This window comes from Geodermatophilus sp. SYSU D01105, from assembly GCF_054050095.1.
The window spans coordinates 167,301-222,127 of the sequence record NZ_JBJGYR010000004.1 but is presented as its reverse complement, the minus strand read 5'-3'; the positions used below and the strand labels follow the sequence as shown (position 1 = coordinate 222,127).

Below are 54,827 nucleotides of genomic sequence, written 5' to 3'. Positions count from 1 at the left end.
AGCGCCCGGTGTTCTGGGTCGAGCCCTGCCCGAAGTTGGTCGTGATGCCGGCGACCTTCACGCCGAGACCCACCTGGGCGGGGTTGGTGCCACCGCGCTCGGCGGTCGGGGCGCCGCCGTTGCTCAGCACCTGGGACAGGGTGTCCTCGAAGACGGTCTGGCTGCCCTTGAAGCCCACGGTGTTGACGTTGGCGATGTTGTTGCCGGTCACGTCGAGCTTGGTCTGGTGGGCGCGCAGGCCCGAGATCGCGGAGAACATGGATCGCAGCACGGGAGGGGCTCCTCGGGGTGGGGTCGGTCCTCGCGGGGGACCAGCGGCAGGGGGGAGTCGGTCGGGGTCGGTCGGGGTCAGTCGGAGGAGGGCAGGGCGACCTCGGTCAGCCGGCCGAGCGGGACGGTGACCCCGCCCACGACGGCCGCGGGTTCCTCGTCGCCGGCGAAGCGCACCGAGCTCACCGTGCCGGTCACCGTGGTGCCGTCCTCGGCGGTGTAGCTGACCGCGTGGCCGACCAGTGCTCCGGCGCTCAGTGAGCGCTGCAGGCTGAGCAACTCGGCGTTCTGGGTGGCCAGCTGCTCCAGCTTCTCGACCTGGGTGAACGTCGCGGTCTGCGCCATGAACTCGGTCGTGCTGCTGGGGTTGCTCGGGTCCTGGTAGCGCATCTGCGCGACCAGGAGCTTGAGGAACACGTCCTTGTCCATCTGGTCGGTGCGGGTCACCGACGTGGTCGCGGGCGTGGTGGGGATGCCCCCCGTCCCGCCGACGGGATCGGTCATGGTCGGTCGACTCCTCTCAGACCCGGACGTCCAGGCCGGACGCGGTGGTGGTGGCAGGGGGGCCGGCGACCGGCCGGCCGTCGCCCTCGGGGGTGCGCAGCCACGGGCGGCCGCGGCCGTCGGGCGAGCCCTGCTGGCCGGCCCGGTCGCCGCCGGGCTGCTGCTGGCCGGGAGTCCAGGCGGTGCCGGGGTCCCGGTCGACCGAGGCGTTGGTGCAGCTGAGACCGGCGTTCTGCAGGTCGCGGCGCAGGTCGGGCAGGGCGTCGAGCAGGGCGGCCCGGCCGGCCTCGGTCGCGCCGCGGAGGGCCAGGTCGACAGAGCCGTGGGTGAGGGTCACCTGCACCTCGACGGTGCCGAGGGTCTCCGGGGTGAGGACGACGGTCATCGTGTGCACGCCGTCGGGTCCGTTGCGGAGGACGGCGACGTGCGAGGCGACCTGCGTGCCCACCGGCGGGGACCCGGCGTCGGCCGCCGGGCCCACGCTCGGTGCGGCCGCGGCGACCGGGGCGGGTGCGGGCGCCGCGCCGGTGACCGGTGCGGCCGCCGGGGCGTCGTCCTCGACGGGTGAGGCGGGCGCCGCGGGGACCGGGGCCGGCGCAGCCGGCGCCTCGGCGGGCGCCGGCGCCGCGGGAGCGGCCGGCACGGGGAGCGGCTCCGCGCCGGCGTCGGGCGCGGCCGCGGCGACGACCACGAGACCGGGAACCGGGAGGGCGGCGGCACCCGCGGCGCCGGGACCCGCGGCGCCGGGACCCGCGGCGCCGGACGGCAGGACGTCCGTCGCTGCGGGGAGTCCCGCAGCGGGCACGGCGGTCGACGTCCCCGCTCCGCCGGGGAGCGCGGCGGCGCCCGTCGGGACACCGGACAGCACGGCGGCGTCGGAGGCGGTGCCCGGGACGGTGGCGCTTCCCGGCACCGAGCCCGCCGGGACGCCGCCGGGACCGGTCCCCGCACCGGCGGTCACGACCGCGCCCGCCACCGCGGGGACCCCGGAGGCCGGAGCCGCCTGCGCGGCGGGCACAGCGGGGCCCAGACCGGTCAGCAGCGCCCACAGCCCGGGCGGCATCCCGGCGGGGACCACGGGGGGCTCGGCCGGTGCCGGGTCGTCGGGATCGGGGGTCTGCGCCGCCGTCTCCGCCGGTGCGGCGTCCGGCTCACCGGCCGCGTCCTGCCCGCCGGCGCGCCCCTGGCCACCGGCGACCGCGTCGTCCAGGGCGGAGGCGAACCGCTCGCCCCCGCCGGGGGACCCCGCCGGTGCGGCGGCCGGGGCCGCGGGCGGGGGAGCCGCCATCACGGGTGAGGTCATCGGTAGGCCTCCGCCTTGCTGGTCACGGAACGGACGTAGTCCTGGGTCTCGGCGTAGGGCGGGATGCCGCCGTAGCGGCGCACCGTGCCCGGTCCGGCGTTGTAGGCGGCCAGGGCCAGGTCGGTGGAGCCGAACTGGTCGGTGAGCTGGCGGAGGTAGCGGGCGGCGCCGTCGACGGCCGACGCCGGGTCGAACGCATCGACGCCGAGCCCCTGCGCGGTCGCCGGCATGAACTGCATGAGCCCCTGGGCGCCGGCGGGGGAGACCGCCGAGGCGTCGAAGCCGGACTCCTGCGACGCGACCGCCGCCAGCAGCGCGGGGTCGACGCCGTGCCGGGCGCCGGCCGCGGAGAAGAGGTTCGCGTAGGGGACGCCGGCCAGGGAGCCGCTCGACGCGGTCGCGGCCGCCGTGGTCTGCGCGGGGAGCACGCGGCGGATGACGGCCGGGTCGCCGACCGACTGCACCTTCACCGTCTCGCCCTCCTGGGGCGCGGCGATCATCTCCCCGTCGCCGATGTAGATCCCGACGTGGTCGATGCCGGGCCGGGAGGAGTGGTCGAAGAAGACCAGGTCGCCGGGGCGGGCGTCGGCCAGCGAGGCGACCGCGGTGCCGGTGGTGGCCTGCTGCGCGCTGGTCCGGGGCAGGTCGACGCCGAGGTCGCCGTAGACCCGCTGGACGAGCCCGGAGCAGTCCAGCCCCTTCGCCGGGTCGGTCCCGCCCCAGAGGTAGGGGACGCCGAGGTGCTTCCGTGCCTCGGCGACGACGGCCTGCTCGGAGGCCGCCGACGCGGTGCCGGCAGCGGTCGGCGCCGTCGCCGCGGTGGCGGTGAGGCCGGCGGCGGTGGCGGCCGTCGTCCAGGCGGCGCTCGTCGACGTGCGGACGGGTGCCGCGAAGCGGGCCTGGATCTCGCTGATCCGGGCCTGCACCTGGGTCAGTCCGTCCACGGCCCCTCCTCGGCGGGGGCGCGGCGGCCGGAGCGGCCGGTCACGAGGTCGTCCACGGTCCTCTCCTCGGCAGCCTGCTCGGCCAGTCGCACCGTCTGCACGTGCCGTTCCCGCAACCGCTCCAGGCCCTTGGTCCGCTGGGCGGCCGCCGTCCAGGCGGCGCGCACCAGTTCGGCCTGCTCGGCGGAGGCGGTGGCCAGGGCGCGGGCGGACGCCGCGTCCTCCGCCGCCACCCGCGCCAGCACCATGGCGGCGCGGAACGCGCCGGGGGAGGTGGGACCCGCGGGCACGGCGGAGGACAGCGCCGCCTCGGCCTCGGTGGCCCGCCGGTCGGCCTCGGCCGCCGCGCGCGCTGCCTCGGCGGCCGCCAGGGCGGCGGTGCGCTCCTCGGTGCGGCGGAGCTCCAGGACCGGCTGCAGCCGGAACGCCGCCCGCTTCACGCCGGGCTCCCGGTCGTGGCTCTCACGCCGACCGGATGATGCGGTTCAGCCAGGCCCAGGCCTCGGCCGCCGGGGTCAGCTCGCCGGTGGACTGCTGGAGGAAGGACTCGATCGCCGGGGCCAGCTGCCGGGCCCGGTCGATGAGCGGGTCCGAGCCGGCCTGGTAGGCGCCGATCTCGATGAGCTCCTTGACGTCGCGCAGGGCGCCCATCAGCCGCCGGATCTCGCGGGCGTCGGCCATCTGCGCCGGCGGGACCACCGCCCCGGCGACCCGCGAGATCGACTCGAGGACGTCGATGGCCGGGAAGTGCCCCGCGGTGGCCAGCTTGCGGGTGAGCACGACGTGCCCGTCGAGGATGGAGCGGGCGGTGTCGGCGATCGGCTCGTTGTGGTCGTCGCCGTCGACGAGGACGGTGTAGAGCCCGGTGATCGACCCGGTGGCGGCCGTGCCGGCCTTCTCCAGCAGCCGCGGCATCATCGCGAACACGCTCGGCGGGTAGCCCCGGGTCGCCGGCGGCTCCCCGGCGGAGAGCCCGACCTCGCGCTGGGCCATCGCCGTCCGGGTGATGGAGTCCATGAGCAGCAGGACGTCGCGGCCCTGGTCGCGGAACCCCTCGGCGATGCGGGTGGCGACGAACGCGGCCTTGAGCCGCACCAGCGGGGGCTCGTCGGAGGTGGCGACCACGACGACGGTGCGCGCCATCCCCTCGGGCCCGAGGTTCTCCTCGAGGAACTCCTTGACCTCGCGGCCACGCTCGCCGATCAGGCCGATGACCCGCACGTCGGCGTCGGTGCCCCGGGTGATCTGGGCCAGCAGCGTGGACTTTCCCACGCCGGAGCCGGCGAAGATGCCCAGCCGCTGTCCCTTGCCGATCGGGACCATCGTGTCGAGGACCCGGACGCCGGAGGTGAGCGGCTCGGCCACCCGGCTGCGCGCGAGCGGGTGCGGGGTCTCGCTGGACAGGTCGACGAACTCCAGCCCGGCGTCCAGCGGCGGGCCCCCGTCCACCGGCCGGCCGAGGCCGTCGAGGACGCGGCCCAGCAGCGCCTCGCCGACCGGCACCTGCAGCGGCATGCCGGTGGCGCGCACCGGGGCGCCGGAGTGCACGCCCGACAGCTCGCCGAGCGGCATGCAGGTCAACCGGTCGCGGGTGACCGCGACGACCTCGCCGAGCAGCCCCCGGGGCCCCGGGTTGACCTCCACCAGGTCGCCGACGGCGGCGACGATGCCCTCCACCGCCAGGGTCAGGCCCATGGCACCGACGACCTGTCCGGTCAGCTCCGGGCGGGCTGCGGCCCGCGCGCGGTCGAGCAGTCCGACACTCACGGGGCGAGCACCGCCCGGACCCGCTGCAGCGCGGTGCCGAGCTGGGCGTCGACGCGGGAGGGGCCGGTCTCGGCGATCGCACCGGCCCGCTCCACCGCGACGTCGGCGACGACCCGGACGGTGTCGGGCAGCTCGGCCAGCGCCTCGGCGGGGATCTCCCGGAGGTCGTCGGGGTGCAGGCGGACGACGGTCGGCGCGTCGGCCGGGCACAGGGTCAGCGCCCGCCGGACGGCGTCGAGCGCGGGGGAGTCGGCGATCGCGAGCTCCCGGCAGAGGAGGTCCTCGACGAGGGTGAGCACGATGGAGATGACCGAGTCGCGGACGTCCTCGGCCACCGGCAGCGCGGCCTCCTCGAGCTGGGTGACCGCCGCGCCCAGTGCCGCGGTGGCCGAGACCAGCCGCCGCTCCCACCGGGCCTGCACCTCGGCGAGCCGCTCCTCGGCGGCGCGCTCGGCCTCGGCGACGACGCTCTCGGCGGCCAGCACACCCTCCGCGTGCCCGGCGGCGAAGCCCTCCCGGCGGGCGTGCTCGCGCAGCCGGGCCAGCTCCTCGGCGTAGACGTCACCGAGCCGGAACGAGCTCCGGTTGGCCGGCACCGGCATGTCCGCGGCCCGGCGGACCGTGGTCCGCCGCTCGCCGGTCGGCTGCACCGGGACCGCGCGCGTGTAGGGCGCCGGCTTGGCCGCCGTGTCCCCGCGCAGGAGCGCCGACTCCCGGGGCTGCCGGCGCCCCGACGCCGCAGGGACGCCCGGGGCCGCGGCCTCAGGCCGTGTCATCTGTCGTGACTCCGCGCGGCGGTCCGCTCCTCGCTCGTTCCTCGCTGCGATGCTCCCGCGGCTGTCGTCACGAGACGAAGTCATCGTCGCCACCGCGCGAGATCGTCAGGGCGCCCTGCTCCTCGAGGGTCCGGATGACGCCGACGACCTTGGCCTGGGCCTCCTCGACCGTCCGCGTGCGCACCGGGCCGAGCAGCTCGATCTCCTCCGCGAGGTTCTCCGCGGCGCGCTCGGAGAGGTTGCGGACCACCTTGTCGCGCACGTCGGGGCGCACGCCCTTGAGCGCGGTGGCCAGGTCGTTGGCCTCGACCTCGCGGAGCACCAGCTGCAGCGAGCGGTCGTCGATGGTGACGATGTCCTCGAACACGAACATCTGGGCCCGGACCTGCTCGGCGAGCTCGGGGTCGGTGCTGTCCAGCCACTCGAGGATCGACCGCTCGGTCGGGCGCGGCGAGCGGTTGATGATCTCCACGAGGGTCTCGACACCGCCGACCGTGCTCATGTCCTGGTGCGCGAGCAGCGAGCCCATGCGCCGGCCGAGCTCCTCCTCGACCAGCCGGACCATCTCCGGCGAGGTGCGGTCCATCGTCGCGATCCGGTGGGCGACCGCGGCCTGCTGCTCGGGGGCGAACCCGGAGAGCACCTCGGCGGACTGCGCCGCCGTCAGGTGGGCCAGCACCAGGGCGATGGTCTGCGGGTGCTCGTCCTTGAGGAAGGTGACCAGCTGGCGCACGTCGACGTTGCGCAGCGAGGCGAAGGGCACCTCGGTGTAGACGACGTTGAGCCGGGAGAGGATGCCGTCGGCCTTCTCCTCGCCCAGGCCCGCGGCGAGGATCTCGCGGGCGAAGTCCACGCCGCCGCGCCCCACGAACCGCTGCGCGCTCATGAGGTGGTGGAACTCCTCGAGGACGCCGTCGACGTCGTCGGCCTCCACCGTGCCGAGCTTCATCAGCTCGCGGGTGATCTGCTCGACCTCCCGCGGGCGCATCTTGGCCAGCAGCGCGCCGGCCTCGTCCTTGCTCAGCTGCGCGATGAAGACCGCCGCCTTGCGGACGCCGGGCATCTCCGGGCGCTGCCGCACCGCCGGCAGGACGGCGGTCTGGGCGGCGGCCGGCACCACGCCGGCCATCTGCTCCACACTGGCCAGCGTCATGCCTTGCTCCCACTCTCACTGAGCCACCCGCGGAGCATGGCCGCGACCTCGTCGGGCTTCTCGCTCACCATCGTGGCGATCTCGCCGCGCACCCGGGCCCGCTCGGCCGCCTCGAGCTCGGCCTGGGCGCTGTCGACCGGGATCTCGCGGGTGCTCTCGATGCGGATCCGGTCGAGCTCGGCCATCACGTCGTCGGGCAGCTCCAGCGGCTCATAGTCCTCCTCGGCGTCCTGCCGGCGGCGCGAGCGCAGCCAGACGACGAGCACGAGCAGGGCGATGCCCAGGGCGATGCCACCGGTCTTGATCATCGACCACATCTGCGCCTGCCGCTCGGCCTCCTGAGCGGCCTCGAGCTCGGCGGCGGCCTGGTCGGCGGCGGTCGTGTCGAAGGCCATGGAGGCGACGGTGATGTCGTCACCGCGCGCCGGGTCGAGACCGACGGCGTTGCCGATCAGGTCCTGGACCTGGTTCTGGTTGAGGTTGCCGGCGACCGCCTGGTCCATGACGACCGAGACGGTGAGCCGGTTGATGGCCCCCGGTGCGCCGGTGACCGTCTCGACGGTCTCCCCGACGGCGTTGTTCGAGGTGGTCGACTCCTTGTTGTAGGCCGAGTCGCCGTTCCCACCGGCGTCCGCGGTGTTCTCCGGGCCCAGCACGCCGCCGACGGTGGCGCCGCTGCCCGTGTACTCCTCGGTCGTCGTGCTCTCCGAGATCGGCGGGGTGCCGTCCTCGTAGGTGTAGGTCTTGGAGGTGGTGTCGCGCTGGTTCAGGTCGAGGTCGGCGCGCACCGACACCTGGGCGTTGCCGGGGCCGAGGACGCGGTCGAGGATGGTCTGCGCGTTGCCCGCCAGCCGCGCCTCGTACTCCTGCTCGAGCTGCGACCGCGCGTCGCCGGCGGCGGCCGTCACGCCCTGGCCGGGTGCCGAGAGCACCGCACCGGTCGAGTCCGCGACGGTGACCTGGTCGGCCTCCATGCCCTCGATGCTGGAGGAGACCAGGTTCGTCACCGCCTGGATCTGCTCGCCGCTGAGGGTGGTGCCGGGCGCGAGGTCGAGCAGCACCGAGGCGGTGGGCTCCTTCTCGTCGGAGACGAAGACCTCGTCCTCGGGCAGCGCCACGTGCACCACCGCGGACCGGACGCCCTCCAGCGCCTCCAGGGTCTTGGCCAGCTCCCCCTCCAGGGCGCGCTGGTAGGAGACCTGCTGCTGGAACTCGCTGGTGGTGATGCCCTGCTCCTCGAGCAGCGCGTACCCGGTGTCGGAACCGGCGGGCAGGCCCTTGCCGCTCATCGACAGCCGCAGGTCGTAGACCTGGTCGTTGGGGACCATGATCGTCCCGCCGCCGTCGGCGAGCTCGTAGGCGACGCCCGAGGCGTTGAGCTCGTCGACGATCGCCGAGGCGTCGGTCGAGGCCAGGTTGGAGAACAGTGGCGCCATCGTCGGTGCGGTGCTCCACCGGACGAAGAAGAACCCGCCGAGGAGCAGCCCGACGACCAGGAGGCCGATGACGACCTTCTGGCCGAGGCTGATCGTGGACAGCGTGGAGCGGATCCGCTCCAGCGGCCCGGCGAGGGCGGCAGGCATCAGACCGGCATCCTCATGATCTCGGTGAAGGCCTCAACCGCCTTGTTCTTGATGGTCACGACCATCTCGGTGGCGAGCTTCGCCTCGTTGGCGGCGATCATGTAGTCGTGCACGTCGCGCAGGTCGCCGGTGGCGGCCTGGACGGCGAGGTCGTTCGACGCGGACTGCGCTGACGCGACCTGGTCCAGCGCCGAGGTCAGGACGTCGGCGAAGCCGGAGCCGGAGACCGCGGACGTGCCGGCGGTCGGCTCGGAGATCGCGGCGACGTCGCCGATGACCGGGGTCGGCACGGTGGGGAACGAGATGCCCCCGATGGGCGAGGTCATGAGCCCTTCCCGAGCTGCAGGGCGGCCTGGTAGGCGTTCGTCGCCCGCTCCATGGTCGCGAGGTTCGCCTGGTAGCCGCGCTGGGCCATGATCAGGTTGGTCATCTGCTCACCGAGGTCGATGTCGGGGTACCTGACGTAGCCCTCGGCGTCGGCCAGCGGGTTGTCCGGCTCGTGCACCAGCCGGCCCTCGGCGCTGCCGAACTCGGCCCGGGCCACGCGCACGCCGCCCTCCCCGGAGCCGTAGTCGACGGCCTGCGCGACGATGAACCGCTCCTGGAAGGCGTCCTCGTCGGCGCTGGTCACCGTGTTGATGTTCGAGATGTTGTCCGAGACGGCGTCCAGCCACTTGCGGTGGGCGAGCAGGCCGGACCCGGCGACGTTGAGGCTGTCGAACACCGCGTCACGCCGTCCGCAGGGCCGTGCGCAGGACGCTGTACTTGCCGTCGAGCGCGTTGAGGGCCAGCTGGTAGCGCAGGCCGGTCTCGGTGGCGATGACCGTCTCGCTGTCGAGGTTCACGTTGTTCCCGTTCGTGTTCGTCGGCTCCAGCGAGCGGGCCACGGTGCCGCTCCCGACCGTCGGGGTCCGCCCGCTGCCGAGCTGGCTCTTCAGGCTGGACTCGAAGTCGACGCGGCCGGCCAGGAAGCCCGGGGTGTTGACGTTCGCGATGTTGTCCGCGGTGACGCGCTGCCGCCCGGCCAGCCCGCTCAGGGCGGCGTGCAGCGTCGTCATGGTGACGTCGCCGATCATCGGGCGACCACCACGTGGGCAGGGCAGCAGGGCACGATCGGCCTCCGGGTACGTCAGGAGACACTCGCGAGCGAGTGAGAGGGCCGCCGATCCGTGGCGAAGGTGGTGCTGTCCGTGCCCTCCCGTCATCGGCGTCCCCGGTGGCCGCCGTGACCGGGCGGCCACGACGCGAGTGACCGGAGTCGACGGACGGGGTGGACGGGGTGGATGTGACGACCGCGAGTGTGCGGCCCGGTACCCCGCGGAACGACCGAGCCCCCCCGTCGCGCCGGGTGGCGCCACGGGGGGCTCGGGGGAGTGCGGTCTCGGGGCTACAGGGCCCGGTCGATGAAGGAGGCCACGGGCCGGGGCGGCCCGTAGGACATGCGCGCGGCGACGTCGCGCTGCCGGCGGGACTGGATGATCCGCTCGACGAGCTCCTCGGCCACGGCCAGTTGGTGCTGGAGCAGGCGCGCGGCGCGTTCCCGCAGGTCCTGCGGGAGGGGCCCCAGCCCGGACGGCGGTACCCAGTCCTGGACCCGGCGGGCCCGCGCCGCGGCCGCCGCGGCGCCGTCCTCGGACGGCTCGGCGGAGGCCGGGTCGCCGGCGGTCAGCGTGGCCTCGGCGGCGAGGACCTCGCCCTCGAGCTCGTCCAGGACGGTGGCCCAGTCGGAGGGCTGCCCGTCCCGGCCGGCGGCCGAGGGGCGCGGGGTGGTCATGCCGGGGTCGCGGCCAGGGTGGCGGCGGCCTGCCGCCACGCGTCCCGGAGCGGCTCGACGACCTGCCGGCAGGACGCGACCCGGTTGCGGTCGCCCTTGACGGAGGCCTGCAGCATCTCGGTGATCAGCCACGTGTAGAGCGCAGCCAGGCGCGGTCCGCCCTCCCAGGCCTCGACGCGCAGGCTGCTGCGCAGCTCGAAGACGACGTCCTGCGCGTGCTTGAGCTGCTCCCCGGCCTCCTGGCGGTCGCCTGCGGCCAGGGCGCCCTCCGCGCGCTCGAGGTCGAGGGCCAGCCGGTCGTAGAGCATGACCAGCAGCTGCTGGGGGGAGGCAGTGGCGACGGAGTCACCCATGTACCGGGCGCGCAGCGCAGCGGCGGTGCTCATCAGTTCTCTCCTCGGGCTCGCGCGAGCGTCAGGTGGTCAGGGTCAGGACGACGAGGTGCTCGGCAGCGAGCCGAGCTGGGCGGACAGCCAGCTCCCCTGGCTCTTGAGCGTGGCCAGCGCCGTCTCCATGGCGGTGAACTGGGCGGTGAGGCTCGCACGGCGGATCTCCAGCCGGCGGTCCCAGGCCTCGACCTGGTCCTCGAGGTCGCCGGCCAGGGTGTCCTTGCTCTTGGCGAGCATGACCAGGGTGCCGGTGGTCGTGTCCGAGGCGGACTTGGCCAGCGCGGCGAGCTTGGCCGCCACACCGACCGGGGACGTGACGTTGTCCGCGGTGGTGGCCAGGTCGAGGTCCGGGCCGGCCGTCGTCGTGGTGGAGGTGAACATCCGCTGCACCACGGTGGGGTCGGCCGAGAGCTTGGCGACGAACGCCGTCTTGTCGAAGCTGTAGCGCCCGTCCCGGGTCAGCTGGAGGCCGACCTGCGCGGCCGACCCGTCCCCGCCGACGGCGTAGGACAGGACGTCGAGGACCTGCGTGGCCAGCTGCCGGAGCGCGCTGTCGCCCTTGAGGATCGCGGAGCTGCTGTCGGCGTCGGAGTAGGACGAGATGGCGCTGAGCAGGTCGTTGGCGGCGTTCACCAGCGTCTGGACCTTGGCGGCGACGGCGTCCGGGTCCTTGGTGACGTTGAGGGTGACGCCGGTCTCCGGCTTGCTGACCGTGATCGTCGTGCCGTCCACCAGGCCGGTGAAGCTGTTGGTCGCCGACGTCATGGTGTAGCCGGCGCCGGTGTCCCCGACGGAGATCTGGGCGTCGGAGGCCTGCGTGACCGTCGAGAAGCCGGTGCCGGAGAACTGCGAGGCCGCGCCGGTCTTGGTCGCGGAGATCTGGAGGCGGTACTCGGTGGGCGACGTGCGCACGGCCGTCGCGGCGAGCCCGAGGGTGGTGTCCGCGTTGATGGCGGCGGCGGCCTCGGCGAGGGTCGCGGTCCCGTTCCCGTCGCGGTCGAGGGAGATGGTCTTCGTCGCTCCGCCGACGGTGAGGGTGAGGCTGTTCGTGCCGTAGGCGACGTCCGACGCGCTCTTGTCGGCGGCGACCGACCACTTCTGGTCGCTGATCACCGCGTGGGCCTTGGCCACCTTGTCGACGGTGAAGGTGACCGAGCCGGTGGCCGCGGTGCTCGAGGTGACCGCGGAGGCGGTGGTGGAGGAGGTGGTGGCCTTGGCGGCGGTCCAGGCGGTGTCCTTGGTGAGCGCCTCGGCGGCCGTGCGGAGGGCGTCGAACCGGGTGTTGACCGCGCGGTAGGCGGTCGCCTGGGACTGCGTGCTCGACAGGCGCTGCTGGAGCAGGGTCTGCGGGTTGGCCTCGACCTGCATCAGCTGGTCGATGATCGAGGCGGTGTCCAGGCTGGACACCAGACCGCTGATGCTGATGCCTGCCAAGCCGGCTCCTGGGGGGTCTCGTCGGGACGGTGTGGGGAGACGCGGTGAGGGGGGAGGCCGGGGCCTCCCCCCTCACCGGGTGGTGTTAGCCGGGGATCAGCCCAGCAGTCGCAGGATGTTCTGCGACGCCGCGTTGGCCTGGGCCAGCATGGCGGTGCCGGCCTGGCTCAGGATCTGGGTCCGGGAGAAGTTGGTCATCTCCTGGGCCATGTCCGTGTCGCGGATCCGGGACTCCGACGCGGTCAGGTTCTCGGCCGTGACGCTGAGGTTCTTCACGGTGTGCTCGAACCGGTTCTGCAGCGCACCGAGGTCGGCGCGAGCGGTCGACACCTCCTTGATGGCGGCGTCGATGGTGCCGATGGCGCCGGAGGCCCCCGAGGCGGAGGTCAGGTCGACGCCGCTGACGCCGAGGTGGTTCTGACCGAAGCCCTCGTTGGCCACACCCGACTTGATGCTCACCGTGATGGTGTCGCCGGAGGCGTAGCCGACCTGGAAGGCCTTGCTGGAGAACGAGCCGTCGAGCAGGTTGACGTTGTTGAACGTCGTCTTGTTCGCGATCCGGTCCAGCTCCTCGCGCAGCGCGTCGGACTCCGCGTCGAGCGCCTTGCGGGAGTCGGCGTCGTTGCTGCCGTTGGACGCCTGGACGGCCAGGTCGCGCATGCGCTGCAGGATGGCGTGCGTCTCGGTGAGAGCACCCTCAGCGGTCTGCACGACGGAGATGCCGTCCTGCGTGTTGCGGATGGCGACCTTGAGGCCACCGATCTGCGAACGCAGGCCCTCGGAGATCGCCAGCCCGGCCGCGTCGTCGGCGGCACGGTTGATGCGGTAACCGGAGGACAGCTTCTCCAGGGACTTGCCCATCTGGTTGTCCGTGACGGACAGGTTGCGGTAGGCGTTGAGCGCCGCGATGTTGGTGTTGACGCTGAGACCCATGGTGTTCCTCCTTGGACGGTGGGTCGTACTGGTCCCGCTGGCATCCGTGCTGGCGGGTGGTGCGTCTGGGGTAACGGCGGCCTCCGGGGACTCCTTGAGCCGAAACCGGGGACTTTTCCGCGCGGGCTCCCCCGGAGGGGTCCCGTGCACCGGGGACGGCGGCCGCACCTGCGGGGACGGTGCGCGCGTGGCGACACCTGCCGAACCCCGGCGCCGACCTTGGGGGACATGTGGACGGCGCGGGTGCGCGCGGGTGACCGATGGGTCACCTAGCGTGGCCGGTTGCTCCGCCCGGCCCCTCCGTCGCCGCGGCGTACCGCCACCCCGGAAGGGACTCCCGACCATGAAGGTCCTGATCTCCTCGACCCACTTCGCCGGGTCGCTGTACTACCGCGCCACCGCGCCGGCCGAGGCCGTCAACGCCGCAGGCCTCGGCGTGGACGTCGAGGTGAGCTACGGGCTCGCCACCACGATGGACGGGCCGCCGGACGACCCGGACTCCTCGGTGGTGGCGGTCGACGCGCAGGGGGCCGACGTCGTCGTCCTGCAGCTGCCCAAGACCAAGGCGGCGCTGGAGATGCTGCGCCTGCTGCAGGCCCAGGGCGTCGCCGTCGTCGTCGAGATGGACGACCTGTTCACCGCCATCTCCTACGGCCACATGGGCTACGACGTCCTGATCCGCCACAACGTCGCCAAGTGGGCCGCCCTCTGCGCCCGCGAGGCCGACCTGGTCACCGTGACCAGCCCGGCGCTGCTGGAGGAGTACGCGGCGCACGGCCGCGGCGCGGTGGTCCCCAACGCCGTCCCGCGCCGGCTCGCCGAGCTGCCGCCGGCGTACGAGCGCGAGCCCGAGGTGGTCACCGTCGGCTGGACCGGCTCGGTGGCCAGCCACCCCTACGACCTGCAGGTCATGGAGTCCGGGCTGCAGCAGGGCCTGGACCGCACCCGGGGGCGCAGCCGGTTCATGGTCCTCGGCCAGGCGCTGGACGCGCAGAAGCGGCTGCACCTGCCCGAGCCGCCGCTGGAGGTCGAGTGGAAGCGCGAGGTCGAGGACTACGTCCAGGCCGTGGGTGAGCTGTTCGACGTGGGCCTCGCGCCGCTGCGGCTGGACCGCTTCAACGAGTGCAAGAGCTGGCTGAAGGTCATGGAGTACTCGGCTCGCGGGGTCTTCTCCATCCGGTCGCTCACGGCGGAGTACGAGCGGCTCGGCCTGGGCATGCGCGCCAAGCGACCCCGCGACTGGGCCGGCCACATCGCCCGAGCCGTCGAGGACGCCGACTTCCGGCGCGAGACCGCCGCGGCGGCCCGTGAGCGCGTCCTCGCCGGCCACCTGACCGAGCACACCGCCGAGCGGTGGGTGGCGGCGTGGCAGCGAGCGGCGGACAACCGGGCCCGGGCCGGGCGGCTGAGCGCCTGACCCCCGGGCCGCCGGAGCCGGCACCCCGGCGCCGGCGGCCGCCACGGAGACGACGACCGCCCGCGTCCTCCTGCAGGACGCGGGCGGTCGTCGTCTGCGCTGCCCTCAGGCGGGGCGGGCGGCGTCGCGTGCCACCGCTGTCCAGGGGTTGCGGTGGGCGGGTGCGTGCGCGGCCGAGCGTGCGGGGACCGCGGCGGCGTGCGACGCGGGCACGGGGGCCGCCGGCCGCGGGGAGGGGAGCGGCGGGGCGTTGCGGCCGGCCACCCGGTCGACGTACGAGCGCTGCTGGTTGCGGGCGCGCACGCCTCCGCCGGCGGCCACCGGGGTGCCCTCCCACAGCTCGCTCATCGCGGCGTGCAGCAGGGTCAGCGCGCGGGCGCGCATCTGCGAGACGCGGGAGAGGGTCACCCCCAGGTCGCTGGCGATGTCGGTGAGCGACTCCCCACCGAAGAAGTTCCGCTCGACCACCTCGTCGAGGCGATCGGGCAGGGCGCGGATCGCCTCGTGCAGGTAGCGGGTCCGCTCACCCCTCAGCACGGCGCGCTCCGGTGACTCGCCGGCGTCGGGCAGGTCCAGCGAGGACCCGTCCGGACCGGTGTCGGCGTCGATGCTGACCATGACCGCCCGGTGGACGTCGACCTGCAGGGACTCCAGCTCGCTGGTCGCCATGCCCAGGCTCGCGGCGAGCTCCTCGCGCGTCGGGGGGCGCCCGAGCTGCATGGCGAGGGCGTCGGCCGCGGCGTCCGTGCGGCGGGCCGCGGCCCGCACCGAGCGGCTGGCCCAGTCGCCCGAGCGCAGCTCGTCGAGGACCGCGCCCTGCAGCCGGGCCAGGGCGTAGGTGGCGAAGGACGCACCCGCCGACGGGTCGAACCGGCGCGCCACCTCGACCAGCGCCACCTTCGCGCAGGAGAGCAGGTCCTCCCGGCTGACGTGGCCCGGCAGCGAGATCCGGGACGCGACCGCGTTGACGGCGAACGCGGCGAGCGGCAGGTGCTCGGTCACGAGGGCGTCGACGTCCCGGGCGGGAACGTCGCGAGCCGGGAGGTCCCGGTCGGGGGCGGCGAGGGGCCGCGGGGCGGGGGGCCGCTCGACCGCCGGGGCGCGCGATGCTCTCACGTCCTCCTTCTCGGCAGCCCCGGGCCCGAGTGGGACCCCTTGTCGACAGGAATCCCTCCCGACTTGAGGACCTCGGCTTGAGGGGTCCCCCGGACGTGCCGATGGCAGTTCCTGAGAACCCGCTGGCGGCACCAGGGATCAGCCGGGCGGGGACCGATCGGGAAGGCGGTGAGGGCGTGGACCACCAGCACCTGTCGACGCTGCTCTGGCGGGAGCAGGAACTGCTCGACCTGCTGCTGTTCAAGGCGGAGGAGAAGCAGTACCTCATCGTCACGGGCAAGACCCGCTGGCTGGCGCGCATCGCCCACGAGATCGAGGTCGTCCTCGACCAGCTGCGCACCCTCGAGGTGGAGCGCGCGGCGACCACCGAGGTGCTCGCCGAGCGTCTCGGGGTGGGGGGCAATCCGTCACTGCGGAAGCTGGCCGAGTCGGCGCCGGCGCCGTGGAACGACCTGTACGCCAAGCACCACGAGGCGCTGCTGGTGCTCGTCACCGAGCTGCGGGGCCTCTCCGACGCCAACCGCGAGCTGATCGAGGGTGGCCTGGCCGCCATCGGCGACGCACTCCTGTCGGTCAAGGCCCCCTCGGCGGGGACCTACGGGGCCACGGGGCGCAGCGACGAGCGGGCGCACCGCGCGGTGACGCTGGACGGGGCCCTGTGAGCACCTTCAGCGGGCTCAACACCGCGACGACCGCGCTCTGGGCGGCCCAGCGCGGCCTGGACGTCACCGGCCAGAACATCGCCAACGTCAACACCGAGGGCTACTCGCGCCAGCGGGTCACCCTGCAGGCGATGGGTGGCACCGCCGTCCCGGCGATCCACTCGGTGGCCAGTCAGGTCGGCTCGGGGGTGAGCTCCGACGAGATCATCCGCATCCGGGACGCGTTCCTCGAGGGCCGGGCGCAGGTCGAGTCCGCGCGCACCGCTGGGCTCACGGTCTCCAGCGAGGCCCTCGCGCAGATCGAGGCGGCGTTCCGCGAGCCGGGGACCAGCGGCATCCAGAGCATGCTCGCCGACGTCTGGTCCGGCTTCAGCGACCTGGCCAACAAGCCGACCGAGCCGGCGGCGCGCAGCCAGGTCCTGGAGCGGCTCGACATCCTGGCCCGGGGCATCCGCACCACCAGCGCGACGCTCGACCAGCAGTGGACGCAGACCCGCGACAACCTGCAGGCGCTGGTGACCGAGGTGAACGCCACGTCCCGGTCGATCGCGGACCTGAACTCGGCCATCCGGTCGGCGAGCCAGGCGGGCCTGCCGGTGAACGAGCTCTCCGACCGGCGCGACCTGCTCGTGCAGTCCCTCGCCAAGCAGGTCGGCGGCACCTCGATCCCCGGCAAGGACGGGATGGTGGACGTCGTCGTCGGTGGCACCACCCTGGTCTCGGGGACCGACGTGCTCGGGATGGAGCTGGTCGGGGCGGACGAGCCCGGCGCCCTCGGGACGGACGGCGAGCCGCGGGTGCGGACCGTGCCCGGCGGGACCACCCTGACCCTCGGCGGCACCGGCGGGGGACAGGTCCAGGCCCTGACCACCACGATCCCCAAGTACCGCGAGAAGCTGGACGAGGTCGCGCAGGACCTGGCGCGCAGCCTCAACGGCGTGCAGACCACCGGCTACGACGCGAAGGGCGAGCTCGGTGAGCCGCTGTTCGGGAACGGTCCCGGGACGGGCGCCGTCGACCCCGCGACGGTGACGGCGGCCAACATCACGCTGCGCATCACCAAGCCCGAGCAGCTGGCTGCGGCGAGCATGTCCCCGGACGACCTGAAGTCGCCGACGGACACCTCCACCACCCCGGGCCCGATCTCGGCCGACGGCATCAACGCCGACCGGTTCTTCCAGCTCAGCCGGCAGCCCGACGGCGTGGACGCCGGCTACCGCGCGCTGGTCGTGGCACTCGGCGTCGAGTCCGCAGTCGCCGAGCGGGACCTCACGGTCCAGTCGGTGATCTCCACCCAGGTGGACGCGTCCCGCGAGTCGGTGTCGGGGGTCAACCTCGACGAGGAGATGACGAACATGCTCTCGTTCCAGCACGCCTACAGTGCCGCCGCCCGGATGGTGACGGCCATCGACGAGGCGCTGGACAAGCTCATCAACGGCACCGGCGTCGTGGGGCGGTGACCTGATGCGCATCACGCACCGCGCCGTCACGCAGACCGCTCTGCTGGGCCTGAACAGCAACCTGTCCGCGGTCGGCAAGCTGCAGCAGCAGCTCACCTCCGGCAAGCAGCTCAGTGCGCCGTCGGACTCGCCGACCGGGACCAACAAGGCGATGCAGGTCCGCCAGGACCAGAGCGCCGCGCTGCAGCACGCCCGCAACATCTCCGACGGGCGGACCCGGCTCGACGCGACCGACACCGCGCTGACCTCGGTCATCAGCCAGGTGCAGCGGGTCCGCAACCTCACCGTGCAGGGCATGAACACCGGCAACCTGTCCGAGACCTCCCGCGAGGCGATCAGCGTCGAGGTGGAGGCCCTGCGCGAGAGCCTGCTGGGCCTGGCCAACCAGACGATCGCCGGTCAGCCCATCTTCGGTGGGGTGACGACCGGGACCACCGCGTACGACCCGGACACCGGTGCCTACGTCGGCGTCGGCGGCGCCAACGGCGTCCCGGTGGTCGAGACGCGCCGACGGGTCTCCAACACCGAGGACGTCCGGATCGACGTGACCGGTCCCGAGGCCTTCGGCGACCCCGCTGCTGGTGACCTCTTCGCGGTCGTCAAGGACATCGCCGACCACGTCGTGGGCGACCCCGACGCGCTGACGGCGGACCTCGGCAGGCTCGACGTCGCGCTCACCCGGCTTTACAGCGCCACCTCCGCGGTCGGTGCCCGGTCGGCACGCCTCGAGGCCGCCACCCAGGTCAACGCCGATCTGCAGCTCACCCTGAAGTCGCAGCTCACCGAGGTCGAGGACATCGACATGGCGAAGACGATCATGGAGCTGAGCCAACAGCAGGTCGGGTACCAGGCGGCGCTGCAGGCCACCGCCAAGGTCATCCAGCCCACGCTCGTGGACTTCCTGCGATGACGCTGTCGGCCGTCGCGACGCTGCCCCTGCTGTCGCTCACCGAGGCGCTGCCCGGGTTCCCCGGCCACCGGGACTACGTGCTCGTCACCGCCGACGGCGACGGCCGGCTCTTCTGGCTCCAGTCGATGGCGCCCGAGGGGCCGCGGTTCCTGGCCGTGGACCCGGGCCGGTACTTCCCGGACTACGCGCCGGTGCTGCCGCGCCCGGTCTGCGCCGACCTGGAGCTCGAGGACCCCGTGGAGGCGCGGGTGTACTGCCTGCTCACCGTGCCGCCGGAGGGGCCGGCCGCGGCGACGGCGAACCTGCGCGCGCCGATCGTGGTGAACCCGGCGAACTGGCGGGCCGCGCAGGTCGTCCTCCCGGACCCCGCACATCCCATCCGGCGTCCCCTGCGCCGATAACTGATCCGGGCGGCTCCTCGGGGAACCGCCCAGCCACGGACGGCCACCACACCCACGGAGGGGTACAGATGCTCACTCTCACCCGCAGCGTCGGCGAGACCATCCGCATCGGCGACGACATCGAGGTCCACGTCGTCGAGGTCCGGGGCGGCACTGTCCGCCTGGGCTTCAAGGCGCCTCGCGAGGTGACCATCCACCGCGAGGAGGTCTACCGGCAGATCGCCGAGGCCAACCTCCTCGCGGCGCAGGTCACCGCCGACACCCTGGGCGCGCTGGCCGCCTTCGCCCCCGCGGCGGCCCCCGCGCCGGAGCCGGCCCCGGCCGGCGAGGGACCCGCAGGTCACGAGCCGGTCACGGAGGACGCCGCCGGCTGAGCAGAACTGACCGGGATCCGCCCCCTCGGGCTTGGCGGATCCTGCCGACGACCTCACCCGCGCTCCTGAGTGCGGCCACGACACGGGCAAGACCTGCCGAAGAGATGCCCTGACAACTGCGCACGGCACAGCGAGTGTTGTGCCGTTCCCGCGTCCTGGATGCGCGAGAGTTGCCCCAAGCACGTCACAGGGGGCAATCACCATGCAACACAGCGCAGTCAACGGGTCCGGCGCCGACGTCGCGACGCCGGAGGGCCTCGGCCTCGAGGCCGACACCGTGGTCGTGCACGTCCAGTTGCGGCCGCGGCGCGGTTCGACGCGGCGCTGCCTGGCCGTGCTGGCCGAGCTGGCCGGCGAGCACCCCTCGGTGTCGTTCTCGCTGACCGGGCTGAGCAAGGACGACCGGGTCGTGCGGGTGACCGTCGGCGTGGAGCTCGGCCCGCGGGCGGCGGTCGCCCGGTTCTCCCCGCAGGCGCAGGCCGCCTACGCCTTCGTCAGCGCGCTGTTCACGACGCTCTACGACCACATGCCGGTCTACACGGTCGAGCCCGGCGAGGCCGAGCGCGTCGCCGCGGCCGACCTCATGGCCCGGCTGGACGCGGGCGCTGTCGACGACTCCGTCGTCCCCGTGCCCCGGCAGTCGTCCCCGGCCGAGCAGATCCCCGCCTGACCACGGCCCCCTGCCCCCGCCACTCGCACGCTCGCGGCGGGGCCTCGCAGGGGGCCGCCCGTCCCCCGCGCCGGCGGACGGGGCCGGGCCCCGCACGGGGCCGCCGTCTGTCTTCCCCGCAGCCGCCCAGGAGTCCCGGTGAACCACCGCAGCACCCCCATCGACGTCCCCGCCGACCCGAGCGGCACGCGGAACCGCGCCCCGCTGGTGTTCGGCGGCATCCCCGAGGCCGAGGGCTGGGCGCTCGCGCCGATCACCCCCCGCGACCGGGTGCACTTCCGGGTCGACCGGGAGCTGCCCCTCGACGACTTCCGCCGCGAGCTCCCCGACGGCGTGACGGTCAGCTTCGACGAGGGTGAGGGCCTGTACCGGGTGGACGGCGCCTGCGGAACGGCGCAGGTGCTGGCCGACTGGGTGCGCGCCTGGTGCGCCGGGCGCGGGTACACCACGGTGGGGCTGCGCGCGGAGACCGACGTCCGCCGGCGGGCGCCGCGGGACCTGCCGCCGGCCTACCTCGACGCGCTGTGCCGGCACTACCTGCCGGTCAGCCTCAAGCGGCTGCAGCGCAACATGAGCACGATCCGGCTGCACCTGCCCGACCCCGACGACCTCACCCAGCAGGTGAGCGAGTGGATCCTCAAGGCGGTCGGGCAGTACGACGAGACCAAGGGCGTGCCCTTCGGCGCGTTCCTGGCCACCCAGCTGTCCAAGTGGGTGCACGACCTGGGCCGCAACGCCCACGGCCGGACCGCCGCGGACACGGAGAACAAGCAGCAGAAGGCGATCGCGGCCTTCGTCAACGAGCACCAGCGCAAGCCCACCGAGAAGGAACTGGCCGCCTACATGGGCCAGAGCGTCGCCACGCTGCGGCGCAACTCCCAGACGGTGGCGACGCTCAACGGGCTGCGCAACCTGCAGTCCCTCGACGGCGGCCCGGACGCCACGGAGATCATGCTGCCGGACACCGCCGAGGCGCCCGACGAGATCATGGGGGAGGCGGAGCAGACGCTGCTGTCGCACGCGCTGACCGCCGCCTGCGCGCCCGACCCCACTGCGCGGCCCGACCAGCGGGCGGGCCAGCCCAACGTGCTGGGGTGGGCGACGTGGTACCTCACCACGTGGGGTGGCCGCACGAAGACGCAGCTGTCGGCCGACCTCGGGACCTCGGTGCGCAACATGAACGTGCACGCCGACCGGGTGGAGCGGGCGCTCAAGCAGCGGTTGGCCGAGCTCGCGGACTGACTCGTTCCGTCAGCCGGAAATGGCCGGGACACGGGTCGATTGCGGGCCGGGCCTGCCGATATCTCCTCCGTGAGCAACCGCACGGGGAACCGCCGGAGCAGCGGGACCGTGCCGGGTCGGGACGGCGCCCGGTGAGCGCCCTCGCCGCTGGGGAGCCGATGCCCGACGTCCTCGTGCCGCGCTGGCTGACCGGCGCCGACCGGGAGCAGCTCGCCGAGGTCGTGCGCCGGGCGCTGGCGGACGCCGGCGTGCACCCGGTGGCCGCGATCCACCTGTCCGACGTGCTGACCGAGCTGCACGTCGCCGCCGCGCGGGACGCGGTGTGGCCGGCTCCGGCCGCCCGCGTGCGCCGGGTCACTGGCTGGGCCGCCGACGTGCTGCCCGTGCGGCTGTCGGCCCAGGAGCTGGCCAGCGTGCTCGAGCTGCCGGGGCTCCCCGCGCGGCTGCGGACCGCGCTCGACCGGGGGCGCGCGTGACCCCCGGCTCCACGAGCCGGTCCGGGCTGCTGTCTCGACTGCGGCCGGCGCCGGTGACCGTCCCGGACCTGCGCCGGGCCGCCGACGAGGTGATCCCGGCGCTGGCCACCGCATCCCTGCGCCTGGCCCTCGTCGAGGACCGCGTCGACGGGCCGCTGCTCGTCGTCGAGGAGGCCGAACGGCGGCTGCGCGTGCCGCTGCGGGACCTCGCCGAGGACATGACCGACGCCCGTGTCGGGAGCGGACCCGAGGCGGTCGCGGCCGCGCTCGTCGCCTGGGTCGACGCCCGCCCGGTGCCCGACGCCCTCGCCGCGGAGGCGGGGGTCGCCGTCCTGGACTGGACCGACTCCAGGCAGACCGCGGTCGGCTGGCGCGTCGTCGTCCGGCGCGGCCGGTCGGCGCTGCCCTGGGCGCCCTCGCCCGGTGCCGATCGGCGGACCGTCGAGGCCGTGCGCCACGCGGCGGCCGGTCGCGCCGCAGTCGTCGGGGGTGTGCTGCGCGTCGAGGGCCCGGTCGCGCTGTGGTCGCACCCCGAGGTGCCGCTGCTCGCCTCCGCCGTCCTGGGGACGCCGGAGCGCCTGCTGGACCGCATCGCGGCGGCGGGCCTCGCGGTGGACGACGTCCACGTCGTCGTGACGCCCGGCTCGCCGGTCGCCTGTGCCGGGGCCGGCGTCGCCGCCCGGCTGGCCGGGGAGACCGGCGAGGCGTGCGTGCGGCTGCCCTGGCGGCAGCTCGCCCACCTGCGCTGGACCTGAGCGGGACCCCCGCGGCTCCCGCCCCGGGTGCCGGCCCCCTGATCCCCGACCGGCGAGCGATGGGCTGCGCTCAGGCGAGGTTGCCGAACTCCCAGTGCCAGGGCTCGGGCTTCTCGCCGCCCGGCCGCGCCCAGTCCGGCTGCACGAAGCCGAAGCGGCCGGCGTGCGCGGCCATCCACGCCGACTGGGGCGTCCCGGCGACGTTGATGCCGCCGCACAGGTCGACCGCCAGGGCCCAGCCGTGGTTGGACGTCCCGGGCACCGCCGCCAGCTGCGGCTTGGTGCGGAACGCGGTCACCTGGCCGGCGAGGGAACGGTAGCTGTCGGTGATGCACAGCGGGCGGTCGAAGGCGGCCGCGAAGGCCTCGGCCATCGCCGCGTAGCCGGCAGCGGCGTCGCAGCGGAGCGCGTGGCCCCGGGCGATGGAGCACAGGGCGCCCGTCGGGATGCCCCCGTTGGTCCAGCCGCCCCACGCCGGGCTCACCCCGCCCACCGCCGTGGGCGCGCCGCAGGCGGCGCGTCCCGCGGTGCCGGCAGGCAGGAGGCCGTTGGGCTCCGCGGGCGCCGGGAGGGTCACCCGCACGGCGCCCGCCGCGTCGGACACCGTCCGGACGGCGACCTGGTAGCCGGCCCCCGAGGCCGTGACGACCTGGCCCTCGCCGAGGGAGATCCCGACGTCGGTGCCGCCGTCGGCGAAGACGAGGTCGCCCACCTGCAGCTGTGACAGCGGGACGGCCGCGCCGCCGGCCCACTGGTCGGCCGGCCACGTCGGCAGCGCGTACCCGGCGAGCAGCCACGCGCCGGAGGCCAGCCCGCCGCAGTCGTAGGCGTCGGGACCGCTGCGTCCGGGCACGTAGGGCTTGCCGAGCTGGGCCAACGCGCTGCTGACCGCCGCGATCGTCTCCGCGGGCAGCACGGTCACCGGCCGGTTGCCGACGACCGCCCAGGCCACCCCGGGCACCACCTGGCCGGAGCCGTCCCGGGTGGGGGAGAGCCCTGCCGGGAGCGACGCCGGGTCGGCGAGTGCGGCCGCGGACGGCGGCTCGATCCCGGCGCCGGACAGCTGCACGAGGTAGTCCTGCCACCGCTGCAGCGCCTGCCGGTTGGTCTCCTGCTGCGCCGCGACCGCGGGTCCGGCGCCCAGGCCCGCCAGACGGGCGGCCACGTCGGGGCGCAGTCCGGCCGCGGAGGTCCGGACCTCGTCGAGGACGGCAGCGGCCTGCCGCGAGACGGCGGCGACGGCGGCCTCCGCGGTGGCCACCCGGTCCGCGGCGACGGCGACGTCGGCCGCGGCGCGGTCGGCCCGCGCCACGGAGGTCTCCAGGTCCCGCTGCCCGAGCTCGGCCAGGCCCTGCGCGTACAGGACGTCCGAGGTGGTCGAGGCCTCCTGCACGCTCAGCTCGAGCAGCGGGGCCCGCTCCTCGGCCGTCGTCCGGTAGAGCGCGGCGGCGCGTCCGCCGACCGCCTGCCGGGCCGCGGCGAGGCGCTCCCCGGCGGCGCGCTCGGCCTCCCGCGCGTGCTGCAGCGCGGCCTGCCGGTCGGCCAGGAGCCGCTCCAGGCTCCGGTAGCGGGCGGCGCTGTCGAGCATCGAGCTTCGCGCGGCCAGGGCGAGGCCCGCGGTGTCGGTGGGTTCGGCCGCGGTGCCGGCCTGCTGGGCGCCCGGTGCGAGGACGCCGGCCAGCACGGGCAGGACGAGCCCGAGGGCGGTGAGGGACAGGCGCACCGACCAGCGACGCCGGTCGACCGGGGGCCGGGGGCGGCGGGTCTTCCTGCCGGCTGCCGTCCGGCGGCGCGGCTGTGTGCCCGGACGCCGACGCGCCGGGCGGGGCTCGGGGGTGATCGTCCCGGGACCGGTGCCGGCGGCGCGCGCGGCGAGGACCGCCCGGAGCGCGGCGGCCTCCTGGGCGGTCAGCGGGGGCCGGGTCGTCGTGCCGACCGGGGGTGCGGACCGGCGGGAGGCCGTGGTCCGGGGCCGGGCGGTGCCCTGGCCGCGGGCGGCGGTGGTGCGGGCGCGGCCGGCGGACGGGGGAGGAGCCGCGGCCGCGGACGCCTGCCGGAGGGCGGCCTGGCGCAGCGCGGCCTGGCGGAGGGCGGCCTCCCGGGTCGTGCCCGCCCGGGGCGCCGTCGTGCGTGGTGCAGGCACTGCGGGTCCCCCGGCGGTCTCGTCGTACGTGGCCACGAGCGCCGCGGAGTGCGGAGCTCGTGGCCGTCGTATCGACGGGCCGGGCGGGCGACCGGAGGGGGCCGGGGGACGGCGTCACCCCTCCGGGGGAGGGTGGACCGCGGGTGGCACCCGATCGGTGTACGGGTCAGCGGTCGCCGTCGGTGCGGTCTCCCGGGGGCCACCACGCCCCGTGGCGGTGTTCGAGGGGGATCCGGAGCTGTCCGCCGTCCTCGGTGGAGACCACGAGCTCGACCGAGGCCACCCGGCGGTCGGTGCCGTCGACGTGGACCACCGCACCGGTCGCCAACGGCACGGGCGGGAGGACCAGGTCGTCGTCGGACGAGGACTCGGCCATCGATCTCCTTCCCGGGAGGGCGACGGGCCGCCGGGGCGGCCCGTGGTGGGGACGGCGCCGCCCATGCTGGCAGAGCGGCGCCGACAGACGCCGAGGTCCCGTCGTCCGGGCGGACGACGGGACCTCGGTGGGTCCTCGCTCAGCGGTCGGCGATCTCCACGAACGCCCGCTCCTTCTCCCCGGTGTAGACCTGCCGGGGCCGGCCGATCTTGGTCGCCGGGTCGGCGATCATCTCGCGCCACTGGGCGATCCAGCCGGGCAGCCGGCCCAGCGCGAACAGCACGGTGAACATCCGGGTCGGGAAGCCCATCGCCCGGTAGATCAGCCCGGTGTAGAAGTCGACGTTCGGGTAGAGCTTGCGCTGGATGAAGTAGTCGTCGCTGAGCGCGATCTCCTCCAGCCGCCCCGCGAGGTCGAGCAGCTCGTTGTTGCCGCCGAGCTTGGCCAGCACGGTGTCGGCGGTCTTCTTGATGATCGCCGCGCGCGGGTCGTAGTTCTTGTAGACCCGGTGCCCGAAGCCCATGAGCTTGACGCCGGGCTCCTTGTCCTTGACCCGCGCGACGAAGCGGTCCACGTCCCCGCCGTCGCGCTGGATGGCCTCGAGCATCTCCAGCACCGACTGGTTGGCGCCGCCGTGCAGGGGGCCGAACAGCGCGTTGATGCCGGCCGACACCGACGCGAACAGGTTGGCCTGCGAGGAGCCGACCAGCCGGACGGTCGAGGTCGAGCAGTTCTGCTCGTGGTCGGCGTGCAGCACGAAGAGCATGTCCAGCGCCGCGGCGATCTCCGGGTCGACCTCGTAGGGCTCCGCGGGGAACCCGAAGGTCATCCGGAGGAAGTTCTCCACCAGGCCCAGGGAGTTGTCCGGGTAGAGGAACGGCTGGCCGACCGACTTCTTGTACGCGTAGGCGGCGATCGTCGGCAGCTTGGCCAGCAGGCGCAGCGTGGAGATCTCGACCTGCTCGGCGTCGAACGGGTCCAGGGAGTCCTGGTAGAAGGTCGACAGGGCGCTGACCGCCGAGGAGAGCACCGGCATCGGGTGGGCGTCCCGCGGGAACCCCTTGAAGAACTGCTTGAGGTCCTCGTGCAGCAGCGTGTGCCGCCGCAGCCGCGAGTCGAAGTCGGCCAGCTGGTCGGCCGTGGGCAGCTCGCCGTAGATCAGCAGGTAGCTGACCTCGACGAAGCTGGCCTTCTCGGCGAGCTGGTCGATCGGGTAGCCGCGGTAGCGCAGGATGCCGGCGTCGCCGTCGATGTAGGTGATGGCCGACGTGCAGGACGCGGTGTTGACGAAGCCGATGTCGAGGGCGACCGTGCCGGTCGTCGACAGCAGCTTGCCTGTGTCGATTCCGTCGGCCCCCTCCGTGGCCGGGACCACGCGCAGGGGCAGTTCTCCACCGGGATAGCGCAGGGATACGTCGGCGGTGCCGGCGGGTGCGCTCGCTGTCTCGCTCATCAACCCCGGACGCTACTGCCTGTGGCGCACGTTCGGGCGGCGGGGGGCGGGGCAATGCCTGCGGTGTCTCCCCGCGTGGGCGGGCGGTGCGGGTCGTAGGTCAGACGTCCGGCGACGCGGCGAGGCCTCGAGCGAGCTGGAACTCGTCGTAGTCCCGGTAGTAGTCCGCCTCGTCGTACGTGAGCGAGGCCAGCACCAGGCTCACGCTGCCGCTGGAGAAGTTCTCCAGGTGCGTCCAGATCATGCTGGGCACGTAGAGCCCGTAGTAGGAGCGGTTGAGCGAGAACCGCTCGTGCTCACTGCCGTTGTCGACGATGACATCGAAGCTGCCGTTCGCCGCGATGATGAGCTGCTCGAGCTCTCGGTGCGCGTGGCCGCCGCGCGACTCGCCACCAGGGACGTCGTAGAGGTAGAACACCCGCTGGACGGCGAACGGCACGTGCGTCCCGCCCTCGATGAAGGTCAAGTTGCCCCGGGGGTCGACGATCCGGGGCAGCTCGACGATCCGGCAGCCGAGGGCCTCGCCCCCCTCCGGCCAGCCCTTGTCCGCGGCGCGGCGTCCCCACGGGTTCCGCCGTCGGTCAGGGAGGCTCTCCGGCGTCTCGACTGGCATGCCCTCAGCAAACAGGATCCGCGTGGGGCCGCAGGTGAGGTGCACGGTGAGTCGTGGTGTCAGGCGGCCCGACGGACGGCGGAGCAGACCTGGTCGACCTCCGCGTCGGTCAGGTACGCGAAGCAGGGCAGGCTGATCACCTCGGCGCACGCCCGCTCGGCCTCCTCCGCGCCCGTGGACCCCGGCCGGGCAGCGAGACCCGGCTGGAGGTGGTCTGGCACCGGGTAGTGGACTGCGGTGGCGACGCCGAGCTCGGCCAGCCGGCGCGCGAGTCCGTCCCGGTCTGAGCACCGTCCGACGGCGAGGTGCCCGACGTCGCCGTCAGCCGGTCCGGGGAACTCCAACCCCGTCCCCTCTGCCGCCGTGGCGTAGGCGGCCAGGATGTCCCGACGGCGGGCGTTCCAGGCGTCGACGTGCGGGAGCTTGACCCGTAGGACAGCCGCCTGGAGCTCGTCGAGGCGGGAGTTGCGCCCGCCCGGATCACGAGCCAGGTAGCGCTCCGACCAGCCGTACTGGCGCAGCGACCTCACCCGCGCGGCCAGCTCGGGCGACCGGCAACTGAGCGCCCCGCCGTCACCGGCCGCCCCGAGGTTCTTGGTCGGGTAGAAGCTGAACGTCCCGACGTCACCGAGGCTGCCGCACCGCCCGGCGGTCGTGCCCGCCCCGATGGCCTGGGCGCAGTCCTCGACGATGGCGACATGCGCGGGCAGGGCGGCGCGCAGCGCCGGGACATCGGCCACCCGCCCGTAGAGATGGGTGACGACGACCGCTGCCGTGCGTTCCGAGCAGGCGGCCGCCGCGCTGGCGGGCTCGAGCAGCAGCGTGCGGGGGTCGACGTCGGCGACGACGACCCGCGCGCCGATCGCCCGTGCCGCCGCGGCCGCGTATCCGCCGGCGTTGCCGGTGCTCACCACCTCGTGGGCCGCGGTCGTGCCCACGGCGCGCAGCGCGATCTCCAGCGCGTCGGTGCCGTTGCCGACGCCGATCACGTGGGGAACGCCGAGGAAGTCGGCCAGCTCCCGCTCGAAGCAGGCGTGCTCGTCGCCGTGTACCAGGTGGCCGGAGCGGAGTGTGGCGAGTACCGCCGCTTCCAGCTCGCGTTGTAGTGCGCGGTACTCGCGGGCGGTCTCGTTGAAGGGGACGGGCATCTCTCGAGGACCTCACAAGGCGGGGAGCGGAGCCGCGGGCACGGTCCCATGAAGCTACTGCCGGTCCGGACGGGGCTGCTGCGGCTGCTGTGGCTGCGCGCGTCGTCACAGGACCGGACCTCCGTGGCTCCGGAGGGGTCCTCTACTACCGTCCGCACGCGCACCGCTTGTGTCCCGGCGGCCTCCCGTCCGAGTGCGACCGGTGGGCACTGCGCACTGCACTCCCCTCGTCCTGCTGACCGCAGCGGCCTGTGCGATGCGCCCCAGCGACGATGATGGAGCCGAACGTATGCAGGGCGTGACGACCGCCGACCCCCGTCTGCAGGACAACCGGAGGGCCTACGAACAGGTCGTGGACGCGGTCCGCAGCCACGCACGGCGTGGAGACGTCGAACAGGTCCTCCGCACCGCCGCGGTTGCCGCGGCGTTCGCCTACAACGCGCCGACCGGCGCTCTCAGCGATCCCGACCTGGAACGGCTGGTCCGGGACGCCGTCCGCGGCGACGGAGCCGTTCGGGTCGACCGGGGCCGAGGGAACGGCAGGGTCCTCCACGTGCTGTCCGAGGGGTACGCAGTCGGGGGGCACACCCGACTGGTCTGGCGCTGGATGGAGCGTGACCCGCGCCCGGCCGACGTCGTGCTCACGATGCAGCACGCTCCGGTGCCGGGGAGCCTGCGCGCGGCCGCTGAACGCGCCGGTGGGCGCATCTACGACCTGCGGGAGGGATTCCCGGCCCTGGCCGCGCGCGCGGAGGTGCTGCGGGGCCTCATGGCCGGAGCCGGCACAGTCGTGTTCCACGTCCACCCCTACGACACGGTGGCCCTGGCAGCGGCGTCCCTCCCCGGGCCCCGTCCGCCGATCGTCCACGAGAACCACGCCGACCACACGTTCTGGCTCGGCCTGGGCTCGGCCGACCTCGTGGTGGAGAACCGGGCCGCCGGTCGCCGGGTCAGCCGTGAGCTGCGGGGTGTGCCGGAGCACCGGCTTGCGGTGCTGCCGCTGCCCGTCCAGCCCGTGGGAGCCACTGCCTCACGCAAGAGCATCCGGGCGCAGTTCCGCCTGCGCCCGGGTCAGGTCGCCGCGATCTCCGTCGCGACCGCGATGAAGATGGCGCCGATCTGGGGACGGGGCTTCGACGAGCTGCTCGCTGGCGTGCTGAGCGAGATCCCGCAGTTGGCGATCGTCCTGGCCGGCCCGACAGCGGACGGCCCCTGGCAGCGACTGCAGTCCGGCTTTCCCGGGCGGGTGTTCCCGCTGGGGCTCGTGGAGGGCGTGGAGGGCGGTCTCTACCCCGGCATGGACCTGTACCTGGACTCCTTCCCCTGCGCCAGCGGCACCTCGATCCTCGAGGCCGCGGTCGCCGGCCTGCCCCCGGTCAGCCTGCAGCTGCACCAGGGCTACGCCGAGGTCTTCCACGCCAACGCGCCGGGGCTCGCGGAGACCGGCTACGCCCAGACCAGCGAGGACGCGTACGTGGCGGCGCTGCGCGCCCTCGTGGAGGACCCCCAGCTGCGCCGGGACCGGGGGGAGCGCGCCCGGTCGGAGGTCTTGGCAGCCCATTCCGGGCCAGCCTGGAACGCCGCCCTGGAGCAGGTCTACCGGCAGGCCCACGAGGTCCCCGCGGCCGATCTCGACGAGTTCACGGAGCCGGGACACGACAACGGCTACGGCAGCACGTTGCTCCCCTTCACCCTGGGCCGAGGTGTGGCGCCCGAGCCGGCCGCCTTCGGCCGTGCCCTGGGCCAGCAGATGGACGACCGCCTGCGCTGTGACCTCTTCGTGGCGGCCCAGGACCGTAGCGAGCGCCGGTTGTCGGTCCGAGTCGCCCGTGGCTGGGAAGACCATGCGGCCTGGACCATGCGGCTCGTGCAACTGGCCCACGTCCACCCGGGACTCACGGTGAGCCTCCCGCTGGTGGCCGACGACGACGGGTCGGGAGCCCGGAGCGTGCAGGTCCTGGGGCCGCTCCTCGCCGCGATCGGCCTGACCACCGACGACTGCGGGGACCTCAACCTGGACCCGGGGTGGCCTCGGTTCACCGGGCCCGCCCTCGCGGCGGAGCTGTCCCCGGAGCTCTCGGTGCTGGAGCAACTCGAGCTGATCCTGGGCTCGCCGCTGTGGGACGACGCCCCGCGCGGCCGGGGCTAGACGCCTCCCGGGCGCGGACCATCCGGTACGCGCCGGTGATGGGTCAGCGGGCCGCGGAGGACCTGCGCAGCAGCTCCGCGGCCCGCTCGGCCATGCCGTACAGCAGGGGACCCGACGTCGTCCACAGCTCTGAGGTCATGTGGCCCTCCACGGCGTCGTGGACCTCGTCGCTGATGCGGGCGTACGCCGGGAGGACCCGGCTCATCGCGACGCCGTACCGCTCGTGGAAGGCGACGACCGGGCGGTTGCCGGTGAGGACCCGCAGGACCAGCGACTCCAGGCCCAAGACGGTGAAGGCCGTCTCGTACACCATCCAGACGCTTGCCGCAGCGGCCAGGGAGCCCGGCCGGAGGACCCAGCGGCCCCACTCGCCGTGGTCGCCTCGGACGTCATAGATGCCGACGAAGCCCTCGGTGGAGCCGTCGGAGACACGCTCGACGGTCCAGTAGTAGTCGCCGTCCCGTTCGAAGTAGGCCTCGAGCCATCGAGTCTGGGCCTCCACCGATGACGCCGTCGCGTGGATGAAGCGGGAGAGCACCGGGTCGCTGCGCAGCCGCAGGATCTCCGCGGCGTCGTCCAGTCCCACCGGCCTCAGGCGGAACGCCGGCCCGTCGAGGTGGACGTCATGCCGCAAGGTGTCGCTCCGCCGCCGCCACGATCGCGGCCGACCCGTCGAGCGCGGCCATCTCCTCCTCCGAGAAGGTGACGCCGAGGTCCTCTTCGACCGCGTAGATAATCTCGATGTGGCTCAGCGAGTCCCACTCGGGGACCTGCGCCCGCCCCAGCGGCGCCTCCGGGGGGCTCGGCAGCTTGAGCACCAGCGTGAGCACGTGGTTCACGCGGGCCTCGACGTCGTCGCGGGTCATTCCTGTCCTTCCCAGGTCACAGCGACGGGGGAGCCGCTGACGAGAGCGCGGCACGCGGCGGGGTCCCACGTCAGGGGCACCTCGCCGGGCGTGTCCACGGGTGTGGTGCTGTGGGCCGCGAGCCAGGCGCGCGCCGGCTCGTTGCGGGGGCCCGGGGTGTAGGCGACGGCGGCGGAGCCGGCGCCGGTCTCCTCCATCAGGCGGCCGACGGCGGCGGCCAGCAGGACGTCCTCGACGCCCCGGCCCAGTGCGCGGCAGCTGACGCACAGCTCCTCGACCACGAGGCGGTCGTCCGCGCCGCGCCGCCCGGCCACCAGCGCGACCACCCCGCTGTCGGAGAGCCGGTCGCGCAGCGCCGCGGTGACGACGTGGACATCGCCGTCGGCCAGCCAGTGGCCGAGCTCGGCCGGGCCGGTCCGGCGCAGCGCGGTGTTGAACTGGTTGGTCTTGGCCGTGAGGGCGGCCATCCGGGCGAGCTGGCCGGGATCGTCCAGGGTGAGGCGCAACCCCACCCGCAGCGACCGCAGGTAGGCGTCCGGGTCGCTGGAGGCCGACCGCGCGCGCTCGGTGGCGGCGGCCAGGTCGGCGGCCCGCAGGGCGTCCTCGTCGGTCCGGGCGTGTCCGTGCAGGCCGGGGAAGAGGGCCAGCGCGGTGCTGGTCGCCGCGGGGTCGGCGGCGTGCAGCAGCCCGCCGATGCGCACCCCGGCGGCCACCTCGGCCAGCTCTCCGGCGTTGTCGTCGACGAAGACCACTGCCTCCGTCGAGATCCGCAGGGTGGCCGCGGCCGCGGCCACCCCCGCGCTCTTGGCGCCCCAGCCGACGGCCCGGGCCGAGAAGTCCTCCAGCCGGAGCGGGAAGTCGGTGCGCGTGGCGAACAGCGCCTCGACGTCGGCGGGCTCGTTGCGGGAGACCAGGGCGAGCAGGACGCCGTCCCGGCCGAGGTCGCGCAGGCGCTCCTGCAGCGCCCGGTGCTCCGGGGTGAGGACCACCCCGGCCGGCCCGTCCTCGCCCAGCACCCCCCGGTACAGGGTCATGTCCAGGTCCACGGCGAGGGCCTTGACCGGGGGCGCGACGAGCGCGGGCAGCCAGCGCAGACCCATCCGCTGGGCCGTCAGCACGGCGGCACCCGCGCTCATCCGGGTACCCGCGACGTCCCTGGCCCGGGGGTCGACGAACCCCTCGCCGACCCGTGCCGCGATCGCGGACAGGTCGGCGACGGCCACGCCTGGTACGTCCCGGCAGCACCGCACCAGCTCCCGGTTGACTGCCGCGGCGGCGGGGTCCGGCCCGGGCCGGTCGGCGACCAGGACCGGGGCGAGCGTCCGCGCCCGCAGGGTGACCAGCCGCTCGCGCAGCCAGTCGCCGAGCGTGACCGGGTCGGTGCCCGCGTACCGCTCGAAGTCCAGCCAGACCACCTCGACGTCCGCGGTCGCGTCCCCCTGTCCGACCGTGCTCAGCGAGTCGTCGTAGTCGCCGTACTCGACGGTGGCCGACAGGTTCGCGTAGGCCAGGAACGGGGGGAGGAGCGAGGCCACGTACTCGAAGGCCGTGTTGCGGTGCACTCGGATGCGCAGCTCGCGCGTCGGCCAGGAGGCCGACAACGGCAGCAGGTCGAGCCGCCGGGGGCTCTCCCCGAGGACGACGGGCTGCCACTCGACGCGGCGGAGGGAGTCCTCCAGGACGGCCTCAGGGCTTGGCGACGACATAGATCTCCGCGGCCGAGTCGGGGTAGCGCTCCCCGAGCTGCATGTAGGCGTCGAGCACCTCCTGCGTCCACTGCTCGGCCGTCTGCGCGTTCGACAGCGGCTTGAGCCAGTAGCCGCCGGTCGTCGTGACCGTCCAACCGGCGGCCGCGAAGTCGGCCTGCAGGCCCGGCAGGTCGTACACCCGGCGGTGCCCGTGGTGCAGGTCGGTCTCGTTGAGGGCGTCCTCCGTGGGCAGCAGGCCCATGAGGACGGCGGCCTGGCGGTGCAGGCTGTGGGAGTTCGGCACCGCGGCCAGGGCCACGCCGCCGGGGGCGACCCACTGCCGCACCCGCTCGAGCAGCCCGACGGGGTCGATGACGTGCTCGAGCACGTGGCCCAGGACGACGGTGTCGAACTGCTCTCCAGGGGCGTACTCCTCGAACAGCGAGTGGACGACGGTGGCCGCGGGGAACCGGCTCGTCAGCTGCCGGCAGAAGGTGGCCGACCCGTCGACGAGGGTGAGCTCGGCGAAGTGCTCGGCGAGGCGGTCGGTGACCAGACCCTCCGCCGGCCCGAGCTCCAGGCACCGGTCGCCCTGCCAGTGCCGGGCAAAGATGCCGGCCAGGTACCGCAGGCCGGTGGGCATCGGCCCGTCGGTGTACCAGCTGTCCTCAGCGATGGCCTCGAGCCGGTCGAGCTCCGTCTGGTTCGTCACCGTCACGCCGCCAGTTTCCCAGAACGGCCGTCTGGTGCCCTTGTCCATGAGGTGACGCGCGGGGCTCGCGGCAATTGCGTCACACCAGTCTCGACAGCCCATGCCGCCAGCGGACCGGAGCCCCGGTCCGCCGGCGGCGTGAGGTCACGGGTGGGTCATCGAGAGGACGTCGAGGGCCTCGTCGAGCTGGGCCTCGGTCAGCTTGCCCTGCTCGACGTAGCCGCGCTCGACGACCACTTGGCGGATCGTCTTCTGCTCGGCCAGCGACTGCTTGGCGACCTTCGCCGCCTCCTCGTAGCCGATGTACTTGTTCAGCGGCGTGACGATCGAGGGGGAGGACTCGGCGTAGGTCCGGCACTGCTCGACGTTGGCGACGATCCCGTCCACGCAGCGGTCGGCCAGCAGCCGGCTGACGTTGGCCAGCAGCCGGATCGACTCCAGCACGTTGCGGGCCATGAGCGGCAGCGTCACGTTGAGCTCGAAGACGCCGGTGGTGCCGGCGAAGGTCACCGCGGCGTCGTTGCCGATCACCTGGGCGCCGACCTGGATGACCGCCTCGGGGATCACCGGGTTCACCTTGCCCGGCATGATCGAGCTGCCCGGCTGCAGGTCGGGGAGCTGGATCTCGCCCAGCCCGGTGCGCGGGCCCGAGCCCATCCAGCGCAGGTCGTTGGCGATCTTCACCAGGCCCACGGCGATGGTCTTCAGCTGACCCGACCCCTCCACCAGGGCATCGCGCGAGCTCTGCGCCTCGAAGTGGTTGCGCGCCTCGCTCAGCGGCAGGTCCAGCTCGGCGGCGAGCCGGTCGATGATCGCGGCGGCGAAGCCGGGCGGGGTGTTGATCCCGGTGCCGACGGCGGTGCCGCCCAGGGGCAGCTCGCCGATCCGCGGCAGGGAGGCCTCCAGCCGCTCGACGCCGTAGCGGACGGCCGCGGCGTAGCCGCCGAACTCCTGGCCGAGGGTGACCGGGGTGGCGTCCATGAGGTGGGTGCGGCCGCTCTTCACGACCTCGGCGAACTCCGCCTCCTTGCGGGAGAGGGACGCCTCGAGGTGGCGCAGCGCCGGGATGAGGTCGCGGACGATGGCCCTCGTCGCGGCGACGTGGATCGCCGAGGGGAACACGTCGTTGGACGACTGCGAGGCGTTGACGTGGTCGTTCGGGTGCACGGCCGAGCCGAGCGCCTCGGTGGCCAGCGTCGCGATGACCTCGTTGGTGTTCATGTTGCTCGACGTCCCGGAGCCGGTCTGGAAGACGTCGATGGGGAAGTGCTCGTCCCACTCACCGCGGGCCACGGCGGCCGCGGCGGTGCCGATCGCCTCGGCGGTCTCCTGCGGCAGGACGCCCAGCGAGGCGTTGACCGCGGCGGCCGCGCCCTTGATCGCCGCCAGGGCCCCGATGAGCTCGCGCTCGATCGGCGTGCCGGAGATGGGGAAGTTCTCGACGGCGCGCTGCGTCTGCGCCCGCCACTTCGCCCAGGCGGGGACCCGTACCTCCCCCATCGAGTCGTGCTCGACGCGGTAGTCCGTGCCGTCCTGCTGTGCGACCACGCTGCGCTCCCGGGGTGGTGTGTGGTGACAGTGCTCCGCGCCGACCCTAGAAGGGCCCCGTCCTCCTCACCGCTCGCGGGCTCGCGGCGAGCCTCCGGACGGGGGCCGGGCGGGGCGACGGTCCTGGCCGCGGCAGGACGTGGCCCCTACCATGCCGAGGCCGGTCACCCGCACCCGAGGAGCCCGAGCATGTCGCAGCCGCCGTACCCGCCGCGCGGCGGGAAGGGGTCCTCGGGCGAGCAGTCCGGCGGGCCGGACCAGGGCGCCGACCGGCCTCCCCAGCAGCCCGGCGCCGGCGGGCCGGACGACACGACCCAGCGCCTGGGGTCCTCCGGCGGGACGCAGGAGATCCGGCCGGGGGAGGCGCTCCCTCCACCGCCGCCCGCTCCCGGCGAGCGGCAGGAGACCCGCGAGTTCGACCAGCCGACCTTCGGCCACCAGCCGGGGTACGGCGGCCCGCAGGCCGGGTACGGCCAGCCGCCGCCCCACGGCCAGCCGCCCTACGGACAGCAGCCCGGCTGGGGGCAGCCGCCGCCCCACGGCCAGCAGTCCGGTTGGGGTCCGCCCGGCTACGGCCAACCGCCGTACGGGCAGCAGCCCTACGGCCCGCCGCCACACGGCTCGCCCGGCTACGGCCCACCGCCCTACGGCTCGCCCGGCTACGGCCAACCGCCGTACGGGCAGCAGCCCTACGGCCCGCCGCCCTACGGGCAGCCCGGCTACGGCCCGCCGGGCCACGGCGGCCCGGGCGGGCCGGGCACCGGCGCTCCCGGGGGACCCGGCCGCGGTCGCAGACGCAGCACGGTGGTCGCCCTCGTGGTGGCGGCGCTGGCCGTCCTCGCCGCCGTCGGGGTGGGGCTGTTCCTCCTGCTCCGTGGCGGCGACGGGGGCCCGGCGCCGGACGCCACGGACCCCCCGGCGTCGCAGACCTCGACGTCCCCTCCGGAGCCCTCCGAGGAGACGTCGCCGGCTCCGGAGCAGCCGTCCACCTCTCCGCCGTCCCCCACGGGCGCGCCGGGCACCGGCGGGGTGCCGGCCGACCTGCCGCCGGGCCGGCCGGCTCCGACCGGCGGGGACCCCGGTGTCCAGTCGGCCGCCGACGCGTGCGCGGAGGGCCTCATGGCCCTCTGCGACGTCCTCCGGTTCTTCGACGGCGACCCGGACCTCCAGCCGTACGCCGACTACGGCGCGACCTGCGGCGGCCGCAACGAGGCGAGCGGGACGCTGTGCACCGACCGGTACCGCTGATCCCCGGCGCCACCGGCCCCGCCCTCCGGGCCCACGAGGAGGCGGGGCCGTCGTCGTCCGGGACCGTCACCTGCTCGGCTACGGTCGGGGCCGTGACCTCGGAAGCCGCTCCCGACCCCGACCGGCCGCCGGTCGTCCGCGTCTCGGACACCGACCGCGAGGCGACGGTCACCCGGCTCCAGACCGCGCTCGCCGAGGGCCGGATCGACCTGTACGAGTTCGGCGACCGCGTCGAGGGCGTCTACGCCTCCGTCACCACGGCCGACCTCGACCGGCTCGTGGCGGACCTGCCCGTCGACGCCCCGCCGCCGGTCGAGATCGTCGGCACCCGGGTGCCGGAGACGATGACGTCGGTCTTCGGCGACATCAAGGTCGAGGGGACCGCCGACGTCCCGCGGGACGCCTCGACGGTGTTCGGCGACATCCGGCTGGACCTGCGCAACCTGCGCACCGACGCCGAGCGGATCGACCTGGTGCTCGGCACCGTCTTCGGCGACGTCGACGTGATCGTCGCCGAGGGCGTGGACGCCGAGATCTCCGGGTGGACGGTGTTCGGCGACCGGAAGACCCAGCTGGCGCCGGTGCCACGGGTGGCCGGGACGCCGCGGGTCGTCGTCCGCGCCCGGACGGTGTTCGGCGACCTCAAGCTGCGCAGCCTGGCACCGGGGGAGTCGCCGAGCCGGTGGCGGGCGGTCATGGACCGGCTCGCGCAGCGGCACCTGCCGCCGCCCCCGCCACCTGCGCCGCTGTCCCGCCCGGGCGCCTGACCCGGGTGGGAGCCGACGGCCTCAGTCGCCGTCGTGGCGCCACCAGCCGCCGGACCAGGAGTCCCGGGCGACGGCGTCGGCGATCCGGTCGGGCAGGTCCGCGAGGATCCGGTCGGCCTTCTCCCGGGACAGCCGGCCCTCGGCCACGGCCTGGTCGATCCGCTCGCGGGCCGCCGTGGTGAGCGCGTCGACGAGGTCCTGCGTGGCCACGCCCCGCTGGGCGGCGACGTCGGCGAGGCTCGTCCCCTCCTGGGAGAGCGCGTCCCGGAGCTCGTCGGTGGTCATGCCGAGCGCCTCGGCGACGGTCTGCAACCCGGCCTGCCAGGCGCCGCCCCACCCGTGGTGGCCGCCGTGCCACCAGCCGGGACCGACGTCGGCGTCCTCCAGCGTCGCGGCGACCGCGTCGGCCTGCTCCTGGGTGATCGTCCCGTTCGCCACCAGGCCACCGAGCGCGTTCGTGATCGCCTCGCGCCGGCTGCCGCCCTCGTCGGGGTCCGCCGTGGACGGCGCGGGCGTCGGTGCCGGCGAGGGGTCCGCGACCGCCACGCCGATCCCGGTCAGCGCCAGCGCACCCGCTGCCCCCAGGGTCGCGACCAGCGTCCTCTTGCGCATGGCATCCCCTTCCTGTGCCGGCGCTCGGGCCGGGAGCCCGGCGTCCGGCTCCAGGGTGGCCCGGGGACCTGTGACGGACCTGTGAGTCCGGAGGGCCGGCTCAGTCCTCCTGGTGGCCGCGGTCGAAGGGCACCGCGGAGTAGGCGCGCAGCTTCTGCAGCGAGTGCAGGCTCTCGATGGAGCGGATCGTGCCCGACCGGGAGCGCATGACGAGCGACTGCGTGGTGCAGCCCCCGGCCCGGTACTGCACGCCGCGCAGCAGCTCGCCGTCGGTGATGCCGGTGGCGACGAAGAAGACGTCGCCGCGCACGAGGTCGTCGATGTGCAGCACCCGGTCGAGGTCGTGCCCGGCGTCGACCGCCTTCTGCCGCTCGTCGTCGTCCTTGGGCCACAGCCGGCCCTGCAGCGCACCGCCCATGCACTTGAGCGCGCAGGCGGCGATGATCCCCTCCGGGGTGCCGCCGATGCCGAGCAGCAGGTCCACGCCGGTGCCCTCGCGGGCCGCGGCGATGGCGCCGGCGACGTCGCCGTCGGTGATGAACTTGATGCGGGCGCCGGCCTGGCGGACCTCGTGCACCAGCTGGTCGTGCCGTGGGCGGTCGAGGATGCACACGGTGACGTCCTCGACCGTGCAGTGCTTGGCCCGTGCCACGCGGCGGATGTTCTCCGCGACCGGGACGGTGATGTCGACGACGTCGGCCGCGGCGGGGCCGGTGGCCAGCTTCTCCATGTAGAAGACCGCCGACGGGTCGTACATCGCGCCGCGGTCGGCGACCGCCATGACCGCGATCGCGTTGGGCATGCCCTTCGCCATGAGGGTGGTGCCGTCGATCGGGTCGACCGCGACGTCGCACTCCGGGCCGTGGCCGTCGCCCACCTGCTCGCCGTTGTAGAGCATCGGCGCCTCGTCCTTCTCGCCCTCGCCGATGACGACGACGCCGTTCATGCTCACCGTGCCGATGAGCGCCCGCATCGCGTCGACCGCGGCGCCGTCCCCGCCGTTCTTGTCCCCGCGGCCGACCCAGCGGCCCGCGGCCATCGCCGCCGCCTCGGTGACCCGGACGAGCTCCAGGGCCAGGTTGCGGTCGGGTGCGGGCCGGTCGGCGAGGAACGTGCTGCCGCTGGAGGTGGTGGGGCCGTCGGGCAGGGGCAGGGACACGCAGACCTCCTGGTGGAAGGACCCCGTCCCGCCCACCCCTGGCGAGCTCGGGGTGTGCCCTGGACGGGGCCAGGTGCGGGGACGGCGGGGCCGCACGGACGCTGGGCGGCGGAGTGGGGGAGCAGTCCTGACATCCTAGGGGGATGACCGGACCCGGCCCGACGAGCGAGCGCCCCACGGAGACCCCCGCCCCGTCCCCCGCGATCGAGCGGGCCAACCGGCTCAGTGCGGCCAACATGGTCCGGTCGCTGGCGCCGCTGGTCCTCATCTGCCTGCTGATCGTGGGGTGGGTGGCCTTCCGGCAGTCCGGGGAGGAGCGGGTGCTCCAGGTCGACCCGAGCACGACCGTGCAGCTGGCCGCCGAGCGCGCCGCCTACCCCCTGGTCGCTCCCACGGACCTCCCCGACGGCTACCGGCCCACCAGTGCGCGCACCGATGCCGGTCAGGCCGACGAGGGCGACCCGGTCACCGTCGAGATCGGCTACCTGACCCCGGCGGAGGAGTACGTCGGCTTCGTCGTCAGCGACGACGCCCGGGCCGAGCCGGTCACCCGCGTCCTGGACGGCGCCGAGGAGCAGGGCACCGTCGACGTGGCCGGCCGGTCCTGGACCCGGTCCACCACCGAACGCGGGGAGACCGCGCTGTGGCGGGAGGACACCGGGGTGACCGTGCTCGTCACCGGCTCCGCCGACGACGCCGAGCTGGAGGAGGTCGCCGCCGCGGTGCAGCCGGTCGCGGTCGGCTGAACCGCCGGAGGCTCACCGGGCCGCCGCTCCGGCGTCAGCTCCGGTCGGCGCCCTCGGCCGGGGTGGCGGCCGACAGCCGCTCCCGGGCCCGGTCGAGCCAGTGCTGGCACAGCTCGGCGAGCTGCTCGCCGCGCTCCCACAGGGACAGCGACTCCTCGAGCGTGAGGCCCCCGGCCTCCAGCCGGCGCACCACGTCGGCGAGCTCCTCCCGGGCCTGCTCGTAGGTCGTCGTCGGCTCGGTCGGCGCCTCGCCCACCATGCCCTCGGCACGCTCCTGGTCGGTCACGGCTGCCCATCCTCCCTGTCGACCCGGACCGGCAGCCGGCCACCCGCCACCCGCACCGACAGCCGCTCGGCGTCGGCCACCTCGGCCGGGTCGCGCACCAGCGAGCCGTCGGCCCGCTGGACGACGGCGTAGCCCCGCTCCAGGGTCGCCGCCGGGGACAGCGCCGCCACGCGGGCGCGAGCGTGCTCGAGATCGCGCTCGGCCCCCTCCAGCCGGTGGGTGAGGGTGCGCCGCGCCCGGCTGCGCAACTGCTGGACGTCCTCCTCGCGGCCGTGCAGCAGCCGGTCGGGGGAGGCCAGGACCGGACGGCTGCGCACGCTCTCCAGCCACCGCTCCTGCTGCTCGAGCCGGGTGGCCAGCAGGTGCCGGGCCCGGGCGCGCAGCCCGTCGACCAGCCGCCGCTGCTCGCCGATCTCGGGCACCACCCGGTGCGCGGCGTCGGTGGGGGTCGCGGCCCGCACGTCGGCGGCGTGGTCGACCAGGGTGGTGTCGGTCTCGTGCCCGACGGCGGTCACCACCGGCGTGCGGCAGGCCGCGATCGCCCGCACCAGGCCCTCGTCGGAGAACGGCAGCAGGTCCTCCACCGAGCCTCCGCCGCGGGCGACCACGATGACCTCGACGGCGGGGTCGGCGTCCAGCCGGCGCAGCCCGTCGATGACCGAGGCGGCCGCGCTGGGCCCCTGCACCAGGCTGTGGTGGACGGCGAAGCGGACGGCCGGCCACCGGCGCCGGGCGGTGACCAGCACGTCCCGCTCGGCGGCGCTGTCCCGGCCGGTGACCACCCCGACGACGGCGGGGGCGAAGGGCAGCGGCTTCTTGCGGGCGGTGTCGAACAGCCCCTCGGCGGCGAGCAGCCGGCGGATGCGCTCGATGCGGGCCAGCAGCTCACCGAGGCCGACGGCGCGGATCTCGGTGGCGCGCAGGGAGAACGAGCCGCGGGCGATGTAGTAGTCGGGCCGGGCACGCACGATCACCCGGGCGCCCTCGGTCAGCTCCAGGCCGGGGCGGTCGGCGACGTCCCGCGCGCAGGTGACCGGCACCGACAGGTCGGCGGCGGGGTCGCGCAGGGTGAGGAAGACCGTCGCCGCCCCGCGCCGGGACAGCTGCGCGATCTGTCCCTCGACCCACACCTCCCCGAGCCGGCCGATCCACTCGGCGACCTTGCGGGCCACCGTGCGGACCGGCCAGGGGGCTTCCGGGGTCGACGGCGCGGTCATGCCCCCGAGCGTGCCAGGCAGGGACGACGTCCCCGGGAGGGTGTCCTGGTCCCCGGCCCCCTGCAGGGTCCCGCCGCGCGTGCGTGAGCCGTGCGGACGGGACCTGCGTCACATGCCGCGCGGCGCCAGGGGGCTGGCCTCCACCGCCTGCCGCTCGAGCTTCTCCAGGCGGTTGCGCAGCATCCGCAGGTAGGGCTCGCGGCTCCGGGTCGCCTCCTCGTAGGCCACCAGGTCCTGCACGGTGGCCAGCTGGTAGCCGCGGAGCCGGCCGCGGAGCTGGGCGATCGTGAAGTTGTCGTACCCCTCGACCGGTGCGGCGCCGGCGGCCGCGGCCCCGGCGGTGTCCGCCGCCTCGTCCGCTTCCGCGGGCGTGGTCTCCTCGACGTCGGTGCGGTGCCCGGTGGCCGCGGCGACCGTGGTGCCGCCCTCGTCGGTGGCCGGCAGCTCCTCGGCGGCGTCGGCCGGCGCCGCGGGCTCCTCGGCGGTCTCGGGCGCGGCGACGCCCTCGTCGGTGATGGTCCCCTCGACGGTGGCCACCCCGCCGTCGGGGGTGACCACGTCGACGCCGGTCGCGGTGTCGGCCGGCGCCGCGGGCTCCTCGGCGGTCTCGGGCGCGGCGACGCCCTCGTCGGTGACGGTCCCCTCGACGGTGGCCACCTCGCCGTCCGGGGTGATCACGTCGACGTCGGTCGCGACGTCGGGGGTTTCCACGGCGGGAGCGCCGTCCAGCTCCCCGACCGGCGAGCCGCCCGGGTCGCTGGGCGCGGTGGTCGGCGCCTCGTCGGAGATGGCCTCCGGCAGGTCGGTCGGGCTCTCCGCGATGAGGTCGGTGTCGACCGACCCCTCCGTCGTGCCGCCGTCGACCAGGGCGCTGTCGGGGGCGCCGTCCGCCTCGAGCAGGGCGGTCTCCAGCGCGTCCTCGGTCGTCAGCCCGGGCTGGGCCAGGTCGAGGTGCGCGGCCTCGACCTCGTCGGTGATGTCCTGCAGGGCCTCGACCACCTCCTCGGGCGCCGGCTCGGGAGGCAGGCCGGAGACCTCGTCGTCGATGAGGTGGGCGACCTCCTCGGCGAGTTCCTCGTCGTCCACGGTGTCGGCGGCGGTGTCGGCCGCGCGGTCGAAGGCCGAGGTGTGCACCCCGTTGCCGGACGGGGCGGCCGGGCGGTCCTCGTCGAAGGTGGCCAGGCCCGGCTCGTCCTCCCCGCGGATCCCCGTGAACACCTCGTCGCCGCGGGCCACCAGGCCGGCGTAGGACTGCTGGAGCTTCATCGTGGCCTGCATGGCCAGGCCGATCACCCGGACCGGCAGGGCCGGCAGCGTCTGCGGCAGCCGGCGGGCCTCGTCGAGGACGGTGGCGGCCAGGCCGGCGACGGCTCGGATGGCCTGGGGGATCTCACGCGACATGCCCCAAGCCTGCCCCAGGCTCGGGAGGATGGCAGCCTCACCTCGGCCGACGCCACCCGGACGGGCGCAGGAGGTGGCGGGCGTCTCCTCGCGGGGCCCGGCCGGCGCCGGCTCCCCACCTACCATGGGGGCATGGCTGATCAGCGCGGACGCGTCCTGCTCGCCGATCCCCGGGGCTACTGCGCCGGCGTGGACAGGGCGGTGGTCGCGGTCGAGCGGGCCCTCGAGATCCACGGCGCCCCGGTCTACGTCCGCAAGCAGATCGTCCACAACAAGCACGTGGTGGCCACCCTGGAGCGCCGGGGTGCGGTGTTCGTCGACGAGACCGACGAGGTGCCCGAGGGCGCGGTCGTCGTCTTCAGCGCCCACGGCGTCTCCCCGGCCGTGCACGCCGAGGCCGCGGCGCGGCAGCTGCGGACCATCGACGCCACCTGCCCGCTGGTGAGCAAGGTCCACTCCGAGGCCAAGCGGTTCGCCAAGGAGGACTACGACATCCTGCTGATCGGCCACCGCGGTCACGAGGAGGTCGAGGGCACCTCCGGCGAGGCGCCGGAGCACATCCAGCTCGTCGACGGCGTCGAGGACGTGGAGCGGGTGCAGGTCCGCGACCCCGAGAAGGTCGTGTGGCTGTCGCAGACCACGCTGTCGGTCGACGAGACGCTGGCGACCGTGGACCGGCTGACCGCCCGGTTCCCCGGGCTGCAGTCCCCGCCGAGCGACGACATCTGCTACGCCACCCAGAACCGCCAGCAGGCGGTCAAGCAGATGGCTCCCTCGTGCGACCTGGTCATCGTCGTGGGATCGACGAACTCCTCGAACTCGGTGCGCCTGGTGGAGGTGGCGCTGGAGGCCGGCGCCCGGGCGTCGCACCTGGTCGACTTCGCCTCCGAGATCGACCCCGGCTGGCTGGACGGCGTGACCACCGTCGGCGTCACCAGCGGCGCGTCGGTGCCCGAGGTCCTGGTCAGCGAGGTGCTCGACTGGCTGGCCGAGCGCGGCTACCCGGACGTCGAGACGGTGAAGGCCGCCGAGGAACGCCTGGTGTTCGCGCTGCCGCACGAGCTGCGTCCCCGCCGCCGGGAGCCCGCCACCGACGAGGCCTGAGCGGGCGGCCCGGCCCTGCAGGGGCGGGGCCTGGCGAGGGGCTGAGGTCCCTGGCCGCTGGAACGGACCGACGCCGGGCTCGGCGTGCGTCGGCACGTCCGGAGGTGCGCGGCATGAGCAGCCCCACCGTCCAGTCCACCGAGACGACCGGGCCCGGCAACGCCGCCACGGTCGCCGACATCTACGCCGCGTTCGGGCGGGGTGACGTCCCCGCCGTCCTGGCCGCGCTCGCCGACGACGTCCGCTGGGAGGAGTGGGCCGACAACACCGCCCAGCGCGCCGGGGTCCTGCACATGACGCCGCGGCGGGGACCGGCGGAGGTGGCGGGCTTCGTCGAGCTGGTCGGCCGGTGGACGCTGCGGCGCTTCGAGGTGCTCGACATCATCGGCGACGGCCGCCAGGTCGTCGCGGAGATCAGCGGGTCGTTCGATCTCCCGAACGGAGCGCGCCTCGACGACGAGGAGCTGCACCTGTGGACCTTCGACGACACCGGCCGGGTGACCCGCTCCCGGCACTCCGCCGACACGGCCAAGCACATCGCCGCGAGCCGCGGCGAGGCGACGCCGGGGGGTGACGGCCCTCTGGAGGGCCCGCCGTGGCCCCGTCCCGAGGCTCACCCCGAGCCTGCGCGGGGTGAGGAGGGCGGGGTCCTCCTTCAGCGGCGGGCGGCCCAGCGGATCAGCGCGACGACCAGGCCGGCACCGGTCCCGACCGCCATCGCCGGGAAGCCGCGGATCAGCATCGTCGCCACGCCCGCGAGGCTGAACGCCCCGAACAGCGCGGTGGCGATCGCCGCGGCGGCGACGTAGACCAGCGGCGGGGCCACCACCACCGACAGCAGGTCGCGGCGGCGCACCAGGAGAGTGGCGACCGCGGTGATGGCGCCAAGGGCGACCAGGGTGATCAGCCCCAGGCCGGAGCCGAGCGCGGCCTCGAGGGAGGCGGCCACCAGGGTCACCAGGAAGACGGCCAGGACGGCCACGGCGCCGCGGAGGCGACCGTGCTCGGGTGCGGCGGCCTCCCGGCTCGCCGCGCGAGCCTCGGCCGGACGGGACGTGCGGCGGCGCGCGTCGAGGTCCTCGCGCTCGGCGGGACGACGGGTGCGCTCGGCCGGCCGGCGCTCCGAGCGACCCGGCTCGGACGGGCGGACGGCGGCGCTCCGGGCCATCGGGCGCTCCTCGTCGGACGGGCCGCGGCCGATCCGGGCGAGGTGCTCGGGCAGCGGCGGGATGTCGGTGGAGCGCATCGGCCGGGCGGCGCCGGCCCGCGGGGGCAGCGGCGGGACCGGCGGCCGGGGGACGCGGGCCACGTGCTCGTCGGCCCCGGGCCGGGTGGCCCGGGCAGGGGCGCGCCGCTCGGCGCGGACCCCGGACTCCCGCCAGGTGCCGGCCGTGCTCGCCGCCATGGCGCACCTCCCGTCCCTCGTCGATGGCCTCCGTCGTGGGGGCCGCTGTCTCGGGCAACGGTAACGACGGCGGAGGGCCGGACCGGGGAGGACGCCACGACAGGGCGCTGTGCAGAAGTGCCAATGTCGACCACCGTCTGTGAGGACACCCCGTTGCTCAGGCGACCTCTGTGACGAAACGGTACTGCGGCGACGGCTGGTGCGCTCCGAGTTGCGAGATGCTCAGTGGTCAGCCCGAGGTGCCGTCGCGGTCGCGCTCGACCTCGGCTGCGCACTCGCCGGGCAGTGGCAGCTCGGCCGGCCGGAGGGTCCGGACCGTTGCCTCCAGCGGCGGGGGGCTGGGCACCGGCGTCTCGGCCACGCCGAGGTCGTCGAACCGGCGGGCGGCCACCAGGACCGAGCTCTCGTAGGAGCCGACGGTCTCGTTGAACCGGGTCACCGTGGAGCTCAGCGCCGAGCCCAGCCGGGTGAGGTGGCCCGACAGCGTGCCGAGCCGGGCGTGCAGGCGGCGGCCGACCTCGAGCACCTGGTCGGCGTCCCGGGCCAGCCGCTCCTGCCGCCAGGAGTAGGCCACCGTGCGCAGCAGCGCCAGCAGCGTGCTGGGGGTGGCCAGGACGACGTCCCGGGCGAACCCGTACTCGAGCAGCCCCGGCTCGGCCTCCAGTGCGGTGGTGAGGAACCCGTCGGAGGGCACGAACAGCACGGTGAACGGTGCGGCCGGGCGGAAGGCGGTCGGGTACCGGCGGGCGGAGAGCGCGTCGACGTGGGCGCGCAGCTGGCGGGCGTGCGCGGCGATCCGCTCGGCGCGCACGGCGACGTCCTCGGCCTGGACGGCCTCGATGTAGCCGGTGAACGGCACCTTGGCGTCGACGACCACCTGCCGGCCGTCGGCGAGGGTCACCACCAGGTCGGGCCGCACCCCCGCGCCGGCGTCGTTGGTGGCGCTGGGCTGCTCGACGAAGTCGCAGTGCTCGAGCAGGCCGGCCACCTCCACGACCCGGCGCAGCTGCACCTCACCCCAGCGGCCGCGCACGTGCGGGGTGCGCAGGGCGGTCACCAGCGCCGCGGTCTCCTGGCGCAGCAGCGTCGAGACCTGCCCGACGGTGCCCATCTGCTCGCGCAGCTCCCCGTGCGCCGTGGCCCGCGCCCGCTCCATGCCGGCCAGCAGCCGGTGCAGGTGGTCCAGCGACTCGTGCACCGGGTCCAGCCCGTCGTCGGCGGGCCGCCGCCGGGACACGAGCGCGACGACACCGAGCGCGACCGCGGCCCCGAGCAGCGCGCCGACGAGGAGTCCGGTGAGCAGGGAGGCGGCGTCCACGGGGAACGAGGGTGCCGGACGGGTGCGACAGTTCCCGGGAGGCCGGGCTGACCGCGGGTCAGACCACCAGGGTCAGGTCGGGCCGGGTGACCGAGGCCGCCTCGTGGTCGAGCAGCCAGCGCTTCACCGGCGTCCCCCAGCGGAAGCCGCCCAGCCCGCCGTCGGACCCGAGGACCCGGTGGCAGGGCACGAACAGCGCGGCCGCGTTGCGCGCGCAGGCGTTGGCCGCGGCGCGCACCGCCGAGGGGCGCCCGCACCGCGCGGCGAACGCGGCGTAGGTGTCCGGCTCGCCCGCGGGCACGGTGCGCAGCACCTCCCACGCGTCCTCCAGGAACGGGCCGGAACGCTGCCGGACCGGCACGTCGTCGATCGCGCGCACGTCGCCGGCGACGAACGCGTCCACGGCGTCCAGGACGGGCAGCCGGTCGGCCCGCTCGACCCAGGTCGGGCGCAGCGAGCGGTGCACCAGCGGCAGCAGGTCGGCGACGTCGTCGGTCCAGCCGGCGGCGAGGACGACGTCGGGGCCGTGGGCGTCGGAGGTCACGACCACGGTGAACGGCCCGGTCGGGGTGTCGACCGCGGCGAACCGGGCGGGAGGGGGAGTCATGGGGCGCTCCGATCAGGGAGGGACGGCGGGCGGCGGAACAGGTCGGGGACGGCCAGTGCCCACAGGTGCATGACCGCGTACGAACGCCAGGGACGCCAGCGGGTGGCGGCGTCGGAGTCGGAGCTGCCCAGCTCCACCAGCGAGCGCCGCAACGCGAGGTCACCGGGCAACCACACGTCGGGGTCGGCGAGGCCGCGCAGCGCCACGAGGGCCGCGGTCCAGGGGCCGATGCCCGGGACGGCGCGCAGCGCGGCGACGGCCTCCTCGCGGTCGGCGCCGGCGTCGAGGGCCACGGCTCCGCGGTCGAGGGCGTCGGCCAGCGCGCCGACCGTCCGCCGCCGCGCCCCGGTCAGCCCGACCGCGGTGAGGTCGGCCCCCGCGAGCGCGGCCGGGCGGGGGAAGGCGTGGGTGAGGGTGCCGACCGGCTCGGGCAGCGGCGTGCCCGCCGCGGTCAGCAGCCGGGCGGTGAGCGCGCGCGCACCGGCCACGGAGACCTGCTGTCCCAGGACGGCGCGCACGGCGAGCTCGGCGGCGTCGGGGGAGGCGGGCACCCGGCGGCCTGGTGCGCCCGCTACGAGCCCGGCCAGGGCGGGGTCGGCGGAGAGCGCCTCGTCGACCGCGGCGGGGTCGGCGTCCAGGTCGAGCATCCGGCGGCACCGGGCGACGGCGACCCCGAGGTCGCGCAGCGCCGTCAGCCGCAGCCGGGCGGTGACCGCGGGGCCGCCGTCGGCCGCGGGGGTGAGCCGGACGACGGCCGGCCCGTGCGGGAGGTCGAGCACGCGGGCGAACGTCGTCCCGTCCCACTCCTCGAGGCCGGGCACGGCGTGCGCGCCGAGGAAGAGCAGGACCTCCGCGGCGTCGTACGGAGCGCGGGCGGCCAGCCGGAGGGTGAGCTCGCCGGGCGTCGCGCCGTTCCGGCCCGGTGCGCCGCGGCGCAGCTCGGTGGGGGTGACGGCGAAGACCTCGCGGACGGTGTCGTTGAACTGCCGGATGCTGGCGAAGCCCGCGGCGAAGGCGACGTCGGCCATCGGGAGGTCGGTGGTCTCGATGAGCAGCCGCGCGGTCTGGGCGCGCTGGGCGCGGGCCAGGGCCAGCGGTCCGACGCCGAGCTCGCCGACCAGCAGCCGGTGCAGCTGGCGCTCGGAGTACCCGAGCCGGGCGGCCAGCCCCGGGACGCCGGAGCGCTCCACCTCGCCGTCCCCGATGAGCCGCATGGCGCGGGCGACGACGTCGGCGCGGACGTCCCACTCCGGGGAGCCGGGAACCGCGTCGGGGCGGCAGCGGCGGCAGGCGCGGTAGCCCGCACCCTGGGCGGCGGCGGCGGTGGAGAAGAAGGTGACGTTGCGGGCCAGCGGCGTGCGGGCCGGGCACGAGGGCCGGCAGTAGATGCCGGTGGTCGCGACGGCGGTGAAGAACCAGCCGTCGAAGCGGGCGTCCCGGCTGGCGACCGCGCGGTAGCAGCGCTCGGGGTCCAGCGGCGGTGTCATGCAGCGAGCATGGCACCGCGGGGCGTCGAGGACTGGCGGGTTTCGGACGCCGCCATGACGGCTACCGGAGCCGGCCGTCGTCCCGCACGACGCGCAGGTGCGGGCCGGTGCGGACGTCGGCGCGGGGGTCCTCGACCGGCGGCAGCCCTGCCGCCCGGCGCACCCGGTTCTCCGGGACGTCGAGCGCGCGGGCCAGCGCCGCCGCGAGCCGCTCGCTGACCATCCCGGAGTGCCGGCCGTGGGCGATGCGGGCGATGGTCTGCGGGGCGATCGCCCAGCCGGCGCGGCGGGAGGCATCCTCGGCGGTCCCGCCCAGCTCCAGCAGGCGCCGCTGGACCAGCCCCTGGAGCGCGTTGTCGGCCACCCGCGCAGGCTAGGACGGCGATCCGCCGCCCGACAGCCGACCGCCGTCCGGGACCCGCAGATCCGGTGGCCCGCGCGCCGTGGCGCCGGCGGACGCGCCCGTGCCGGGTCAGGGGAGCGCGGCGTCCCGGCCCTCCGGGACCCGGAGGGGGTCGCCCGCGGCACGGCGGCGCCGGAGGCGGGTGACCCCGTCGAGGAGCAGGGCGGTCAGCAGCAGTCCGAGCCCGCCGACGAGGGTGGCCGGTCGCGTCTCCGGGAGGAGCGCGGCGAAGAACACCGCGGTCACCCCGCCGACCGCCAGCACCGCCGCCACCGGACCGACCCACGTGCCTGTCTCCACGGCGTCCTCCTGCCAGCGTCCGCCCGTCCCCCGACCGGCGACGCTGCGGACGGTACTTGTGCCTGTCGGCGAGCAGAAGTGGTTGCGACGTCAACAGCCCGCAGTGGGAGGACCGTCACCCCTGTCGCCGTCCCGTTCGGTCGTCCCGCCGTCCACCGACCGGTGGACGGCGGACGGCGGACCCTCATGGACCTGCGGGTGCCGCGCATGGACGGCGTCACCGCGACAGAGGAGGTGCCCGGGGCGTACCCCGCGTCCGGGTTCTGGTGCTGACCACCTACGACACCGACGCGGACATCGTGCGGCCGTCGGGGGCGGGGCGACCGGCTACCTCCTCGAGGACGCGCCGCTGCCCCGGTTGGCCGACGCCACGCGCGCGGCCGCCTGGGGGAGACGGTGCTCGCGCCGCCGGTGGCGGCCCGGCTGGTGTCGCACCTGCGCGCGCCCGCGGTGGACGCACCGACCGCGCGGGAGCTGGCCGGTGTGGCCCGGGGGCTCACCAACGCCGAGATCGGCCGGGAGCTGTCCGTCGGCGAGGCGACGGTGAAGAGCCACCTCCTGCGCGTGTGCGCCGAGCTCGGCGTCGACGACCGCACGCGCGCGGTGATGGTCGCCGTGGGGCGCGGGCTGCTGCCCCGGCCGGGGAACTGGAACCCGGTCGACCGTGGCGGGGGGCGGGGCTACGGTCGCCGCTCGTGTCCGCACCGTCCCGCACCTACCGGGTCCTCGTCCGCGGCGTCTTCGCCGACCTGGACGAGGCCCAGCGCGCCGACCTGCTCGCCCGCTCCGCCGGGCACGACCTCTTCTCGGCGCGCTTCACCGACGAGGGGACGCTGGCCTACGACCCCGCGCTCGGCCCGTTCAGCTTCCGGGTCGTGGTGCGGGTCGACGCCGGCCCGGGTGAGGAGGGCGACGCCCGGGCCGCGGGTGAGCTCGCGCTGATGGAGCGGCTGGACGCCGCCGGCCTGGGCTACCGCCGGGTGCGCTCCTCGGCCACCAGCGTCGACGACGTCCGCATCCGCCGCCGCTCTGCGCCGGGTCGGTGACCAGCGGTCCCGTCGTCCGGGCCGCTCGGCCTGGCGACGCCGCCGCGCTGGCCGCGGTGAGCCGGGCGGCCATCGAGGAGTCCGCGGCCGGGCACTACACGCCCGCCCAGCTGGCGGCGTGGTCGGCGCGGCGGTCGGAGGCCGCCCACACCCGCTTCATCGAGGTCACCACCGTGCTCGTGGCCGAGGTGGACGGGGCGGTGGCGGGGTTCGCGTCGGTGGCACTGGCCGCTGCGGACGGGCTGGTGCCCGGGGAGGTGGACCAGCTGTTCGTGGCGCCGTCCGCCGGCGGGCGCGGGGTGGCACGGGCGCTGCTGGACGAGGTGGAGGACCTCACCCGCGCGGCCGGGTTGGCCTCGCTCGTGACGCACGCGTCCTGGCGAGCGGCGCCGGTGTTCGAGCGGCTCGGGTACCGGCGGGTCGAGGTGGAGAGCGTGTCGGTGGACGGCGAGGAGCTGACCCGGGTGCGGATGGTCAAGCCGGTGCGGTGAGCGGGCACCCACGTACGCTGGACTCCCGTGAGTCTCACCATCGGCATCGTCGGGCTTCCCAACGTCGGCAAGTCGACGCTGTTCAACGCGTTGACCAAGAACGACGTCCTGGCCGCGAACTACCCGTTCGCCACCATCGAGCCCAACGTCGGTGTGGTCGGCGTGCCGGACCCCCGCCTGGGGAAGCTGGCGGAGGTCTTCTCCTCGCAGAAGGTCGTCCCGGCGACGGTCTCCTTCGTGGACATCGCCGGCATCGTCCGCGGCGCGAGCGAGGGGCAGGGGCTGGGCAACAAGTTCCTGGCCAACATCCGCGAGAGCGACGCGATCTGCCAGGTGATCCGGGTGTTCTCCGATCCGGACGTCGTCCACGTCGAGGGCAAGGTCTCACCCGCCGACGACATCGAGACGATCAACACCGAGCTCGTCCTCGCCGACATGCAGACGCTGGAGAAGGCGATCCCGCGGCTGGAGAAGGAGGCGAAGAAGGACAAGGAGCGCGCCGCGCTGCTGACCGCCGCCCTCGCCGCGCAGGAGGTGTTGAACGAGGGCAGGACCCTGTTCGCCGCCGGCGTCGACCCCGAGCCGCTGCGCGAGCTGACGCTGCTGACCACCAAGCCGTTCCTCTACGTGTTCAACGTGGACGAGGAGGAGCTGGCCAACGAGGCGCTGGTGGCAGAACTCCGGGCCCTGGTCGCGCCGGCCGAGGCGATCCTCATGGACGCCAAGATCGAGGCCGAGCTCGCCGAGCTGCCCGAGGAGGAGGCCGCGGAGCTGCTCGCCGGGATCGGCCAGGACGAGCCGGGCCTGCACCAGCTCGCCCGCGTCGGCTTCGCCACCCTCGGCCTGCAGACCTACCTCACGGCCGGCCCGAAGGAGGCCCGCGCCTGGACCATCCCGGTCGGCGCGACCGCGCCCCAGGCCGCCGGTGTCATCCACACCGACTTCCAGCGCGGCTTCATCAAGGCCGAGATCGTCTCCTACGACCAGCTCATCGAGGCCGGCTCCATGCAGGATGCCCGGGCCCGCGGCTGGGTGCGCATGGAGGGCAAGGACTACGTCATGCAGGACGGCGACGTCGTGGAGTTCCGCTTCAACGTCTGACCGAGCACCCGCTGGCCGACGTCGCAGCCAGGGGCGGGGAGTGCCGGACGCCGTGCTGTGCCACACCCTCCAGACCGGCGGCCGAGTGTGCGGCGGCGCTAGTCGCCGGGCGCCCGGTAGCCCCAGATCCAGACGTCGATGGTGCTGGGGCCGGACTGGACGGGCGATGCCCTGATGCCGAGGCCGGTGCCGGGGACGTCGTAGGTGCGCTGGACCGACTCGCCGGGGTCGAGGAGGAACCGGTCCAGGTCGCCCGGGGCGCCGCCGCCCTCGTGCAGGACGAGCCGGATCTCCACGGTGGCGTCGGAGTCGAAGCGGCAGTCCGCCAGGACGCGGATGCGCGCGTAGCGGTCGGTCGACACGGCCCCGAGGTCGGTCGGCGCCGTGACGGTCTGGATGCTGGAGAAGGCGACCTCGGTGGGCATCGGTACCTCCGGATGATGACGCTGGGATCGGTCGTCGGGTCAGCCGCTGGACGCGGACCCGTCCGACCGGGCTCGGGAGCCGTTCAGCCGGGCAAGGCGTCGAGGAACCGCGTCGCCTCCCGCCGTCCCTCGTCGATCAGGCGGTCGATGAGGGCGGGGCTCCGGTCGACCTTGCTGGCCACGTCGAGGTCGAGGCCCAGGCCGATCTCGCGGACCTCGATGCGCCGGAACGGGTCGCCGAGGCGTTCCGCCCACTCGTTGACCTTCCCGATGAAGTGCAGCTCCTGCTGCAGGGAGAGGTTGCCGGCCAGTTCGTTGCGCCGGTCGGCGATGTCGGCGATGGTCTTCGGTTCCTGAGCGCGGACCAGTGGGTTGATCCGGATCACCCAGATCTCGTCCGGGCCGGCGTCGGGCAGCTGGTGCACCGGCGGGTTCTGGCTGAACAGGCCGTCCCAGAAGTAGCTGTCTCCCACGTGCACGGCCCGGTACAGCGGAGGCACGGCGGCCGAGGCCAGGACCGCCTCCAGGCCGATCTCCCGGCACCGGCTGGAGAACGCCCGGTGCTCGCCGGTGGCGACGTCGACGGCTCCGACCAGGAGCAGCGGCTGGTCCTCGTCGGGTGCTGCCTGCAGGTCGGCGACGCGGCCGAAGTCGACGTGGCGGGTCAGCAGATCGGTCAGGGCGGCCCGGGCGACCTCCGGGTACGCATAGGGGCTGACCACCGGCAGAGCCACCCGGCCCTCCAGCCGGGTCAGCCCCACCAGCCACGCGTTGGCGACCCGGTCCCTCAACGACGTCGCCGAGTTGGCCCGCCAGAAGCCCTCCAACAACCGCCCCGCCTCGGCCGCACCGCCGGTCAGCAGGCCGTACCAGGCCAGCAGGGCGCAGAGAGCCCCACCGGAGGTGCCGGACAGGGCCACGACCGTCTGCGTGCCGGCGCCCAGCAGACGCTCCAGCACGCCGGCGGTGAACGCCGTGTGGCTGCCGCCGCCCTGACACGCGATCGCGACCTTCGCCACCGCTGACGCCTCCGTCCATCCCGGGCCGCCGTGCGATCGAGGACGCCGGGCCTCGTCCCGACGTCGTCCTGCTCCCGCTCCTGTCCGGTCCGGTCGCGGGAGGACAGCAGGCAACCGGGAGAGCACGGAGTCTGGCCGGCTCGCATCACCGCCGCGTCACGGGGACGTCGTCGCAGCAGCGGTCCTGCCGCGCTCTGCAGCAGCGATCCGCAGTGCCTCCGTGCACCGGCGTGTCGCGAGGAGTCGGTCCGTAGACGTATCACCGGCGACGGAGAACCCTCCTCTCCCTGAGGCATGACTCAGTACCTGGGGGAACAGCGATGCTGAGGTCTGAGCGCAGCAGTTGCGTGTGCGCCCTGATGGGGATCTCGCTGATGGTGGCGGGGTGCGGGTCCGGTCCCGACCCCGGCGCGGCAGACCGTGAGGCCGGGCGGCCGCAGGCAGACGTGGGATCGCCGCCGGGTGCGGGCGGGGTCCCCCTGGACGACGGCTTCTTCGAGGCGGTGTCCGGTGCGGAGACCGTGGAGGCCGCCGTCACCGTCCTCCACGAGCAGTGCGCGAGCGACCTCTCGGTCACCGACGTGGAGGGGTGCCGGGCGACCGTCCTGGAGGCGGTGCGGTCGGCACCGATCCGGCTGGTCGACCACGAGGCCGAGGGGTGCCGGGCCGGATGGGAGGCCGGGCACCTCGTCCTCGCCGGCGAGGACTGTGTCGGCAACTTCCAGCTGGTCGACGCGGACGGCGAGCCCATCGACCCCGCCGCCCTCCCGCCCGACGGACGACTGCCCGAGGGCGCCGGGATGCCTCCGGAGGCGGTGCAGCCACCCCCGGGGTCGGGCGGTGGCACGACGGACGAGGAGAGGCCGGGGCAGCCGGGCCGACCGGGTGGGGGCACTCCGGACGAGCAGCGACCGACCGAGCAGTTCCCTCCGGCGAACTCGGTCAACAACCCGGACTTCAACAAGTTCGAGGGGACGGGGAACCTGGAGGCGGCTCTGCGAGGGCTGTACATGGACTGTGATGACCCGAACCGTCCCGATCCTGGTGATCCGGAGGAGGTCAGGCCTGTAGAGGACCCCGAGGAGTGCAAGAGGATCGCCCGCGAGTTCCTCGCGGCCGGCTTGCAGAGGGCCGTCTACAGCACCGAGGCGCCCACGGGCGAGGGGGGCTGTGAGGCCGACTGGGACGACGCGACCGTCCCACCGCGAGTCGTGTTCAGAGGGAGCGGCTGCGGGAGTGCCTTCCTCCTGAGGAACGCGAACGGTGACCTGCTCACCGATGAGGAGATCCGGGCGGCAACCGGGAGCGGGGACCCCGAGGAGACGGTGGTGCCGCTACCCCGGGGCACCGGAGTGGTGCGGGACGGGTTCGAAGCCGTCGCGGAGTGTGCGAGCAAGCAGGAGGACTCCGAGGACGTCGCCGCGTGCCGGGAGGAACTCGACGAGAAGCTCCCGCCGAGGACGGAGAACCAACCTCCGCCGTACACAGCCCCCCAGTCGGTGTCCGAGGACGAGCAGCAGTCGGCGAACCAGCAGCAGTCGGAGAACCAGCAGCAGTCGGGGAACCAGCAGCAGGAGTCGGGACAGCAGCAGGAGTCGGGCAACCAGCAGCAGCGATCCGGCGAGCAGGAGCAGTCCGGCGACCAGCAGGAGTCGGGACAGCAGCAGGGATCCGGC

59 protein-coding genes and 2 pseudogenes (2 of these 61 cut by a window edge) are annotated in these 54,827 nt (G+C 74.7%); 21 read left to right on the top strand and 40 right to left on the bottom strand.

What is annotated here, in order from left to right; genetic code table 11:
- The 16 genes from ACI79I_RS05570 to ACI79I_RS05495 all read right to left on the bottom strand — a co-directional run.
- A protein-coding gene (locus ACI79I_RS05570) for a flagellar hook protein FlgE (protein WP_456991293.1) crosses the window boundary here: on the bottom strand, positions 1-271 show its 5' end (the start). It extends 965 nt beyond the left edge of the window; 271 of the gene's 1,236 nt are visible here — the first part of the coding sequence; it begins with the start codon at positions 269-271; the stop codon falls past the left edge of the window.
- Between the two features lie 77 nt (positions 272-348).
- Positions 349-774: a flagellar hook capping FlgD N-terminal domain-containing protein gene (locus tag ACI79I_RS05565; protein WP_456991292.1), complete on the bottom strand. Its 426-nt coding sequence runs from the start codon at positions 772-774 to the stop codon at positions 349-351.
- Between the two features lie 16 nt (positions 775-790).
- A complete protein-coding gene (locus ACI79I_RS05560; RefSeq protein WP_456991291.1) occupies positions 791-2,077 on the bottom strand; it encodes a flagellar hook-length control protein FliK in 1,287 nt (428 codons plus the stop codon).
- Positions 2,074-3,021, bottom strand: a complete 948-nt coding sequence (locus tag ACI79I_RS05555; RefSeq protein ID WP_456991290.1) for a transglycosylase SLT domain-containing protein — start codon at positions 3,019-3,021, stop codon at positions 2,074-2,076. The genes ACI79I_RS05560 and ACI79I_RS05555 overlap by 4 nt, the downstream gene beginning before the upstream one ends.
- Entirely contained in the window at positions 3,009-3,461 is a 453-nt protein-coding gene (locus tag ACI79I_RS05550) for a flagellar export protein FliJ (protein ID WP_456991289.1), read from the bottom strand. Before ACI79I_RS05550 ends, ACI79I_RS05555 begins: the two co-directional genes overlap by 13 nt.
- 22 nt (positions 3,462-3,483) lie before the next feature.
- Positions 3,484-4,788 carry a FliI/YscN family ATPase gene (locus ACI79I_RS05545; protein ID WP_456991288.1) on the bottom strand — a complete coding sequence of 435 codons (1,305 nt, stop codon included), beginning with the start codon at positions 4,786-4,788 and terminating at the stop codon, positions 3,484-3,486.
- Complete coding sequence (locus ACI79I_RS05540) at positions 4,785-5,564, bottom strand: FliH/SctL family protein (protein WP_456991287.1); 780 nt, start codon at positions 5,562-5,564, stop codon at positions 4,785-4,787. The genes ACI79I_RS05545 and ACI79I_RS05540 overlap by 4 nt, the downstream gene beginning before the upstream one ends.
- 67 nt (positions 5,565-5,631) lie before the next feature.
- A complete protein-coding gene (gene fliG / locus ACI79I_RS05535; protein WP_456991286.1) occupies positions 5,632-6,717 on the bottom strand; it encodes a flagellar motor switch protein FliG in 1,086 nt (361 codons plus the stop codon).
- On the bottom strand, positions 6,714-8,300 hold the full coding sequence (gene fliF, locus ACI79I_RS05530) for a flagellar basal-body MS-ring/collar protein FliF (protein ID WP_456991285.1): 1,587 nt from the start codon (positions 8,298-8,300) through the stop codon (positions 6,714-6,716). The genes fliG and fliF overlap by 4 nt, the downstream gene beginning before the upstream one ends.
- Positions 8,300-8,626 (bottom strand): flagellar hook-basal body complex protein FliE, encoded by a 327-nt coding sequence (gene fliE / locus ACI79I_RS05525; RefSeq protein ID WP_456991283.1) that lies wholly within the window; start codon positions 8,624-8,626, stop codon positions 8,300-8,302. The genes fliF and fliE overlap by 1 nt, the downstream gene beginning before the upstream one ends.
- On the bottom strand, positions 8,623-9,024 hold the full coding sequence (flgC, locus tag ACI79I_RS05520) for a flagellar basal body rod protein FlgC (RefSeq protein ID WP_456991282.1): 402 nt from the start codon (positions 9,022-9,024) through the stop codon (positions 8,623-8,625). The genes fliE and flgC overlap by 4 nt, the downstream gene beginning before the upstream one ends.
- 4 nt (positions 9,025-9,028) lie before the next feature.
- A complete protein-coding gene (locus ACI79I_RS05515) occupies positions 9,029-9,376 on the bottom strand; it encodes a flagellar basal body rod protein FlgB (RefSeq protein WP_456991281.1) in 348 nt (115 codons plus the stop codon).
- Between the two features lie 311 nt (positions 9,377-9,687).
- Complete coding sequence (locus tag ACI79I_RS05510) at positions 9,688-10,074, bottom strand: hypothetical protein (RefSeq protein WP_456991280.1); 387 nt, start codon at positions 10,072-10,074, stop codon at positions 9,688-9,690.
- Positions 10,071-10,460 carry a flagellar export chaperone FliS gene (gene fliS, locus ACI79I_RS05505; RefSeq protein WP_456991279.1) on the bottom strand — a complete coding sequence of 130 codons (390 nt, stop codon included), beginning with the start codon at positions 10,458-10,460 and terminating at the stop codon, positions 10,071-10,073. Before fliS ends, ACI79I_RS05510 begins: the two co-directional genes overlap by 4 nt.
- Before the next feature lie 42 nt (positions 10,461-10,502).
- Positions 10,503-11,897, bottom strand: a complete 1,395-nt coding sequence (gene fliD, locus ACI79I_RS05500; protein ID WP_456991278.1) for a flagellar filament capping protein FliD — start codon at positions 11,895-11,897, stop codon at positions 10,503-10,505.
- Positions 11,898-11,993: 96 nt separating this feature from the next.
- Positions 11,994-12,830 carry a flagellin N-terminal helical domain-containing protein gene (locus ACI79I_RS05495; protein ID WP_456991277.1) on the bottom strand — a complete coding sequence of 279 codons (837 nt, stop codon included), beginning with the start codon at positions 12,828-12,830 and terminating at the stop codon, positions 11,994-11,996.
- 343 nt (positions 12,831-13,173) lie between these two features.
- Here ACI79I_RS05495 and ACI79I_RS05490 point away from each other — a divergent pair, with 343 nt between their 5' ends.
- Entirely contained in the window at positions 13,174-14,247 is a 1,074-nt protein-coding gene (locus ACI79I_RS05490) for a glycosyltransferase family protein (RefSeq protein WP_456991276.1), read from the top strand.
- Between the two features lie 105 nt (positions 14,248-14,352).
- On the opposite strand, the gene ACI79I_RS05485 is transcribed toward ACI79I_RS05490, so the two are convergent.
- A complete protein-coding gene (locus ACI79I_RS05485) occupies positions 14,353-15,363 on the bottom strand; it encodes a sigma-70 family RNA polymerase sigma factor (RefSeq protein ID WP_456991275.1) in 1,011 nt (336 codons plus the stop codon).
- A 176-nt stretch (positions 15,364-15,539) separates the two neighbouring features.
- On the opposite strand from ACI79I_RS05485, the gene ACI79I_RS05480 reads away from it, so the two are divergent.
- The 9 genes from ACI79I_RS05480 to ACI79I_RS05440 all read left to right on the top strand — a co-directional run bounded on the left by ACI79I_RS05480 (position 15,540) and on the right by ACI79I_RS05440 (position 22,313).
- Positions 15,540-16,025, top strand: a complete 486-nt coding sequence (locus tag ACI79I_RS05480; protein WP_456991274.1) for a flagellar protein FlgN — start codon at positions 15,540-15,542, stop codon at positions 16,023-16,025.
- On the top strand, positions 16,022-17,485 hold the full coding sequence (gene flgK, locus ACI79I_RS05475; protein WP_456991273.1) for a flagellar hook-associated protein FlgK: 1,464 nt from the start codon (positions 16,022-16,024) through the stop codon (positions 17,483-17,485). Before ACI79I_RS05480 ends, flgK begins: the two co-directional genes overlap by 4 nt.
- Positions 17,486-17,489: 4 nt before the next feature.
- A complete protein-coding gene (gene flgL / locus ACI79I_RS05470) occupies positions 17,490-18,395 on the top strand; it encodes a flagellar hook-associated protein FlgL (protein ID WP_456991272.1) in 906 nt (301 codons plus the stop codon).
- Positions 18,392-18,796, top strand: a complete 405-nt coding sequence (gene fliW / locus ACI79I_RS05465) for a flagellar assembly protein FliW (protein ID WP_456991271.1) — start codon at positions 18,392-18,394, stop codon at positions 18,794-18,796. Before flgL ends, fliW begins: the two co-directional genes overlap by 4 nt.
- Positions 18,797-18,864: 68 nt before the next feature.
- On the top strand, positions 18,865-19,170 hold the full coding sequence (csrA, locus tag ACI79I_RS05460; RefSeq protein WP_456991270.1) for a carbon storage regulator CsrA: 306 nt from the start codon (positions 18,865-18,867) through the stop codon (positions 19,168-19,170).
- A 202-nt stretch (positions 19,171-19,372) separates the two neighbouring features.
- Positions 19,373-19,840, top strand: coding sequence for a hypothetical protein (locus ACI79I_RS05455; RefSeq protein ID WP_456991269.1), 468 nt, complete (start codon positions 19,373-19,375; stop codon positions 19,838-19,840).
- A 138-nt stretch (positions 19,841-19,978) separates the two neighbouring features.
- Positions 19,979-21,082, top strand: a complete 1,104-nt coding sequence (locus ACI79I_RS05450; RefSeq protein ID WP_456991268.1) for a flagellar biosynthesis protein FliA — start codon at positions 19,979-19,981, stop codon at positions 21,080-21,082.
- Positions 21,083-21,213: 131 nt separating this feature from the next.
- A complete protein-coding gene (locus ACI79I_RS05445; RefSeq protein WP_456991267.1) occupies positions 21,214-21,558 on the top strand; it encodes a hypothetical protein in 345 nt (114 codons plus the stop codon).
- Between the two features lie 53 nt (positions 21,559-21,611).
- Positions 21,612-22,313, top strand: coding sequence for a hypothetical protein (locus ACI79I_RS05440; protein ID WP_456991266.1), 702 nt, complete (start codon positions 21,612-21,614; stop codon positions 22,311-22,313).
- Between the two features lie 70 nt (positions 22,314-22,383).
- Here the strand turns inward: ACI79I_RS05440 and ACI79I_RS05435 are convergent, their stop codons facing one another.
- From ACI79I_RS05435 to ACI79I_RS05415, 5 genes are all read right to left on the bottom strand, one after another.
- On the bottom strand, positions 22,384-24,456 hold the full coding sequence (locus ACI79I_RS05435; protein ID WP_456991265.1) for an NlpC/P60 family protein: 2,073 nt from the start codon (positions 24,454-24,456) through the stop codon (positions 22,384-22,386).
- Positions 24,457-24,622: 166 nt separating this feature from the next.
- Complete coding sequence (locus ACI79I_RS05430) at positions 24,623-24,832, bottom strand: hypothetical protein (RefSeq protein ID WP_456991263.1); 210 nt, start codon at positions 24,830-24,832, stop codon at positions 24,623-24,625.
- 139 nt (positions 24,833-24,971) lie between these two features.
- Positions 24,972-26,285, bottom strand: a complete 1,314-nt coding sequence (locus ACI79I_RS05425) for a citrate synthase (protein WP_456991262.1) — start codon at positions 26,283-26,285, stop codon at positions 24,972-24,974.
- Between the two features lie 100 nt (positions 26,286-26,385).
- Positions 26,386-26,898 carry a sugar 3,4-ketoisomerase gene (locus ACI79I_RS05420; RefSeq protein WP_456991260.1) on the bottom strand — a complete coding sequence of 171 codons (513 nt, stop codon included), beginning with the start codon at positions 26,896-26,898 and terminating at the stop codon, positions 26,386-26,388.
- 59 nt (positions 26,899-26,957) lie between these two features.
- Positions 26,958-28,046, bottom strand: coding sequence for a DegT/DnrJ/EryC1/StrS family aminotransferase (locus ACI79I_RS05415; RefSeq protein WP_456991259.1), 1,089 nt, complete (start codon positions 28,044-28,046; stop codon positions 26,958-26,960).
- A gap of 298 nt (positions 28,047-28,344) precedes the next feature.
- Between ACI79I_RS05415 and ACI79I_RS05410 the strand changes: the two genes are divergently transcribed.
- The gene (locus tag ACI79I_RS05410) at positions 28,345-30,195 is read left to right on the top strand and encodes a glycosyltransferase (RefSeq protein ID WP_456991258.1); all 1,851 of its coding nucleotides are present in this window, start codon (positions 28,345-28,347) and stop codon (positions 30,193-30,195) included.
- Between the two features lie 43 nt (positions 30,196-30,238).
- Here the strand turns inward: ACI79I_RS05410 and ACI79I_RS05405 are convergent, their stop codons facing one another.
- From ACI79I_RS05405 to ACI79I_RS05385, 5 genes are all read right to left on the bottom strand, one after another.
- Entirely contained in the window at positions 30,239-30,781 is a 543-nt protein-coding gene (locus ACI79I_RS05405) for a GNAT family N-acetyltransferase (protein ID WP_456991257.1), read from the bottom strand.
- 37 nt (positions 30,782-30,818) lie between these two features.
- The gene (locus tag ACI79I_RS05400) at positions 30,819-31,061 is read right to left on the bottom strand and encodes an acyl carrier protein (RefSeq protein WP_456991256.1); all 243 of its coding nucleotides are present in this window, start codon (positions 31,059-31,061) and stop codon (positions 30,819-30,821) included.
- The gene (locus ACI79I_RS05395) at positions 31,058-32,767 is read right to left on the bottom strand and encodes an HAD-IIIC family phosphatase (protein WP_456991255.1); all 1,710 of its coding nucleotides are present in this window, start codon (positions 32,765-32,767) and stop codon (positions 31,058-31,060) included. Before ACI79I_RS05395 ends, ACI79I_RS05400 begins: the two co-directional genes overlap by 4 nt.
- Positions 32,748-33,467 (bottom strand): class I SAM-dependent methyltransferase, encoded by a 720-nt coding sequence (locus ACI79I_RS05390; protein WP_456991254.1) that lies wholly within the window; start codon positions 33,465-33,467, stop codon positions 32,748-32,750. The genes ACI79I_RS05395 and ACI79I_RS05390 overlap by 20 nt, the downstream gene beginning before the upstream one ends.
- 138 nt (positions 33,468-33,605) lie before the next feature.
- Positions 33,606-35,009, bottom strand: coding sequence for a class II fumarate hydratase (locus ACI79I_RS05385; protein ID WP_456991253.1), 1,404 nt, complete (start codon positions 35,007-35,009; stop codon positions 33,606-33,608).
- 189 nt (positions 35,010-35,198) lie between these two features.
- Here ACI79I_RS05385 and ACI79I_RS05380 point away from each other — a divergent pair, with 189 nt between their 5' ends.
- Together ACI79I_RS05380 and ACI79I_RS05375 are read left to right on the top strand one after the other, a co-directional pair.
- Positions 35,199-36,257, top strand: coding sequence for a hypothetical protein (locus tag ACI79I_RS05380; protein WP_456991252.1), 1,059 nt, complete (start codon positions 35,199-35,201; stop codon positions 36,255-36,257).
- Between the two features lie 92 nt (positions 36,258-36,349).
- Positions 36,350-37,024, top strand: a complete 675-nt coding sequence (locus ACI79I_RS05375) for a DUF1707 domain-containing protein (protein ID WP_456991251.1) — start codon at positions 36,350-36,352, stop codon at positions 37,022-37,024.
- A 21-nt stretch (positions 37,025-37,045) separates the two neighbouring features.
- Here the strand turns inward: ACI79I_RS05375 and ACI79I_RS05370 are convergent, their stop codons facing one another.
- Together ACI79I_RS05370 and glpX are read right to left on the bottom strand one after the other, a co-directional pair.
- A complete protein-coding gene (locus tag ACI79I_RS05370; protein WP_456991250.1) occupies positions 37,046-37,636 on the bottom strand; it encodes a hypothetical protein in 591 nt (196 codons plus the stop codon).
- 100 nt (positions 37,637-37,736) lie between these two features.
- The gene (gene glpX, locus ACI79I_RS05365; RefSeq protein WP_456991249.1) at positions 37,737-38,795 is read right to left on the bottom strand and encodes a class II fructose-bisphosphatase; all 1,059 of its coding nucleotides are present in this window, start codon (positions 38,793-38,795) and stop codon (positions 37,737-37,739) included.
- A gap of 143 nt (positions 38,796-38,938) precedes the next feature.
- On the opposite strand from glpX, the gene ACI79I_RS05360 reads away from it, so the two are divergent.
- The gene (locus ACI79I_RS05360) at positions 38,939-39,541 is read left to right on the top strand and encodes a DUF4245 domain-containing protein (RefSeq protein WP_456991248.1); all 603 of its coding nucleotides are present in this window, start codon (positions 38,939-38,941) and stop codon (positions 39,539-39,541) included.
- Between the two features lie 34 nt (positions 39,542-39,575).
- On the opposite strand, the gene ACI79I_RS05355 is transcribed toward ACI79I_RS05360, so the two are convergent.
- The 3 genes from ACI79I_RS05355 to ACI79I_RS05345 form a co-directional block, all read right to left on the bottom strand.
- Positions 39,576-39,827, bottom strand: coding sequence for an exodeoxyribonuclease VII small subunit (locus ACI79I_RS05355; protein WP_456991247.1), 252 nt, complete (start codon positions 39,825-39,827; stop codon positions 39,576-39,578).
- Positions 39,824-41,044 (bottom strand): exodeoxyribonuclease VII large subunit, encoded by a 1,221-nt coding sequence (gene xseA, locus ACI79I_RS05350; protein ID WP_456991246.1) that lies wholly within the window; start codon positions 41,042-41,044, stop codon positions 39,824-39,826. Before xseA ends, ACI79I_RS05355 begins: the two co-directional genes overlap by 4 nt.
- 108 nt (positions 41,045-41,152) lie before the next feature.
- Complete coding sequence (locus ACI79I_RS05345; protein WP_456991245.1) at positions 41,153-42,445, bottom strand: hypothetical protein; 1,293 nt, start codon at positions 42,443-42,445, stop codon at positions 41,153-41,155.
- Between the two features lie 132 nt (positions 42,446-42,577).
- Between ACI79I_RS05345 and ACI79I_RS05340 the strand changes: the two genes are divergently transcribed.
- Both ACI79I_RS05340 and ACI79I_RS05335 read left to right on the top strand, forming a co-directional pair.
- Complete coding sequence (locus ACI79I_RS05340) at positions 42,578-43,549, top strand: 4-hydroxy-3-methylbut-2-enyl diphosphate reductase (protein ID WP_456991244.1); 972 nt, start codon at positions 42,578-42,580, stop codon at positions 43,547-43,549.
- 113 nt (positions 43,550-43,662) lie between these two features.
- Positions 43,663-44,043: pseudogene (locus tag ACI79I_RS05335) on the top strand (nuclear transport factor 2 family protein); the annotation flags it as partial.
- Positions 44,044-44,204: 161 nt separating this feature from the next.
- Here ACI79I_RS05335 and ACI79I_RS05330 read toward each other — a convergent pair.
- The 6 genes from ACI79I_RS05330 to ACI79I_RS05305 form a co-directional block, all read right to left on the bottom strand.
- Positions 44,205-44,954, bottom strand: coding sequence for a DUF6542 domain-containing protein (locus ACI79I_RS05330; protein WP_456991243.1), 750 nt, complete (start codon positions 44,952-44,954; stop codon positions 44,205-44,207).
- A gap of 229 nt (positions 44,955-45,183) precedes the next feature.
- The gene (locus ACI79I_RS05325) at positions 45,184-46,272 is read right to left on the bottom strand and encodes a DNA recombination protein RmuC (protein WP_456991242.1); all 1,089 of its coding nucleotides are present in this window, start codon (positions 46,270-46,272) and stop codon (positions 45,184-45,186) included.
- 58 nt (positions 46,273-46,330) lie between these two features.
- Positions 46,331-46,879, bottom strand: a complete 549-nt coding sequence (locus tag ACI79I_RS05320; protein ID WP_456991241.1) for a methylated-DNA--[protein]-cysteine S-methyltransferase — start codon at positions 46,877-46,879, stop codon at positions 46,331-46,333.
- Complete coding sequence (locus ACI79I_RS05315) at positions 46,876-48,366, bottom strand: AlkA N-terminal domain-containing protein (RefSeq protein ID WP_456991240.1); 1,491 nt, start codon at positions 48,364-48,366, stop codon at positions 46,876-46,878. Before ACI79I_RS05315 ends, ACI79I_RS05320 begins: the two co-directional genes overlap by 4 nt.
- 61 nt (positions 48,367-48,427) lie before the next feature.
- Entirely contained in the window at positions 48,428-48,730 is a 303-nt protein-coding gene (locus ACI79I_RS05310; protein ID WP_456991239.1) for a helix-turn-helix domain-containing protein, read from the bottom strand.
- A 108-nt stretch (positions 48,731-48,838) separates the two neighbouring features.
- On the bottom strand, positions 48,839-49,069 hold the full coding sequence (locus tag ACI79I_RS05305; protein WP_456991238.1) for a hypothetical protein: 231 nt from the start codon (positions 49,067-49,069) through the stop codon (positions 48,839-48,841).
- Positions 49,070-49,465: 396 nt separating this feature from the next.
- On the opposite strand from ACI79I_RS05305, the pseudogene ACI79I_RS05300 reads away from it, so the two are divergent.
- The 4 genes and pseudogenes from ACI79I_RS05300 to ychF all read left to right on the top strand — a co-directional run.
- A pseudogene (locus tag ACI79I_RS05300) lies at positions 49,466-49,672 on the top strand (helix-turn-helix domain-containing protein); the annotation flags it as partial.
- Positions 49,673-49,764: 92 nt separating this feature from the next.
- Positions 49,765-50,115 carry a DUF6204 family protein gene (locus ACI79I_RS05295; RefSeq protein WP_456991237.1) on the top strand — a complete coding sequence of 117 codons (351 nt, stop codon included), beginning with the start codon at positions 49,765-49,767 and terminating at the stop codon, positions 50,113-50,115.
- The gene (locus ACI79I_RS05290; RefSeq protein WP_456991236.1) at positions 50,112-50,606 is read left to right on the top strand and encodes a GNAT family N-acetyltransferase; all 495 of its coding nucleotides are present in this window, start codon (positions 50,112-50,114) and stop codon (positions 50,604-50,606) included. The genes ACI79I_RS05295 and ACI79I_RS05290 overlap by 4 nt, the downstream gene beginning before the upstream one ends.
- Before the next feature lie 27 nt (positions 50,607-50,633).
- Positions 50,634-51,707 (top strand): redox-regulated ATPase YchF, encoded by a 1,074-nt coding sequence (ychF, locus tag ACI79I_RS05285; protein ID WP_456991235.1) that lies wholly within the window; start codon positions 50,634-50,636, stop codon positions 51,705-51,707.
- Between the two features lie 98 nt (positions 51,708-51,805).
- Here the strand turns inward: ychF and ACI79I_RS05280 are convergent, their stop codons facing one another.
- Positions 51,806-52,132 (bottom strand): hypothetical protein, encoded by a 327-nt coding sequence (locus ACI79I_RS05280; protein ID WP_456991234.1) that lies wholly within the window; start codon positions 52,130-52,132, stop codon positions 51,806-51,808.
- A gap of 83 nt (positions 52,133-52,215) precedes the next feature.
- On the bottom strand, positions 52,216-53,151 hold the full coding sequence (locus tag ACI79I_RS05275) for a patatin-like phospholipase family protein (RefSeq protein WP_456991233.1): 936 nt from the start codon (positions 53,149-53,151) through the stop codon (positions 52,216-52,218).
- 446 nt (positions 53,152-53,597) lie between these two features.
- Here ACI79I_RS05275 and ACI79I_RS05270 point away from each other — a divergent pair, with 446 nt between their 5' ends.
- Positions 53,598-54,827, top strand: partial view of a hypothetical protein gene (locus ACI79I_RS05270; protein ID WP_456991232.1) — the 5' portion only. 351 nt of this gene lie beyond the right edge of the window; only the first 1,230 of its 1,581 coding nucleotides appear in the window; its start codon is at positions 53,598-53,600; the stop codon falls past the right edge of the window.

Excerpts from the sequence above, each read along its gene's own strand:
- ACI79I_RS05360 (WP_456991248.1), top strand. The coding sequence starts at position 38,939 with ATGACCGGACCCGGCCCGACGAGCGAGCGCCCCACGGAGACCCCCGCC.
- xseA (WP_456991246.1), bottom strand. The coding sequence starts at position 41,044 with ATGACCGCGCCGTCGACCCCGGAAGCCCCCTGGCCGGTCCGCACGGTG.
- fliW (WP_456991271.1), top strand. The coding sequence starts at position 18,392 with ATGACGCTGTCGGCCGTCGCGACGCTGCCCCTGCTGTCGCTCACCGAG.
- ACI79I_RS05320 (WP_456991241.1), bottom strand. The coding sequence starts at position 46,879 with ATGACTCCCCCTCCCGCCCGGTTCGCCGCGGTCGACACCCCGACCGGG.
- fliS (WP_456991279.1), bottom strand. The coding sequence starts at position 10,460 with ATGAGCACCGCCGCTGCGCTGCGCGCCCGGTACATGGGTGACTCCGTC.
- csrA (WP_456991270.1), top strand. The coding sequence starts at position 18,865 with ATGCTCACTCTCACCCGCAGCGTCGGCGAGACCATCCGCATCGGCGAC.
- flgL (WP_456991272.1), top strand. The coding sequence starts at position 17,490 with ATGCGCATCACGCACCGCGCCGTCACGCAGACCGCTCTGCTGGGCCTG.
- ACI79I_RS05345 (WP_456991245.1), bottom strand. The coding sequence starts at position 42,445 with ATGTCGCGTGAGATCCCCCAGGCCATCCGAGCCGTCGCCGGCCTGGCC.
- ACI79I_RS05340 (WP_456991244.1), top strand. The coding sequence starts at position 42,578 with ATGGCTGATCAGCGCGGACGCGTCCTGCTCGCCGATCCCCGGGGCTAC.
- ACI79I_RS05380 (WP_456991252.1), top strand. The coding sequence starts at position 35,199 with ATGTCGCAGCCGCCGTACCCGCCGCGCGGCGGGAAGGGGTCCTCGGGC.
- ACI79I_RS05490 (WP_456991276.1), top strand. The coding sequence starts at position 13,174 with ATGAAGGTCCTGATCTCCTCGACCCACTTCGCCGGGTCGCTGTACTAC.
- ACI79I_RS05560 (WP_456991291.1), bottom strand. The coding sequence starts at position 2,077 with ATGACCTCACCCGTGATGGCGGCTCCCCCGCCCGCGGCCCCGGCCGCC.
- ACI79I_RS05330 (WP_456991243.1), bottom strand. The coding sequence starts at position 44,954 with ATGGCGGCGAGCACGGCCGGCACCTGGCGGGAGTCCGGGGTCCGCGCC.
- ACI79I_RS05495 (WP_456991277.1), bottom strand. The coding sequence starts at position 12,830 with ATGGGTCTCAGCGTCAACACCAACATCGCGGCGCTCAACGCCTACCGC.
- ACI79I_RS05370 (WP_456991250.1), bottom strand. The coding sequence starts at position 37,636 with ATGCGCAAGAGGACGCTGGTCGCGACCCTGGGGGCAGCGGGTGCGCTG.
- fliG (WP_456991286.1), bottom strand. The coding sequence starts at position 6,717 with ATGACGCTGGCCAGTGTGGAGCAGATGGCCGGCGTGGTGCCGGCCGCC.
- ACI79I_RS05425 (WP_456991262.1), bottom strand. The coding sequence starts at position 26,285 with ATGAGCGAGACAGCGAGCGCACCCGCCGGCACCGCCGACGTATCCCTG.
- ACI79I_RS05415 (WP_456991259.1), bottom strand. The coding sequence starts at position 28,046 with ATGCCCGTCCCCTTCAACGAGACCGCCCGCGAGTACCGCGCACTACAA.
- ACI79I_RS05540 (WP_456991287.1), bottom strand. The coding sequence starts at position 5,564 with ATGACACGGCCTGAGGCCGCGGCCCCGGGCGTCCCTGCGGCGTCGGGG.
- ACI79I_RS05455 (WP_456991269.1), top strand. The coding sequence starts at position 19,373 with ATGCAACACAGCGCAGTCAACGGGTCCGGCGCCGACGTCGCGACGCCG.
- ACI79I_RS05400 (WP_456991256.1), bottom strand. The coding sequence starts at position 31,061 with ATGACCCGCGACGACGTCGAGGCCCGCGTGAACCACGTGCTCACGCTG.
- ACI79I_RS05515 (WP_456991281.1), bottom strand. The coding sequence starts at position 9,376 with ATGATCGGCGACGTCACCATGACGACGCTGCACGCCGCCCTGAGCGGG.
- fliE (WP_456991283.1), bottom strand. The coding sequence starts at position 8,626 with ATGACCTCGCCCATCGGGGGCATCTCGTTCCCCACCGTGCCGACCCCG.
- ACI79I_RS05510 (WP_456991280.1), bottom strand. The coding sequence starts at position 10,074 with ATGACCACCCCGCGCCCCTCGGCCGCCGGCCGGGACGGGCAGCCCTCC.
- ACI79I_RS05420 (WP_456991260.1), bottom strand. The coding sequence starts at position 26,898 with ATGCCAGTCGAGACGCCGGAGAGCCTCCCTGACCGACGGCGGAACCCG.
- fliF (WP_456991285.1), bottom strand. The coding sequence starts at position 8,300 with ATGCCTGCCGCCCTCGCCGGGCCGCTGGAGCGGATCCGCTCCACGCTG.
- ACI79I_RS05430 (WP_456991263.1), bottom strand. The coding sequence starts at position 24,832 with ATGGCCGAGTCCTCGTCCGACGACGACCTGGTCCTCCCGCCCGTGCCG.
- ACI79I_RS05315 (WP_456991240.1), bottom strand. The coding sequence starts at position 48,366 with ATGACACCGCCGCTGGACCCCGAGCGCTGCTACCGCGCGGTCGCCAGC.
- ACI79I_RS05395 (WP_456991255.1), bottom strand. The coding sequence starts at position 32,767 with ATGTCGTCGCCAAGCCCTGAGGCCGTCCTGGAGGACTCCCTCCGCCGC.
- ACI79I_RS05280 (WP_456991234.1), bottom strand. The coding sequence starts at position 52,132 with ATGCCCACCGAGGTCGCCTTCTCCAGCATCCAGACCGTCACGGCGCCG.
- ACI79I_RS05565 (WP_456991292.1), bottom strand. The coding sequence starts at position 774 with ATGACCGATCCCGTCGGCGGGACGGGGGGCATCCCCACCACGCCCGCG.